General features: G+C 61.4%; 50 protein-coding genes (1 of these 50 running past the window's edge). 33 read left to right on the top strand and 17 right to left on the bottom strand.

The features are described 5' to 3' along the window. The 10 genes in view from phnF to phnP are tightly spaced (at most 12 nt apart) and all read left to right on the top strand, a layout consistent with a single transcriptional unit that may run on beyond the window. Positions 1 to 283, top strand: the 3' portion of a protein-coding gene (phnF, locus tag AC07OV_RS20855) for a phosphonate metabolism transcriptional regulator PhnF (protein ID WP_176998207.1). Its footprint begins 422 nt before the window's first position; only the last 283 of its 705 coding nucleotides appear in the window; the start codon falls outside the window, past its left edge; the stop codon is at positions 281 to 283. Positions 284 to 295: 12 nt separating this feature from the next. Further along, positions 296 to 733, top strand: a complete 438-nt coding sequence (phnG, locus tag AC07OV_RS20850; RefSeq protein WP_494998413.1) for a phosphonate C-P lyase system protein PhnG — start codon at positions 296 to 298, stop codon at positions 731 to 733. Then, positions 733 to 1323, top strand: coding sequence for a phosphonate C-P lyase system protein PhnH (gene phnH, locus AC07OV_RS20845; RefSeq protein ID WP_495092884.1), 591 nt, complete (start codon positions 733 to 735; stop codon positions 1321 to 1323). The genes phnG and phnH overlap by 1 nt, the downstream gene beginning before the upstream one ends. Beyond that, a complete protein-coding gene (locus AC07OV_RS20840) occupies positions 1323 to 2399 on the top strand; it encodes a carbon-phosphorus lyase complex subunit (RefSeq protein WP_495092883.1) in 1077 nt (358 codons plus the stop codon). The genes phnH and AC07OV_RS20840 overlap by 1 nt, the downstream gene beginning before the upstream one ends. Further along, entirely contained in the window at positions 2392 to 3234 is an 843-nt protein-coding gene (locus AC07OV_RS20835; protein WP_494998410.1) for an alpha-D-ribose 1-methylphosphonate 5-phosphate C-P-lyase PhnJ, read from the top strand. Before AC07OV_RS20840 ends, AC07OV_RS20835 begins: the two co-directional genes overlap by 8 nt. After that, positions 3195 to 4004, top strand: a complete 810-nt coding sequence (gene phnK / locus AC07OV_RS20830) for a phosphonate C-P lyase system protein PhnK (protein ID WP_176998276.1) — start codon at positions 3195 to 3197, stop codon at positions 4002 to 4004. The genes AC07OV_RS20835 and phnK overlap by 40 nt, the downstream gene beginning before the upstream one ends. Further along, positions 4001 to 4723: a phosphonate C-P lyase system protein PhnL gene (gene phnL, locus AC07OV_RS20825; protein WP_176998202.1), complete on the top strand. Its 723-nt coding sequence runs from the start codon at positions 4001 to 4003 to the stop codon at positions 4721 to 4723. The genes phnK and phnL overlap by 4 nt, the downstream gene beginning before the upstream one ends. Next, positions 4713 to 5858: an alpha-D-ribose 1-methylphosphonate 5-triphosphate diphosphatase gene (locus AC07OV_RS20820; RefSeq protein WP_494998409.1), complete on the top strand. Its 1146-nt coding sequence runs from the start codon at positions 4713 to 4715 to the stop codon at positions 5856 to 5858. Before phnL ends, AC07OV_RS20820 begins: the two co-directional genes overlap by 11 nt. After that, a complete protein-coding gene (gene phnN / locus AC07OV_RS20815; RefSeq protein WP_494998408.1) occupies positions 5858 to 6430 on the top strand; it encodes a phosphonate metabolism protein/1,5-bisphosphokinase (PRPP-forming) PhnN in 573 nt (190 codons plus the stop codon). Before AC07OV_RS20820 ends, phnN begins: the two co-directional genes overlap by 1 nt. Beyond that, the gene (gene phnP, locus AC07OV_RS20810; protein ID WP_495092900.1) at positions 6421 to 7170 is read left to right on the top strand and encodes a phosphonate metabolism protein PhnP; all 750 of its coding nucleotides are present in this window, start codon (positions 6421 to 6423) and stop codon (positions 7168 to 7170) included. The genes phnN and phnP overlap by 10 nt, the downstream gene beginning before the upstream one ends. A gap of 245 nt (positions 7171 to 7415) precedes the next feature. On the opposite strand, the gene AC07OV_RS20805 is transcribed toward phnP, so the two are convergent. Both AC07OV_RS20805 and AC07OV_RS20800 read right to left on the bottom strand, forming a co-directional pair. Beyond that, positions 7416 to 8303 (bottom strand): LysR family transcriptional regulator, encoded by an 888-nt coding sequence (locus AC07OV_RS20805; RefSeq protein ID WP_494998407.1) that lies wholly within the window; start codon positions 8301 to 8303, stop codon positions 7416 to 7418. A gap of 14 nt (positions 8304 to 8317) precedes the next feature. Continuing rightward, positions 8318 to 8974, bottom strand: a complete 657-nt coding sequence (locus AC07OV_RS20800) for a peroxiredoxin-like family protein (protein ID WP_494998406.1) — start codon at positions 8972 to 8974, stop codon at positions 8318 to 8320. A 217-nt stretch (positions 8975 to 9191) separates the two neighbouring features. On the opposite strand from AC07OV_RS20800, the gene AC07OV_RS20795 reads away from it, so the two are divergent. Further along, a complete protein-coding gene (locus AC07OV_RS20795; RefSeq protein ID WP_494998405.1) occupies positions 9192 to 9596 on the top strand; it encodes a type II toxin-antitoxin system HicB family antitoxin in 405 nt (134 codons plus the stop codon). Between the two features lie 89 nt (positions 9597 to 9685). On the opposite strand, the gene AC07OV_RS20790 is transcribed toward AC07OV_RS20795, so the two are convergent. Continuing rightward, a complete protein-coding gene (locus tag AC07OV_RS20790) occupies positions 9686 to 10882 on the bottom strand; it encodes an MFS transporter (RefSeq protein ID WP_494998404.1) in 1197 nt (398 codons plus the stop codon). A gap of 178 nt (positions 10883 to 11060) precedes the next feature. Between AC07OV_RS20790 and AC07OV_RS20785 the strand changes: the two genes are divergently transcribed. After that, complete coding sequence (locus tag AC07OV_RS20785; protein ID WP_176998194.1) at positions 11061 to 11675, top strand: DUF5666 domain-containing protein; 615 nt, start codon at positions 11061 to 11063, stop codon at positions 11673 to 11675. 104 nt (positions 11676 to 11779) lie between these two features. On the opposite strand, the gene AC07OV_RS20780 is transcribed toward AC07OV_RS20785, so the two are convergent. From AC07OV_RS20780 to gcl, 8 genes are all read right to left on the bottom strand, one after another. Next, positions 11780 to 12784, bottom strand: coding sequence for a sulfate ABC transporter substrate-binding protein (locus tag AC07OV_RS20780; protein WP_495092882.1), 1005 nt, complete (start codon positions 12782 to 12784; stop codon positions 11780 to 11782). A 105-nt stretch (positions 12785 to 12889) separates the two neighbouring features. Then, a complete protein-coding gene (locus AC07OV_RS20775) occupies positions 12890 to 13714 on the bottom strand; it encodes an ion transporter (protein ID WP_495092881.1) in 825 nt (274 codons plus the stop codon). A gap of 31 nt (positions 13715 to 13745) precedes the next feature. Continuing rightward, positions 13746 to 14621, bottom strand: a complete 876-nt coding sequence (locus AC07OV_RS20770) for an urea transporter (RefSeq protein WP_495092880.1) — start codon at positions 14619 to 14621, stop codon at positions 13746 to 13748. Between the two features lie 119 nt (positions 14622 to 14740). Further along, the gene (gene pyk / locus AC07OV_RS20765) at positions 14741 to 16156 is read right to left on the bottom strand and encodes a pyruvate kinase (protein ID WP_176998190.1); all 1416 of its coding nucleotides are present in this window, start codon (positions 16154 to 16156) and stop codon (positions 14741 to 14743) included. Beyond that, positions 16146 to 17426: a glycerate kinase type-2 family protein gene (locus AC07OV_RS20760; RefSeq protein ID WP_178925536.1), complete on the bottom strand. Its 1281-nt coding sequence runs from the start codon at positions 17424 to 17426 to the stop codon at positions 16146 to 16148. The genes pyk and AC07OV_RS20760 overlap by 11 nt, the downstream gene beginning before the upstream one ends. 150 nt (positions 17427 to 17576) lie before the next feature. Further along, positions 17577 to 18467 (bottom strand): 2-hydroxy-3-oxopropionate reductase, encoded by an 891-nt coding sequence (locus AC07OV_RS20755; protein ID WP_494998400.1) that lies wholly within the window; start codon positions 18465 to 18467, stop codon positions 17577 to 17579. 165 nt (positions 18468 to 18632) lie between these two features. Further along, the gene (hyi, locus tag AC07OV_RS20750; protein ID WP_176998188.1) at positions 18633 to 19415 is read right to left on the bottom strand and encodes a hydroxypyruvate isomerase; all 783 of its coding nucleotides are present in this window, start codon (positions 19413 to 19415) and stop codon (positions 18633 to 18635) included. A 10-nt stretch (positions 19416 to 19425) separates the two neighbouring features. Further along, the gene (gcl, locus tag AC07OV_RS20745; protein WP_176998187.1) at positions 19426 to 21201 is read right to left on the bottom strand and encodes a glyoxylate carboligase; all 1776 of its coding nucleotides are present in this window, start codon (positions 21199 to 21201) and stop codon (positions 19426 to 19428) included. A 256-nt stretch (positions 21202 to 21457) separates the two neighbouring features. Here gcl and AC07OV_RS20740 point away from each other — a divergent pair, with 256 nt between their 5' ends. Next, positions 21458 to 21898 (top strand): GlcG/HbpS family heme-binding protein, encoded by a 441-nt coding sequence (locus tag AC07OV_RS20740; RefSeq protein ID WP_178925533.1) that lies wholly within the window; start codon positions 21458 to 21460, stop codon positions 21896 to 21898. Positions 21899 to 22017: 119 nt separating this feature from the next. Here AC07OV_RS20740 and AC07OV_RS20735 read toward each other — a convergent pair whose 3' ends face one another. Together AC07OV_RS20735 and AC07OV_RS20730 are read right to left on the bottom strand one after the other, a co-directional pair. Next, positions 22018 to 22476, bottom strand: a complete 459-nt coding sequence (locus AC07OV_RS20735) for an REP-associated tyrosine transposase (protein WP_495092879.1) — start codon at positions 22474 to 22476, stop codon at positions 22018 to 22020. 206 nt (positions 22477 to 22682) lie between these two features. Next, positions 22683 to 23288 carry a TetR/AcrR family transcriptional regulator gene (locus AC07OV_RS20730; protein ID WP_176998184.1) on the bottom strand — a complete coding sequence of 202 codons (606 nt, stop codon included), beginning with the start codon at positions 23286 to 23288 and terminating at the stop codon, positions 22683 to 22685. Positions 23289 to 23529: 241 nt separating this feature from the next. Between AC07OV_RS20730 and AC07OV_RS20725 the strand changes: the two genes are divergently transcribed. The 6 genes from AC07OV_RS20725 to AC07OV_RS20700 all read left to right on the top strand — a co-directional run bounded on the left by AC07OV_RS20725 (position 23530) and on the right by AC07OV_RS20700 (position 34392). After that, complete coding sequence (locus AC07OV_RS20725; RefSeq protein ID WP_495092878.1) at positions 23530 to 24657, top strand: efflux RND transporter periplasmic adaptor subunit; 1128 nt, start codon at positions 23530 to 23532, stop codon at positions 24655 to 24657. A gap of 13 nt (positions 24658 to 24670) precedes the next feature. Continuing rightward, positions 24671 to 27733, top strand: coding sequence for an efflux RND transporter permease subunit (locus tag AC07OV_RS20720; RefSeq protein WP_495092877.1), 3063 nt, complete (start codon positions 24671 to 24673; stop codon positions 27731 to 27733). A gap of 4 nt (positions 27734 to 27737) precedes the next feature. Then, on the top strand, positions 27738 to 30863 hold the full coding sequence (locus AC07OV_RS20715) for an efflux RND transporter permease subunit (protein ID WP_495092876.1): 3126 nt from the start codon (positions 27738 to 27740) through the stop codon (positions 30861 to 30863). Then, entirely contained in the window at positions 30860 to 32266 is a 1407-nt protein-coding gene (locus tag AC07OV_RS20710; protein WP_495092875.1) for an efflux transporter outer membrane subunit, read from the top strand. The genes AC07OV_RS20715 and AC07OV_RS20710 overlap by 4 nt, the downstream gene beginning before the upstream one ends. Before the next feature lie 713 nt (positions 32267 to 32979). Then, positions 32980 to 33894 (top strand): DUF808 domain-containing protein, encoded by a 915-nt coding sequence (locus tag AC07OV_RS20705; protein WP_494998393.1) that lies wholly within the window; start codon positions 32980 to 32982, stop codon positions 33892 to 33894. 135 nt (positions 33895 to 34029) lie between these two features. Further along, positions 34030 to 34392: a DUF805 domain-containing protein gene (locus AC07OV_RS20700; protein WP_494998392.1), complete on the top strand. Its 363-nt coding sequence runs from the start codon at positions 34030 to 34032 to the stop codon at positions 34390 to 34392. A gap of 96 nt (positions 34393 to 34488) precedes the next feature. Here the strand turns inward: AC07OV_RS20700 and AC07OV_RS20695 are convergent, their stop codons facing one another. Then, positions 34489 to 35277: an MlaA family lipoprotein gene (locus tag AC07OV_RS20695; RefSeq protein WP_178921972.1), complete on the bottom strand. Its 789-nt coding sequence runs from the start codon at positions 35275 to 35277 to the stop codon at positions 34489 to 34491. After that, entirely contained in the window at positions 35270 to 36568 is a 1299-nt protein-coding gene (locus tag AC07OV_RS20690) for a serine/threonine protein kinase (protein WP_494998391.1), read from the bottom strand. Before AC07OV_RS20690 ends, AC07OV_RS20695 begins: the two co-directional genes overlap by 8 nt. Before the next feature lie 236 nt (positions 36569 to 36804). Here AC07OV_RS20690 and AC07OV_RS20685 point away from each other — a divergent pair, with 236 nt between their 5' ends. After that, positions 36805 to 37173: a hypothetical protein gene (locus tag AC07OV_RS20685; RefSeq protein WP_494998390.1), complete on the top strand. Its 369-nt coding sequence runs from the start codon at positions 36805 to 36807 to the stop codon at positions 37171 to 37173. A 113-nt stretch (positions 37174 to 37286) separates the two neighbouring features. Here AC07OV_RS20685 and AC07OV_RS20680 read toward each other — a convergent pair whose 3' ends face one another. Continuing rightward, entirely contained in the window at positions 37287 to 38840 is a 1554-nt protein-coding gene (locus AC07OV_RS20680; RefSeq protein WP_494998389.1) for a glycoside hydrolase family 17 protein, read from the bottom strand. A 333-nt stretch (positions 38841 to 39173) separates the two neighbouring features. On the opposite strand from AC07OV_RS20680, the gene AC07OV_RS20675 reads away from it, so the two are divergent. The 3 genes from AC07OV_RS20675 (at position 39174) to AC07OV_RS20665 (ending at position 42274) form a co-directional block, all read left to right on the top strand. Then, the gene (locus AC07OV_RS20675) at positions 39174 to 40025 is read left to right on the top strand and encodes a glycine betaine ABC transporter substrate-binding protein (RefSeq protein ID WP_016972152.1); all 852 of its coding nucleotides are present in this window, start codon (positions 39174 to 39176) and stop codon (positions 40023 to 40025) included. A gap of 282 nt (positions 40026 to 40307) precedes the next feature. Further along, positions 40308 to 40619 (top strand): DUF485 domain-containing protein, encoded by a 312-nt coding sequence (locus AC07OV_RS20670; protein ID WP_016972153.1) that lies wholly within the window; start codon positions 40308 to 40310, stop codon positions 40617 to 40619. After that, positions 40616 to 42274: a cation acetate symporter gene (locus tag AC07OV_RS20665; RefSeq protein ID WP_176996498.1), complete on the top strand. Its 1659-nt coding sequence runs from the start codon at positions 40616 to 40618 to the stop codon at positions 42272 to 42274. Before AC07OV_RS20670 ends, AC07OV_RS20665 begins: the two co-directional genes overlap by 4 nt. A 414-nt stretch (positions 42275 to 42688) precedes the next feature. On the opposite strand, the gene gltA is transcribed toward AC07OV_RS20665, so the two are convergent. After that, a complete protein-coding gene (gltA, locus tag AC07OV_RS20660; RefSeq protein WP_176996496.1) occupies positions 42689 to 43978 on the bottom strand; it encodes a citrate synthase in 1290 nt (429 codons plus the stop codon). Between the two features lie 364 nt (positions 43979 to 44342). Between gltA and sdhC the strand changes: the two genes are divergently transcribed. The 10 genes from sdhC to brnQ all read left to right on the top strand — a co-directional run bounded on the left by sdhC (position 44343) and on the right by brnQ (position 57466). Continuing rightward, positions 44343 to 44717: a succinate dehydrogenase, cytochrome b556 subunit gene (sdhC, locus tag AC07OV_RS20655; RefSeq protein ID WP_016979564.1), complete on the top strand. Its 375-nt coding sequence runs from the start codon at positions 44343 to 44345 to the stop codon at positions 44715 to 44717. Then, entirely contained in the window at positions 44711 to 45079 is a 369-nt protein-coding gene (gene sdhD, locus AC07OV_RS20650; RefSeq protein WP_078741603.1) for a succinate dehydrogenase, hydrophobic membrane anchor protein, read from the top strand. The genes sdhC and sdhD overlap by 7 nt, the downstream gene beginning before the upstream one ends. A 3-nt stretch (positions 45080 to 45082) precedes the next feature. After that, complete coding sequence (sdhA, locus tag AC07OV_RS20645; RefSeq protein ID WP_494999179.1) at positions 45083 to 46855, top strand: succinate dehydrogenase flavoprotein subunit; 1773 nt, start codon at positions 45083 to 45085, stop codon at positions 46853 to 46855. 11 nt (positions 46856 to 46866) lie between these two features. After that, positions 46867 to 47571, top strand: coding sequence for a succinate dehydrogenase iron-sulfur subunit (locus tag AC07OV_RS20640; RefSeq protein WP_003172807.1), 705 nt, complete (start codon positions 46867 to 46869; stop codon positions 47569 to 47571). Positions 47572 to 47832: 261 nt separating this feature from the next. Beyond that, positions 47833 to 50664: a 2-oxoglutarate dehydrogenase E1 component gene (locus AC07OV_RS20635; RefSeq protein WP_494999180.1), complete on the top strand. Its 2832-nt coding sequence runs from the start codon at positions 47833 to 47835 to the stop codon at positions 50662 to 50664. Positions 50665 to 50708: 44 nt separating this feature from the next. Next, positions 50709 to 51932 carry a 2-oxoglutarate dehydrogenase complex dihydrolipoyllysine-residue succinyltransferase gene (gene odhB / locus AC07OV_RS20630; protein WP_494999181.1) on the top strand — a complete coding sequence of 408 codons (1224 nt, stop codon included), beginning with the start codon at positions 50709 to 50711 and terminating at the stop codon, positions 51930 to 51932. A 99-nt stretch (positions 51933 to 52031) separates the two neighbouring features. Next, positions 52032 to 53468, top strand: coding sequence for a dihydrolipoyl dehydrogenase (gene lpdA / locus AC07OV_RS20625; RefSeq protein ID WP_176996493.1), 1437 nt, complete (start codon positions 52032 to 52034; stop codon positions 53466 to 53468). A gap of 204 nt (positions 53469 to 53672) precedes the next feature. Then, positions 53673 to 54839, top strand: a complete 1167-nt coding sequence (gene sucC / locus AC07OV_RS20620; protein ID WP_003233235.1) for an ADP-forming succinate--CoA ligase subunit beta — start codon at positions 53673 to 53675, stop codon at positions 54837 to 54839. Beyond that, on the top strand, positions 54839 to 55720 hold the full coding sequence (gene sucD / locus AC07OV_RS20615) for a succinate--CoA ligase subunit alpha (protein WP_003172813.1): 882 nt from the start codon (positions 54839 to 54841) through the stop codon (positions 55718 to 55720). The genes sucC and sucD overlap by 1 nt, the downstream gene beginning before the upstream one ends. Before the next feature lie 432 nt (positions 55721 to 56152). Further along, a complete protein-coding gene (brnQ, locus tag AC07OV_RS20610; RefSeq protein WP_176996492.1) occupies positions 56153 to 57466 on the top strand; it encodes a branched-chain amino acid transport system II carrier protein in 1314 nt (437 codons plus the stop codon). Positions 57467 to 57671 lie beyond the last annotated feature (205 nt).

Here is a 57671-nt window from a genome sequence, read left to right as displayed (position 1 = left end):
GATCCGCCATCGCTACTGCGCCAGCCGTGCGCCGTTGCTGGCTGACTACAACGGCGGCTCCCTGCGCCAATACCTGCGTGAACGTGACCTGCCACTGACCCGCACCCAAAGCCTGATCGGTGCGCGTTTGCCCAACCGTGATGAAGCCGCGCTGCTGATGATGCCTCGGCACTTGCCGGCCCTCACCGTTTTTACCCTTTCCCGCGATCGCGACGGCCGCCCGGTGGAGCTGGCACAGTCCACCAGCCGCTCGGATCGCTTCCAGTACCAAGTGGTGACCTGAATGGAGACCGTGATGAGTTTGTCCCCGCGTCAGCATTGGATCGGCGTGTTAGCCCGCGCCCGGCTCAGTGAACTGCAACCCCATGAAGCGGCGTTGAAAGACGTCGAGTACCACCTGATCCGCGCCCCCGAAGTCGGCATGACCCTGGTGCGCGGCCGTATGGGCGGCGACGGTGCGCCGTTCAACGTTGGCGAGATGAGCGTAACCCGCTGCGTGGTGCGCCTGGCCGATGGCCGTACCGGCTACAGCTACCTGGCCGGGCGCGACAAGGTGCATGCCGAACTGGCGGCCCTGGCCGATGCCCACCTGCAAGGCAGCCAGCCGAGCATCTGGCTCAGCGACCTGATCACCGCGCTGGCCAATGCCCAGGCCAATCGCCGCGCGCAAAAGGAAGCCGATACCGCTGCCACCAAGGTCGAGTTCTTCACCCTCGTGCGAGGAGAAAACTGATGAATGCGCAACTGTTGCAACCGGCCTTCGTCGACCCGGTACTGGACGCCCAGCGCGGTTTTCGCGCGGCCCTTAAGGCCCTGGCCGAACCCGGCCTGATCCAGCACCTGGCGTCTGCGCCCCACCTCGATGGCCTGGCACCTGCCACCTACGCGTTGTGCCTGGCCTTGCTGGATGTGGACACACCGCTGTGGCTGGCGCCGAGCTTCGACACGCCGCTGATCCGCGCCAACCTGGCCTTCCACTGCGGCTGCCCGTTCACGGCCAACCGCGAAGACGCGGTGTTCGCCTTGCTCGGTGAGCCCGACCTGCTCGACCTCGGTGGCTTCGACCACGGCAACGACCGCTACCCCGACCAGTCCTGCACCGTGCTCGTGCAACTCACTGACCTGGAGTCCGGGCGCGGCCTGCTGTGGCGCGGCCCGGGCATCAAGGCCCAGCGCCAGGTGCACCTGCCAGTGCCCCAGGCGTTCTGGCTCGAACGCCAGCGCCGCGAAGCCTTCCCCCGTGGCCTGGACGTGCTGTTTGCCGCTGGCCACCACTTGATCGGCCTGCCGCGCAGCAGCCGTGTCGCAGAGGAGCGCATCTGATGTATGTAGCCGTCAAAGGTGGCGAACAGGCCATCGACAATGCCCACCGCCTGCTCGCTAAAAAACGCCGGGGCGACACCGCGATTCCCGAGCTGAGCGTGACCCAGATCCGCGAGCAACTGCCGTTGGCCGTGGCGCGGGTGATGACCGAAGGCTCGCTGTTCGACGAAGAACTCGCCGCGCTGGCGATCAAGCAAGCGGCGGGGGACCTGGTGGAAGCGATCTTTCTGCTGCGCGCCTACCGCACCACGCTGCCGCGCTTCAGCCCGAGCCTGCCGATCGACACCTCGCAGATGCTGTTGAGCCGGCGGTTGTCGGCGACTTTCAAGGACGTGCCGGGCGGCCAACTGCTCGGCCCCACGTTCGACTACACCCACCGCCTGCTGGATTTTGCGCTGCTGGCCGAAGGTGAATACCCCGGCCCGCAGACCACGCCCGAAGCACGCATCGACGCCTGCCCACGGGTGCTTGGCCTGCTTGCCAAGGAAGGCCTGATCAAGAATGAAACCGACGACAACGCCAGCGTCGCCGACATCACCCGCGACCCGCTGGAATACCCGGCCAGCCGTGCCGAGCGCCTGCAAGCGCTGGCCCGTGGCGACGAAGGGTTCCTGTTGGCGCTGGGGTATTCGACCCAACGTGGCTACGGCCGCAACCACCCGTTTGCCGGCGAGATTCGCATCGGTGACGTGGAAGTGTGGATCGACCCGGAAGAGCTGGGTTTTCCCATTTGCCTGGGCAGCATCGAAGTGACCGAGTGCGAGATGGTCAACCAGTTCGTCGGCTCGGCCACGGAGCTGGCGCAGTTCACGCGCGGCTACGGGTTGGCGTTCGGGCATGCCGAGCGCAAGGCCATGGGCATGGCGCTGGTGGACCGCTCGTTGCGCGCCGGCGAATACAACGAAGAGGTGGTGTCGCCGGCCCAGCGTGAAGAGTTTGTGCTGGCCCACTGCGACAACGTCGAGGCGGCCGGTTTTGTGTCGCACCTCAAATTACCGCACTACGTGGACTTCCAGTCCGAACTGGAACTGATCCGCAAACTGCGCCAACCGGCCGAGGGTTCGAGCCATGAATGACGCCGCCTACAACTTCGCCTACCTCGACGAACAGACCAAGCGCATGATCCGTCGCGCCTTGCTCAAGGCCGTGGCGATCCCCGGTTACCAAGTGCCGTTCGGTGGCCGCGAAATGCCGCTGCCTTACGGCTGGGGCACGGGCGGCATGCAATTGACCGCCGCAATCCTCGGTGAGGATGACGTGCTCAAGGTCATCGACCAAGGCGCCGACGACACCACCAACGCCGTGTCGATCCGCCGCTTTTTTGCGCGCACGGCCGGCATCGCCACCACCGAAGCCACGCCCGAGGCCACGGTGATCCAGACCCGCCACCGCATTCCGGAAACGCCCCTGCAGGCCGGCCAGATCATGGTCTACCAGGTGCCGATCCCCGAGCCGCTGCGCTTTATCGAGCCGTCGGAAACCGAGACCCGCACCATGCATGCGCTCAACGATTACGGGGTGATGCACGTCAAGCTCTACGAAGACATCGCCACCTTCGGCCATATCGCCACCAGCTATGCGTACCCGGTGATGGTCGACGAGCGCTACGTGATGGACCCGTCGCCGATCCCCAAATTCGACAACCCCAAGCTCGACATGAGCCCGGCGCTGATGCTGTTCGGCGCGGGCCGTGAAAAGCGCTTGTACGCCGTGCCGCCTTATACCGAGGTCACCAGCCTGGACTTCGAAGACCACCCCTTCGACGTGCAGAAGTGGAAACACAACTGCGCCATCTGCGGCAGCCATGAATCGTTCCTTGATGAGCTGATTCTCGACGATGCGGGCACCCAGAGTTTTGTGTGTTCCGACACTTGGTACTGCGCGCAACGTGTGAAGGAGAACAACCAGTGAGCCAGCCGTTATTGCAAGTGCGTGACCTGTCCCTGTTGTACGGCCCGGAGAAGGGTTGCCAGGGCGTGAGTTTCGATCTGTACCCCGGTGAGGTGCTGGGCATCGTCGGCGAGTCCGGCTCGGGCAAGTCCACGTTGCTCTCGCTGCTGAGCGGTCGCCTGCCGCCGCAAGCGGGTTCGATTGGCTACCGCAGCAAGGACGGCGAATGGCTGGACTTGTACAGCGCCAGTGAAGCCGAACGCCGTACGTTGTTGCGCACCGAATGGGGTTTTGTCGAGCAGAACCCTCGTGACGGTTTGCGCATGGGCGTGTCGGCCGGGGCGAACATCGGCGAGCGCCTGATGGCCCAGGGCGTGCGCAATTACGAGCAACTGCGCGGTGCCGGTCTTGATTGGCTGAGCCAGGTGGAAATCGACCCGCAGCGCATCGACGACTTGCCACGCACCTTTTCGGGCGGCATGCAGCAGCGCCTGCAGATCGCCCGCAACCTGGTGTCGAGCCCGCGTCTTGTGTTCATGGACGAACCGACTGGCGGCCTGGACGTGTCGGTACAGGCGCGTTTGCTCGACCTGCTGCGTGGCCTGGTGCGTGAGCTGGATTTGGCGGTGGTGATCGTCACCCACGACCTGGCCGTCGCGCGTTTGCTGGCCGACCGCTTGATGGTGATGCGTCGCTCCCGCGTGGTGGAAACCGGGCTCACCGACCAGATCCTCGACGATCCACAGCACCCTTACTCTCAACTGCTGGTGTCTTCGGTATTGCAGCCATGACGAATGCTCTGATCGAGGTCCGTGACCTCTCGAAAACCTTCACCCTGCACCAGCAACACGGCGTGGTGCTCAACGTGCTGCGCGGCGTCGAGTTCAGCGTGCAGGGCGGTGAATGCCTGGTGCTGCACGGCCAGTCCGGTGCCGGCAAAAGCACCTTGCTGCGCACGCTGTACGCTAACTACCTGCCGGCCGGTGGCAGCATTCGTGTACGCCATGCCGGCGAGTGGCTGGAGCTGGTCGGCGCCGAGCCACGTGACATTTTGCAGGTGCGCCAGCAGACCCTGGGTTACGTCAGCCAATTCCTGCGGGTGATCCCACGGGTGGCTTGCCTGGACGTGGTGATGGAGCCGGCCCTGGCGCGCGGCTGGTCCAAAGCCAATGCGCAGTCACGCGCCGAACACCTGTTGACCCGCCTCAATATTCCGCAACGCCTGTGGCAACTGGCGCCCGGCACCTTCTCCGGGGGCGAGCAACAGCGCGTCAACATCGCCCGCGGCTTCATGGTGGCCTGGCCGGTAATGCTGCTCGATGAACCCACCGCGTCCCTGGACGACAACAACCGCCAGGTGGTGCTGGAACTGATGAACGAAGCCAAGGCGGCCGGCGCGGCGCTGATTGGCATCTTCCACGACCGCGCCGCCCGTGAGGCGGTTGCCGACCGCCATTTCGACATGACCCCAACACCTGTTGCCCAAGAGGAATACGCCCATGCCCGCTGAACAGATCCTGAGTAATGCCCAGATCGTCACGGCCGATCGCATGTTCCTGGGCTCGGTGGTGCTGCGTGGCGGCAAGATTGTCGATATCGCCGAAGGCCGCAGCCAGTTGCCCCAGGCCCAGGACCTGGAGGGTGATTTCCTGTTGCCGGGGCTGGTGGAGTTGCACACTGACAACCTGGAAAAACACATGACCCCGCGCCCCGGCGTGGACTGGCCGTCGATCTCGGCCGTGCTCAGCCATGACGCGCAGATCATCGCGGCGGGGATCACCACGGTGTTCGACGCGGTGTCCATCGGCGATGTGAACCCCAAGGGCAATCGCATGAAGAAACTGCCGGCGATGCTCGACGCCATCGCATCGGCGGAAGACGCTGGCTTGACCCGCGCCGAGCATCATCTGCACCTGCGCTGCGAGCTGTGCCACCCGGATACCCTCAGCGTGTTCCGCGACCTGGTGGAAAACCCTTTGGTGCGCCTGGTCTCGGTGATGGACCACTCGCCGGGCCAGCGCCAGTTCGTGCTGGAATCCAAGTACCGTGAGTACTACATGGGCAAGTACCACCTGAACGACGAAACCATGGACGCGTTCATCGTGTTGCAGATGGCCAACTCCCGGGAGTACAGCGACCGTTATCGTGCGGCGATTGTTGCGCATTGCCTGGAGCGCGGCCTGTCGGTGGCCAGCCATGACGATGCGACGCTGGCCCATGTCGAGGAGTCGGCAGGCTACGGCATGACCATCGCCGAATTCCCCACCACGCTGGAAGCGGCGAAGGGCTGCCAGGCGCTGAACATGAAAGTCTTGATGGGCGCGCCGAACGTGGTGCGCGGTGGGTCGCACTCGGGTAATGTGGCCGCCGCCGGCCTGGCGGCCGAGGGATTGCTGGATATACTTTCCAGCGACTATTACCCGGCCAGCCTGTTGCAGGCGGCGTTTGTGCTGGCCGACCAGCAGGACGGCGGCGACCTGTCGCGAGCAGTCAAGATGATCAGCCTGGCACCAGCGCAAGCGGCGGGCCTGGCCGATCGCGGTGAAATTGCCATCGGCCTGCGCGCCGACCTGGTCCAGGCCCGCAGCCGTGAAGGGCTGCCGGTGGTGCAACAAGTGTGGCGGCAAGCGAAGAGGGTGTTTTGATGGCAGGCAGGTTGATCTATCTCATCGGGCCATCCGGTTCGGGCAAGGACAGCCTGCTGGATGCCGCCCGCCCGCGCTTGGCCGAGCGCGGTTGTCGCATCGTGCGCCGCGTCATCACCCGCTCGGCGGAAGCGGTAGGTGAGGCGGCACAGGGTGTGAGCCCGGAGCAGTTTGCCGCGATGGAGGCCGAGGGCGCGTTTGCCCTCAGCTGGCACGCCAATGGGTTGTCCTACGGCATACCGCGTGAGATCGACGATTGGCTGGCGGCGGGGGAGGACGTGCTGGTCAACGGTTCGCGGGCGCACCTGGGGCAGACCCGCGCGCGCTACCCGACGTCGCTGGTGCTGCTGCTGACGGTTGACCAGGCAGTGTTGCGCCAGCGTTTGATCGCACGGGGGCGTGAGTCGCTGGCGGATATCGAAGCGCGCCTGGCGCGCAATGCCCGTTTCACTGCCGAGCTGATCGCCGGCCATGGCGAGGGTTTGTTCGTGCTGGACAACTCCGGGCCGCTGGAGCACAGCGTCGAGCGCCTGCTGTGCTGCCTGAACCACGGGCATTCGGCATGCGCCTGACCTTGCTGGGCACCGGCGATGCGCGGCAAGTCCCGGTGTATGGCTGCGAGTGCGTGGCCTGCACCCTGGCCCGCCAGGATGCCAGCCTGCGCCGCCGGCCGTGCAGCGCGTTGATCGAGTGTGGCGACCAGCGCTGGTTGATCGACAGCGGCTTGCCCGACCTCACCGAACGTTTCCCGCCGCGCAGTTTCAACGGGATTTTCCAGACTCACTACCACGCCGATCACGCCCAGGGCTTGCTGCATTTGCGCTGGGGGCAAGAGCTGGTGATTCCGGTGCATGGGCCGGCGGACCCGGAGGGGTTATCTGACCTCTACAAACACCCGGGCATTTTGGACTTCAGCCAACCCTTTGCCGCGTTCGAAACGCGGCAGTTTGCTGAGCTGACGGTGACGGCGTTGCCGCTGGAGCATTCCAAGTTGACCCTGGGTTACCTGCTGGAAGGGCAAGGGCGGCGCATCGCCTACCTCACCGACACGGTCGGCCTGCCGCCAGACACGCTTGCCTGGTTGCAACGCGAACCGCTGGACGTGCTGGTGCTGGACTGCTCCATGCCACCCCAGCCGCAGGCGCCGCGTAACCATAATGACCTGACGCTGGCCTTGCAGAGCATTGAGCAGACCGGTGCAAAACTCGGCGTGCTGACCCATGTGGGGCACACGCTGGATGCGTGGTTGGTGCAGCACCGCTCAACGCTGCCGCGCCACGTTACCGTCGGTTGGGATGGCCGTATCCTCTAGCGCAACATCTACCGCCATCGCCGGCAAGCCGGCTCCTACAGATTTTCGGGCGCTACGAATCCTGTGTAGGAGCTGGCTTGCCAGCGATAGCGGTGCGCCAGGCAACACCTCCCGCACAGACCTACCGCCATCGCCGGCAAGCCGGCTCCTACAGCTTTTCGGGCGCTACGAATCCTGTGTAGGAGCTGGCTTGCCAGCGATAGCGGTAGACCAGGCAACACATTTCGCACAGACCACCGGGGGATTCATTTGGGCGACGCCAGCAAGCCTTCTACATAATCCACAAACGCCCGCGCCTTGGCACTCGCCAACCGGCCGGTAGGCAGCACCGCCCATAAATCCCGGGGGGGCAATTCCCAGTCCGTCAGCACGGCCCTGACTTCGCCGCTGGCAATTTCCGGGGTGAACATCCATTCCGCTGTCATCGCCAGGCCGTTGTGGGCGAGCACGCCGGCGCGTATGCCTTCGGAGGAGGTCACGCGCAGGCGGCCGTGCGCGACGATGGGGTGTTCGTGCTCGCCCTGTTTGAACGGCCAGCACGCACTCTGCCCCAGGCTATAGATCACGGCTTGGTGGTTGAGAAGATCGGCGGGGCTTTGGGGCTCGCCGTAACGCGCGAAATACGCCGGCGTACCGAAGATTCTTGCGGGGCTCTGGCTGATGCGTCGCGCCGTGAGGCTGGAGTCGCTCAGGTTGCCGATGCGCAGGGCGACGTCGATGCCTTCTTCCACAAGATTGAGCAGGCGGTCGTCGAGCATCACGTCGATGTTCAGGCCGGGGTGCTGCTCCAGGAACGGCGCCAGGTGGGGAATGATGTGCAGGCGCGAGAGCGTCACGCCGGCACTCACACGCAGGTTGCCCGACAGCCCGGCACCCACGCTGCGGGCAATGTCCTCGGTGTGGTTGATCTCATCGATCGCGTGCTTGGCGCGCTCGAAGTAGGCCAGCCCGGCTTCGGTGGGCGTCAGGCCCCGGGTGGAGCGCAACAGCAACCGCACCGCCAGGCGCGCCTCCAACTGCGCAATGCTTTTGGAGACGGCCGGTTGACCGATGCCCAGGCGTTTGGCGGCCGCCGAGAACGAGCCGGTTTCGACCACGTGGACAAAGGTTTCCATGGCGGTGAGGCGGTCCATCGGGTGTCCTCTGGTTACCGTTTGAGGGCGTCGAGCATGTCCGACGGTTCTGGGCGTTGAGTGTAATCCGGGTTGACCTCGGCGTAACGGATCACACCGTCCTGACCGATCACATAGCGCGCGGGCATGGGCAGGGTCCACGAGGGATCGTCATTGATCAGCGGCAGGTTGTTGCCGAAACCTTTATAGAGCTCGATCAGGTAGTCCGGCAGTTCAAAGCGCAGGCCGAAGGCCGCGGCGACGTCATTGTGGGGATCGCTGAGGATCGGAAATTCCAGCTCGGTAATGCGTGTGGACTTGCGGCTGTTGGCTGCCGTCTGCGGCGACACCGCCACCAGTTGCGCCCCAGTGGCTTTGAGCGTCGGCAAGAAGGCCTGGAGGGCCTCCAGTTCCATGTTGCAGTAAGGGCACCATACGCCCCGGTAGAACGTCAGCACCAGCGGCCCTTTTTCCAGCAGTTGTGCTGAAGACACCAGCTCGCCGTCGGCGTTCTTGAGGCTGAACAGCGGCGCCTTGTCGCCCACTTTCAGCGCCCGTTGTGCGGCGCCGGAAGCGATCAGCTCGGCGGTGGCACGTTCCATGATCGGGTGAATATGCGCAGGCGCGTTGAACGGTGGCTTGCCGGCTTTGAAGTCGGCGCGGAAGGCATCCAGTGTGGCTTGAAGTGTCATGGAGATATTCCCTCGGGAGATGAGCCGGTTGGCTGGAGAGAATGATGAGCGCGGCAGGAGAGGCGCGGAAGCGGGGTGGGGGGCATAGGCTCTATGCCAGGTTGGAATAACCGTTGGGGTGGGTTCAACATTCGGCAAAACAACCGACGGCTCTTTCAAGCTCATTTTGTGTTTGAATAAATAACTCTAGGGTTATCTAATTTGCACGAGGCCTGCTATGCAATACCCAATCTGTATCGAATGGGGCGATGACTTCACCGCCACCGGCATTCAGATCCCCGATATTCCAGGCGCTGTCACCGCCGGGGACAGTTTCGAAGAGGCCTACAACGCTGCGGTGGAAATCGCGCACATCCTGTTGCAAGAGATCGCGGCAGAAGGCGGGCCGATTCCGCTGCCAACGTCGGTGGCGACTCATCACACTCACGAAGACTATGCCGGGATGGGCTGGGGGATGTTGGAGCTGGATATCTCGCCCTATCTGGGCAAGACCGAGAAGGTCAATGTGACCTTGCCCGGTTATGTCATCCAGCGCATCGACAGGTATGTACGCGAGCACAACGTCAAAAGCCGCTCGTCATTCCTGGCGGACGCGGCGTTAGAGAAGTTGGTGCGTTCGTGAGGTGAGCCCTGTGGGAGCTGGCTTGCCTGCGATAGCGGTTTGACTGATATACCGCAATCGCAGGCAAGCCAGCTCCCACACGTATGCGTTTAGGCAGCGACCGGGGCGGCTTGACGCGAAGCACTCAAAAAGCGCAACAACGCCACCAGCGGGAACGCGCTGCCCACCAGCATCACGCCCAGCCAGCCACCGTGTTCATACACGCTGCTGGCAATCGCCGAGCCGAAGGCGCCGCCGATGAAGATGCTGGTCATGTACAGCGCGTTCAGGCGGCTGCGGCTGTTGGCGTCGAGGGCGTAGATGGCGCGTTGGCCGAGCACCATGTTCATCTGCACGCAGAAGTCCAGCACCACGCCGGTGACGGCCAGGCCAATCACGCTGTACAGCGGGTGAACCAAGGCCGGCAGGAAGCTCAACGCGGCAAACAGCATCGCCAGCAAGGAGGCGCGGTGAGTGTGGCCGGCGTCGGCCAGGCGACCGGCGATGGGCGCGGCAATGGCACCCAGGGCACCGACCAGGGCGAACAACGCGATTTCGCTTTGGCTCAGGCCGTGGTTACGTGCCAATTCCAAGGGGGCGGCGGTCCAGAACAGGCTAAATGTGGCGAACATGCAGCCCTGGTAAAACGCCCGTTGACGCAGCAGCGGTTGGCGCACCAGCAGGGTGCCCAGCGAACGCAAGAGTTGCGCGTAGCTGGCGCTGTGGTCGGGCTGGCGCTTGGGGATGGTCAGCAGCAAGACGACACTGATAAATGCCATCAGGGCGGCGGCCGCCATGAACATCGCACGCCAGCCAAAATGATCCGCCACCACGCTGGACACCGGCCGTGCCAGCAGGATGCCGAGCAGCAGGCCGCCCATGATGCTGCCGACCACCCGGCCACGGGATTCGGCGGGCGCCAGGTGCGCGGCCAACGGAATCAGGATCTGCACCGACACCGAACTGAAGCCGATCAGCAGCGACACCAGCAGGAACAGGTTCGGCTGCTCGGTGAACGCGGCGCCCAACAGGCTGGCAATGGCCACCACGGTGGTGGTGATCATCAGCTTGCGGTTTTCCAGCAGATCACCCAGCGGTACCAGGAAAAACAGGCCCAGGGCGTAGCCGATCTGGGTCAGCGACACGATCAGGCTGGCCATTGCCGGGGTCAGGCCGATGTCTGGCGCGATCAGCTCGATGATCGGTTGCGCGTAGTAGATGTTGGCAACGATGGCGCCGCAGCAGAACGCAAACAGCATGACCATCCCGCGGGTCATGGTGGTTGTAGCGTGTGAGGTAGCGTTCATGGTGTTCTCATAAAAGCGAAGGAAGAGGGCGTGGAAGAGTAAAGACATCGCCCTGTGGGCAGTAGGCCGCTGGCAGTGATAACACTCATGCCGCAAATTAATGACTGAATCGTTAACTTTCGGGTCGAACGGCAATGATACATTCAGCCACAACTGCCGAAACAGGAAATCCACCTTCATGAAAATCACGCTGAACAAGATGATCCTGGCCTCAACCCTTGCCGCTGCCATGGCGATTGGCCTGGCCAACGCCGCCGAAGCCCCGCGTGTGGGCGTGCGCGGCGCCATCACGGCGGTCGACGGCGACGCGATCCACGTCAAGGTCAACAGTGGCGAAGACGTCACCGTGCACCTCACCAAAGACACCCAAGTACGCGCCGTTACGCTGGCCAAGATCGATGAAATCAAGCCCGGCAGCTACATCGGCTCCGCCGCCATGCCCAATGCCGACGGCACCCTCACGGCGTTGGAAGTGCACGTATTCCCACCGGCCATGGCCGGCACTGGCGACGGGCATCGTGCGTTCGATTTGAAAGAAGGCAGCAGCATGACCAACGGCACCGTCGGCGACCTGGTGGTGAGCAACGGCCGCACGTTGACCGTGAAGTACAAGGGCGGTGAGCAGAAGATCGTGGTGCCGGAGGATGTGCCGATCGTGAACCTGGAGCCGGGGGATCGCAGCTTGCTCAAGGTGGGGGTGAAGGTGGTGTTGTTTGCCGCGAAAGGGCCGGACGGCACGGTGACGGCCCAGGCCATCTCGGCGGGCAAGGATGGCGTAACCCCACCGATGTAACGCAAAAACTGTAGGAGCCGGCTTGCCGGCGATGAGGCCAGTGGCAGCGCCGCCAGCTTCAAGGGTGAATCGCCGGCAAGCCGGCTCCTACAGGGGGGGCTCAGTTACTGCCCGTTATAGATCTGGTCAAACACCCCGCCATCATTAAAGTGGGTTTTCTGCACGGTGCGCCAGTCGCCAAAGGTCTTCTCGACCGAAAAGAACTCGACTTTCGGGAAGCGGTCGGTGTACTTGGCCAGCACCTTCGCGTCACGTGGGCGCAGGTAGTTGTTGGCGGCGATTTCCTGGCCTTCCGGCGACCACAGGTACTTCAGGTAGTCCTCGGCGGCAGCGCGGGTGCCTTTCTTCTCGACCACTTTGTCGACCACCGACACCGGCGGCTCCGCTTCGGCAGACACGCTTGGGTAGATCACTTCGAACTGATCGCGGCCGAATTCACGGGCGATCATTTCGGCTTCGTTCTCGAAGGTCACCAGTACGTCGCCGATCTGGTTGGTCATGAACGTGGTGGTGGCGGCGCGGCCACCGGTGTCCAGCACAGGTGCTTGCTTGAACAGCTTGCCGACGAAGGCCTTGGCCTTGTTTTCGTCGCCGCCGTTCTTGAGCACGTAGCCCCAGGCCGACAGGTAGGTGTAGCGGCCGTTACCCGAGGTCTTCGGGTTAGGCACGATCACTTGCACGCCATCTTTCAACAAATCCGGCCAGTCTTTCAGGGCTTTTGGGTTGCCCTTGCGCACGATGAACACGGTGGCGGAGGTGAACGGCGCGCTGTTGTTCGGCAGGCGGGTGACCCAGTTGTCCGGCACCAGCTTGCCGTTGTCGGCCAGGGCGTTGATGTCGGTGGCCATGTTCATGGTGATCACGTCAGCCGGCAGGCCGTCGATCACCGAGCGAGCTTGTTTGCTGGAGCCGCCGAAGGACATCTGCAGGGTCAGCTTGTCGTCCGGGTGCTCGGCTTCCCAGTGTTTCTGGAAGGCGGCGTTGTAGTCCTTGTAGAAGTCGCGCATCACGTCATAGGAGACGTTGAGCAGTGTGACGGGGGCAGCCTGGACGGCGCCCGCCAGGGCAAGGCCGGCGGCCAGGAGAGAGGCGCTAACGAGTTTTTTCACTGCTCATTCCTTGTTGTTCGAGAAGGTTGTGTCTTGAGTGGGGGCAATTTGCCATCGACTATAACGGGCACCGCATAGACGTTTAAAGATTAAAACGCTCTTTGCTTATTCCAGTTTCTTGAAAAGATTATTCCCACAGCGGGAGCAGAACGCGGCGTTGGGTTCATGGCTGTCCTTCTTGCACACCGGGCAGTCGTGTTGCAGCTGTTCACCGCGCATGGCACTCGCCAGTTCAGCGGTAAAAATCCCGGTGGGCACGGCAATGATCGAATAACCGGTGATCATCACCAGCGACGAAATCACCTGGCCCAGCGGCGTCTTCGGCACGATGTCGCCAAAGCCCACGGTGGTGAGGGTCACGATGGCCCAGTAGATGCCTTTGGGAATGCTGGTAAACCCGTGTTCCGGGCCTTCGATCACGTACATCAGGGTGCCGAACACCGTCACCAGGGTGCACACGCTGACCAGGAACACCACGATCTTCTGCTTGCTGCCGCGCAGCGCCGCCATCAAGTAGTTGGCCTGCTTGAGGTACGGGCTGAGCTTGAGCACGCGGAAGATGCGCAGCATGCGGATGATGCGGATGATCAACAGGTACTGCGCGTCGCTGTAATACAACGCGAGGATGCCGGGCACGATGGCGAGCAAGTCCACCAAGCCATAAAAACTGAAGGCGTAGCGCAATGGCTTGGGCGAGCAATACAGCCGCAGCCCGTATTCGATCAGGAAGACGAGGGTGAAGCCCCACTCGATGTAGGCCAGCACATCGGCGTAGTTCTGGTGGATCTGGTCGATGCTGTCGAGCATCACGATCACCAGGCTGGCGAGGATGATCAGCAACAGAATGCCGTCAAAGCGCCGCCCGGCAGTGGTGTCACTCTGGAAAATCATGACGTAGAGCCGCTGGCGCCAGTCGTTGTTGCTGTCCATAAATCCCGCCTGAATCGAATATCGAGCAAGCCTAGGGGGATTCGAAGGGGCTGTCCATGCGGGGTTTGCGCAGCATCCGGGCGCCAGCGCGCACCAGCCAGCAGGCGAGAATGAACGGCGCGGTCAGCGCGGGCAGGTGCAGCGCGGTAAAGCCAGGTGTGAGCAGGATCGCCAGGGCAATGCCGAGCAGTGGCAGCCAGGGCTGCCGGCGTGTCTGACTCAGGGCCAGCGCAGCCAGTGCGGGGTTGTAGCTGTGCAGGCCGAGAAGGGCGCTGGCAGGTTCGTCCAGCCACAGGGCGACCAGCACGCCGATGCTGGCACCGGCCAAGGCCCACAAGGCGGCTCGACGATTGGCAAGCAACAGGCCGAGTGCAATCAGGGCGCCGGTCAAGGGTTGGTCCAGCAACATGACTTGCGCAAGCCCGGTGAAGGGCGCGGCAACCACCGCCAGGGTGTCGGGTTCGGTGAGGGCGAATGCGCTGGGCGCGCCGGGCCCCAGCAACAGCCAGCCCAGCCCGACAAAGGGCGCGGTGTAGGCAGGCAGGTCATCTGGCTGGGTCGCATGCTTCAACCATTGCCGCGTCAGCATCGCCGAAAGCCCGCCGCACGCCAGGATCAGCGGCGGCAACAGCGCCGACCAGGCGAAGTGCTGGCTGATCAACAAGCCCAGCAGCACACCGTTATAGCTATAAAGCCCGGCCTGGCGCTCGGCCTTGGGGTAACCCCGGCGCTGGGCCGTGAGCAAACCGGCCACACCGCCCAGCAGCGCGCCGCCAAGCAAGGCCGGGGCGCCGATCAGGATCGCCAGCAGGCACAGCAGGCCGCACAGCGGCTGGCGCTGCAGGAATATCTGGCTGAAGCCATTGAGCAGGGCTTCGGCCCAGTCGGGGCAGGTGTGATTGTGCATGTGAGGAAGTCAGTTAGACCGAGTTGCCCTTATCGCAGGCAAGCCAGCTCCCACCTTTTGATCTGTGAATACAGTCAAATGTGGGAGCGGGCTTGCCCGCGAAGAGGCCCGAACAGGCGCTAGATCAATGTTTCGATACGCAGCGAGTTGGTCGACCCCGGCTGCCCAAACGGCACCCCCGCCGTGATCACCAACGTATCCCCCCGCTGCGCCATCCCTTGAGCCTGGGCGATCTCCAGTGCCGTGGAACAGACCTCATCCACCTGGCGCAGCCGGTCGTTGACCACCGAATGCACGCCCCACGCCACGCTCAAACGCCGCGCCGTCGACAGGTTCGGCGTGAGGTTGAGGATCGGCGCCACCGGCCGTTCCCGGGCGGCACGCAGGCTGGAACTGCCCGACTCGCTGTAGTTCACTAGCACCGCCACCGGCAGGATGCTGCTGATACGCCGGATCGCGCAGCTGATGGCGTCCGACACCGTGGCCTCGGCCTTGGGCCGGCTCACGTCCAGCTGGGTCTGGTAGTCCGGACCGTTTTCCACCTGGCGGATGATCTTGCTCATCATCTGCACGGCTTCCAGCGGGTACTCCCCCGAGGCGGTTTCCGCCGACAACATCACCGCATCGGCGCCTTCGGCCACTGCATTGGCCACATCGGTGACTTCGGCACGGGTCGGGGCCGGTGAGAAGCGCATGGACTCGAGCATCTGCGTCGCCACCACCACCGGTTTGCCCAGTTGGCGGCAGGTGCTGATGATGTCTTTCTGGATCTGCGGCACGCTCTCGGCGGGCACTTCCACGCCCAGGTCGCCTCTGGCGACCATGATCGCATCGCTCAGCTCGGCAATTTCCTGCAGGCGTTGCACGGCCGAAGGCTTCTCGATCTTGGCCATCAGGAAGGCCTTGTCGCCGATCAGCTCGCGGGCCTCGCGGATGTCTTCCGGGCGTTGCACAAACGACAGCGCCACCCAGTCCACGCCCAGTTCCAGGCCGAAGCTCAAATCGCGCCGGTCCTTGGCGGTCAGTGGGCTGAGTTCCAGCAGGGCTTGCGGCACATTCACGCCTTTGCGGTCCGACAATTCGCCGCCATTGAGCACCGTGGTGTCGATGGCGTCGGCATGTTTGGTAATCACCCGCAGGCGCAGCTTGCCGTCATCCAGCAGCAGGTCCATGCCGGGTTCCAGCGCCGCGATGATTTCCGGGTGAGGCAGGTTGACCCGGCACTGGTCGCCCGGCGTCGGGTCCAGGTCCAGGCGCAATGCCTGGCCGCGCACCAGTTGCACCTTGCCTTCGGCAAAACGCCCGACGCGCAGTTTCGGCCCTTGCAGGTCCATCAGGATGCCCAGCGGGTAATTGAGCTGGCGCTCCACCTGGCGGATCCACTGGTAGCGCTGCGCGTGGTCGGCGTGGTCGCCGTGGCTGAAGTTGAGGCGGAAGATGTTCACCCCGGCTTCCACCAACTCGCGGATGTCATCGATGCCGTCGGTGGCCGGGCCGAGGGTGGCGAGGATCTTGACCTTCTTGTCAGGCGTCATGTGTCGGGTTCCCAAGGATCAGAATGGCGCGGAAGTCGTTGACGTTGGTGCGCGTCGGCTCGGTGACGATCAACCCGTCGAGGGCGGCGAAGTAGCCGTAGCCGTTGTTGTTATCCAACTCGTCGCTGGCCGACAGGCCGAGGGCTTCGGCGCGCGAATAGCTGCACGGCGTCATGATCGCGCCGGCGTTGTCTTCGGAGCCGTCGATGCCGTCGGTGTCACCGGCCAGGGCGTACACGCCCGGCAGGCCCTTGAGGCTGTCGGTGAGGCTCAACAGGAACTCGGCGTTGCGCCCGCCACGGCCATTGCCGCGCACGGTGACGGTGGTTTCACCGCCCGACAGAATCACGCACGGCGCCGCCAGTGGCTGGCCGTGCTGCACGATCTGCCGCGCAATGCCGGCATGCACTTTGGCCACGTCGCGGGCTTCGCCTTCCAGGTCGCCGAGGATCAGCGGGCTGAAGCCGGCCTGGCGGACTTTCACCGCCACGGCTTCCAGCGATTGCTGCGGGCGGGCGATCAACTGGAAGTGGCTGCGCGCGAGCACCGGGTCGCCGGGTTTGACGGTTTCCGAGGCCGGGTTCTGCAGCCAGCTGCGCACCGAGGCGGGGGCGTCGATGCTGTAGCGCTTGAGGATCGCCAAGGCTTGTGCCGAGGTGCTCGGGTCGCCAACGGTGGGGCCGGAGGCAATCACCGTGGCCTGGTCGCCCGGCACATCGGAAATCGCGTAGGTGTACACCGTGGCCGGCCACGCGGCCTTGGCCAGCCGGCCACCCTTGATCGCCGAGAGGTGCTTGCGCACGCAATTCATCTCGCCAATGGTCGCGCCGGATTTGAGCAGGGCTTTGTTGATGGCTTGCTTGTCGGCCAGGGTGATGCCTTCGGCGGGCAGGGCAAGCAGCGCCGAGCCGCCACCGGAGAGCAGGAAGATCACCCGATCGTCTTCGGTGAGGTTGCTGATCAATTCCAGCACACGCTTGGCCACGGCCAGGCCGGCCGCATCGGGCACCGGGTGCGCGGCTTCGACCACTTCGATTTTCTTGCAAGGGGCGCCGTGGCCGTAGCGGGTGACGACAAGGCCGCTGACTTCGCCCTGCCAGCAATTTTCCACGACGAGGGCCATGGCGGCGGCAGCCTTGCCGGCGCCGATCACGATCACACGGCCACTGCGGTCGGCAGGCAGATAGGGTTCAAGGACTTGCCGGGGGTGGGCGGCGTCGATGGCTGTGGCAAACAGCTCGCGAAGCAGGTGTTGCGGATCGACCGACATAAGCGGGCTCCCGGGGGTTCTTATTATTGGAAACACGATGAAACCCTGTAGGAGCCCGGCTTGCCGGCGATGGCGGCCTCAAGCCTTGTGCAACATGCAGCTGGCCCCATCGCCGGCAAGCCGGCTCCTACAGGTGGGGGTGTGGCGGGGTTATTTATCGCGAATCGAGAAATTCGCCATATGCTCCAGCCCCTTGATCAGCGCCGAGTGGTCCCAGTTGCCGCCGCCAATCGCGGTGCAGGTGCTGAACACTTGCTGGGTGCCGGCGGTGTTGGGCAGGTTGATCCCCAGCTCCTTGGCGCCGGCCAGGGCCAGGTTCAAATCCTTCTGGTGCAGGTTGATGCGGAAGCCCGGGTCGAAGGTGCCCTTGATCATGCGCTCGCCGTGCACTTCGAGGATTTTCGACGAAGCAAAACCGCCCATCAGCGCTTCACGCACCTTGGCTGGGTCGGCGCCGTTCTTGGAGGCGAACAGCAGCGCTTCGGCCACTGCCTGGATGTTCAGCGCGACGATGATCTGGTTGGCGACCTTGGCGGTCTGGCCGTCACCGTTGCCGCCCACCCGGGTGATGTTCTTGCCCATGGCCTGGAACAACGGCAGGGCGCGTTCGAAGGTCTGCGGCTCGCCGCCGATCATGATGCTCAGGGTGCCGGCCTTGGCGCCCACTTCACCACCGGACACTGGCGCGTCGAGGTACTGCGCGCCGGTCTCGTTGATCTTGGCGGCAAACGCCTTGGTGGCGGTCGGCGAGATCGAACTCATGTCGATCACGACCTTGTTTGGCGACAGGCCTGCGGCCACGCCGTCTTTACGAAACAGCACGTCGTCAACCTGCGGGGTGTCGGGCACCATCACGATGATGAACTCGGCTTCCTGGGCGACTTGCTGCGGGTTGGCCAGGGCCACGGCACCGGCGTCGATCAAGGCTTGCGGTGCCTTGCCGTGATGCTCGGAGAGGAACAGTTGGTGACCTGCTTTCTGCAGGTTGGCGGCCATGGGTTGGCCCATGATGCCGGTGCCGATGAATCCGATTTTAGCCATGATCAAAATCCTCTTGTTATTCGGTATGTCGCGACCTGCCAAACGCCTCAGGCCCAATGTGGGAGCTGGCTTGCCTGCGATGGCATCAACTGGCTATGCCTGAAACACCGCGGTGCCTGCATCGCAGGCAAGCCAGCTCCCACATTTTGTTTTGTGTTTGTTCTTCTAGATCGCGTTGTGGGTTTTGAGCCAGCCCAGGCCTGCCTCGGTGGTGGTCAGCGGCTTGTATTCACAGCCGACCCAACCGGTGTAGCCGATGCGGTCCAGGTGTTCGAACAGGAAGCGGTAGTTGATCTCACCGGTGCCCGGCTCGTTGCGCCCTGGGTTGTCCGCCAGCTGGATGTGGTTGATGTCATCCAGGTGGGTGGCCATGGTGCGGGCCAGGTCGCCTTCCATGATTTGCATGTGATAGATGTCGTATTGCAGGAACAGGTTGGCGCTGCCCACCTGCTCGCGAATCGACAGGGCCTGCGCCGTGTTGTTCAGGTAGAAGCCTGGGATATCGCGGGTGTTGATCATCTCCATCACCAGCTTGATCCCCGCCGCCTGCAGCTTCTCGGCGGCGTACTTGAGGTTGGCGACGAAGGTCTTTTCGACGGTTTCATCGTCAACGCCCTGTGGCCGGATACCTGCCAGGCAGTTGACCTGGGTGTTGCCCAGTACCTGGGCGTAGGCGATGGCCAGCTTGACCCCGGCACGGAACTCTTCGACCCGGTCCGGGTGACAGGCCAGGCCGCGTTCGCCCTTGGCCCAGTCACCGGCCGGCAGGTTGAACAGCACTTGGGTCAGGCCATTGGCGTCCAGCTGTGCCTTGATCTCGGCAGAGCTGAACTCGTAGGGGAACAGGTATTCCACACCCTGGAAGCCCGCATCGGCGGCCGCTTTGAAACGGGCGAGAAAGTCCTGTTCGGTAAACAGCATGGACAGGTTGGCAGCAAAGCGCGGCATAGGGTTCTCCTTAATCGAGCAGGGAAATGGCAGTCGGCGCATCGTTGCCGACCAGTGCCAGATCTTCGAATTCGTTGACGGCGTTGATCTCGGTGCCCATGGAAATGTTGGTCACGCGTTCCAGAATAATCTCAACGATCACCGGAACCTTGAATTCTTCGATCATTTCCTCAGCCTTGCGCAACGCAGGTGCAATCTGCCCCGGCTCGAATACACGCAGGGCCTTGCAACCCAGGCCTTCGGCGACGGCCACGTGGTCCACGCCATAGCCATTGAGTTCCGGCGCGTTGAGGTTGTCGAAGGACAGCTGCACGCAGTAGTCCATCTCGAAACCGCGTTGCGCCTGGCGGATCAAGCCCAGGTAGGAGTTGTTCACCACCACGTGGATGTACGGCAGTTTGAACTGCGCGCCCACGGCCAGCTCTTCGATCATGAACTGGAAGTCGTAGTCGCCCGACAACGCCACGACTTTACGGGTTGGATCCGCCTTGACCACGCCCAGAGCAGCCGGAATGGTCCAGCCCAATGGGCCCGCCTGGCCGCAGTTGATCCAGTGACGCGGCTTGTAAACGTGCAGGAATTGCGCGCCGGCAATCTGCGACAGGCCGATGGTGCTGACGTAGCAGGTGTCTTTGCCGAACACCTGGTTCATCTCTTCGTATACGCGCTGCGGCTTGACCGGAACGTTGTCGAAGTGGGTCTTGCGGTGCAGCGTGGCTTTGCGCTGCTGGCAGTCGTTCAACCAGGCGCTGCGGTCTTTGAGCTTGCCGGCGGCTTTCCACTCGCGGGCCACTTCAATGAACATCGTCAGGGCGGAACCGGCGTCGGAGACGATGCCCAGGTCCGGGGTGAACACGCGGCCAATCTGCGTCGGCTCGATGTCGACGTGGATGAACTTGCGACCTTCGGTGTACACCTCGACCGAACCGGTGTGGCGGTTGGCCCAGCGGTTGCCGATGCCCAGCACCACGTCCGACTTGAGCATCGTCGCGTTGCCGTAACGGTGGGAGGTTTGCAGGCCGACCATGCCCACCATTTGCGGGTGATCGTCCGGGATGGTGCCCCAGCCCATCAGGGTCGGGATGACCGGGATACCGGTGAGTTCAGCAAATTCCACCAGCAGTTCGCTGGCGTCGGCGTTGATCACGCCGCCACCGCTGACCAGCAGTGGGCGTTCAGCCTGGTCCAGCAGCGCCAGGGCTTTCTCCACCTGCACGCGAGTCGCCAATGGTTTGGCCAGGGGCAGCGGCTGGTAGGCGTCGATATCGAACTCGATCTCGGCCATTTGCACGTCGAACGGCAGGTCGATCAGCACCGGGCCTGGGCGGCCGGAGCGCATTTCATAGAAGGCTTTCTGGAACGCGTAAGGCACTTGGCCCGGTTCCAGCACAGTGGTGGCCCACTTGGTCACCGGCTTGACGATGCTGGTGATGTCCACGGCCTGGAAGTCTTCCTTGTGCATGCGGGCACGTGGCGCTTGGCCGGTGATGCACAGAATAGGGATCGAGTCGGCCGAGGCGCTGTACAAGCCAGTGACCATGTCGGTGCCCGCCGGGCCCGAGGTGCCGATGCACACGCCGATATTGCCGGCCTTGGTGCGGGTGTAGCCCTCGGCCATGTGGGAGGCGCCTTCAACGTGGCGAGCAAGGACGTGATCGATGCCACCCACTTTCTGCAAAGCCGAGTACAGCGGGTTGATTGCGGCGCCTGGGATACCGAAGGCAGTGTCCACACCTTCACGGCGCATCACCAGAACGGCGGCTTCGATTGCTCTCATTTTGCTCATGGTTTTGGTGCCTCTTGCGTTTTGTAATTGTATACAAGTGGTGTCTGTTCAAAGTGTATTCACGGCGAGCGGCGCAGGTCAATCCATTTTATTCGGTGGCCTTTGCGTTCGTCGGAAGGCATTTTTTCGACGTATGGAAGCTTTGTGCGAAAATATTGTATACAAAAACAAATGTCATTGTGTTCTATTTGTTTGATCGAGCATCTGATCAAACAGACCTCCACCGCTTTCCCAATAACAAAAGAAGGACGGCACCATGAGCGCTTTAACCTTGAAAATTGCCACTCAACTGGCCAGCCAGGCCTTGAACGCCGGCCGCACCATTTCCGCGGCGCCGCTGACCATTGCGGTGCTCGACAGCGGCGGCCACCTGATCACCCTGCAACGCGAAGACGGCGCCAGCCTGCTGCGCCCACAGATCGCCATCGGCAAGGCCTGGGGCGCGATCGCCCTGGGCAAAGGCTCACGCCTGCTGGCGCTGGACGCACAACAACGGCCGGCGTTTATCGCTGCGCTGAACAGCCTGGGGCAGGGCAGCGTCGTGCCGGCCCCGGGTGGTGTGTTGATTCGCAATGGGGAAGGGGTGGTGTTGGGGGCGATCGGGATCAGCGGGGATACGTCGGACATTGATGAGCAGTGCGCGATCACGGCGATTGAGGGGGTGGGGTTGTTGGCGGATGCGGGGGTGTCGGCTTGATTGTAAGGTGACTGGAAGGGCCTCATCGCGGGCAAGCCCGCTCCCACAGGGTTTGATGGTGTTCACACCGGCCAATGTGGGAGCGGGCTTGCCCGCGATGCAGACGACGCGGTCTCAAGTCAAAGCCAAATGGCATCCCATAGCGGGTAGTCGCCAAATCTCTTTACCAGCCCGGCTCTCAATGGATTGGCCACAATGTATCGAGCGATGCCTTCAAGGCTTTCTTCACGGCGCACCGCATGGTCGTGAAAGCCGGGTTGCCAGAGTCGACCTTGGCGCCCGGCGACTGCATTCACCACGCGAGTACTTTTGGACTTCACTTGACGCATCAAATCAGCAAGTGAGCCTTTCTCCAGTGAGATGAGCCAGTGGAAATGATCAGGCATGACGACCCACGCCAAGGAGGTCGCCAGGCCCTGGTACTGGGCAATCCTGAATTGTTGAACCACCAGGCGACCGAGTTTGAAGTCCTGGAAAATGGGTTCGCGATCCAGGGTGTTGGTCGTCAATAAATAGATGCGGTTGGGTTCGTCATAGCGGCCGATGCGCAGGCGCTTTGAAGCGGGGAGATCAGGCATTCCTTGGCCTCTCTTCAATGGGGGTTCTGAGAGGCTAGGTCGCGGTGTGTGGTGCTGGTTGGCGGGCTTTTGGCAGGATGTGTCTGAACTGGCGCTATCGCGGGCAAGCCCGCTCCCACAGGGGGCTCGCAGTGTTCATACAATGTGTGTCTGGCGCGGATCAAGTGTGGGAGCTGGCTTGCCTGCGATAGCCATACCCCGATCTATCAGTCCGGCTCACACCCCTTCAACACCAACCGAATGATCGTCAACGCCGCCGCTTCATAATCCGCCTCATCCAGCTTGGCCTTCCCGGTCACCGCCGAAATCTGCCAGTCGAAATCCGCGTACGTCTGCGTCGCCGCCCAGATGCTGAACATCAGGTGGTTGGGGTCGATGGCGGCGATCAGGCCGCGGTCGACCCAGTTCTGGATGCAGTCGATGTTGTGCTTGGCCTGGGCGTTGAGTTGCTCGACTTGATCGGCGCTCAAGTGCGGTGCGCCGTGCATGATTTCGCTGGCGAAGACCTTGGAGGCAAACGGCAGGTCGCGGGAGATGCGGATCTTCGAGCGGATGTAGTTGCTCAGCACGACCGATGGTTCGCCCTCGGGGTTGAAGGGCGTGGACGCGGCCAGGATCGGCTCGATGATGCTTTCGAGCACCTCGCGGTAGAGGTTGTCCTTGGACTTGAAGTAGTAATAGACGTTGGGCTTGGGCAGCCCGGCCTTGGCGGCGATGTCGCTGGTTTTGGTCGCGGCGAAGCCTTTGTCGGCAAACTCCTCGCTGGCCGCCCGCAGGATTTTTTCTTTGTTGCGCTCGCGAATGCTGCTCATAAACCTGGAGTTTCCTTGCCAAGACTGGCGGTTGCGCATGGTAGCACCGGCTTTGCGCAGCGCTCAAGAATCCCGCCGCAGCCCACGTATCACGGGCGTTACACTGACATTGTCTGTCTTGAGGCTGAACGCATTCAAGGTAGTACAGGCAGGCGAAGGGCGGGCTGCTAGAGTTCAGGGCAACGACGCGACCTTTGCCGGTTGCCGTTCTGTCCTGTATTCGGCGTTCGAGTGAGAAACCGTGGAGAAAAGCAGACGACGTACGTTCGCCTGGGGTGTTGGCGCGTTGTTGGTCATCGCGCTGGTGGTCGGCCTGGGCATGCACCTGATGGGAGGCGCCCATAAAGGCAAGCCACCGTCTCCCGGCGAGCCCGTCGCGGTGGTGCCGGTGGTGTTGCAGGATGTGCCGGTGTACATCGACGCGCTGGGCACCGTGACACCGACGCGCAGCGTCACCGTGGTCAGCCAGGTCGACGGGATTCTTAGCAGCGTGGAGTTCAAGGAAGGCCAGCACGTGAGCAAGGGCCAGGTCATCGCCCGCATTGACGACCGCGCGCTCAAGGCGCAACTGGCCGTGGCCAAGGGCACCCTGGCCCATGACCAGGCGGTGTTGAGCAATGCCCAGCGTGACCTCGCCCGTTACCGCGACCTGGTCAAGGCCGGTTCCACCAGCCAGCAAACCCTCGACACTCAAGCCTCCCTGGTCCAGCAGCAACAAGGCACCGTGGCCGCCGACCAAGGCAATGTGCAAAACCTCGAAGTGCAACTGAGCTACTGCACCATCACCTCACCGGTGGATGGCGTGGTCGGTTTGCGGCTGGTCGACCCCGGCAACTATGTCACCACCGCCAGCACCACCGGCATTGTGGTGATCACCCAGATGAGCCCAGCCACCGTGGTGTTTGCCGTGCCCGAGGATGACTTGGGAGCAATCGACCAGGCCCTGGCCCGTGGCGCCGTGCCCGTGCTGGCCTACGACCGCAACAAGAAGTCCTTGCTGGCCACCGGCAGCCTGTTGGCCCTGGATAACCAGGTGGACACCAGCACCGGCACGATCAAGGTCAAGGCGCAGTTCGACGATTCGGGCAATGCGCTGTTCCCCAATCAGTTCGTCAACGCACGGCTCAAAGCCGACACCTTGAGCCAGATCGCCGTGGTGCCCACCCGTGCGATCCAGCACGGCAGCAAAGGCGACTTTGTGTTTGTGGTGAATGGCAACAAGGCCAGCCTGCGCACGATCAAGACCGGCCCCTCCACCGGCGACGTGTCGGCGGTGCTCGACAACGGCGTCAAGGCCGGCGAGCAGGTGGTCACCGAGGGCGCCGACAAACTGGACGATGGCTCTGTGGTGAAGGTCGTCGCCCAGTGAGGAGCTGCCGAGCATGAACATTTCGCGGCCCTTTATCGAACGCCCAGTCGCCACCACCCTGATGATGGTCGCGGTGCTGCTGCTCGGCCTGTTGGGGTATCACTTGCTGTCGGTGTCGGCGCTGCCCGAGGTGGATTACCCGACCATCCAGGTCTTCACCCAATACCCCGGCGCCAGCCCGGATGTGGTCAGTTCCTCGATCACCGCGCCGCTGGAGCGCCAGCTCGGTGAAATGCCGGGGCTCAAGTCGATGAACTCCACCAGCTCGGACGGCGCCTCGGTGGTGACCCTGCAGTTCGACCTGTCGCTGTCCCTGGACGTGGCCGAACAAGAAGTGCAGGCGGCGATCAACGCGGCGGGCACCTTCCTGCCGGCGAACCTGCCGTACCCACCGGTGTACAGCAAGGTCAACCCGGCTGATGCGCCGGTACTGACCCTGTCACTGACCTCCGACGTGCTTCCGCTGACCAAGGTCGAAGACCTGGCCGACACGCGCCTGGCGCAGAAGATCTCGCAGATCACCGGTGTCGGCCTGGTCACTATCAGCGGCGGCCAGCGCCCGGCCGTGCGGGTGGAGGCCAACACCTCGGCGCTGAACAGCCTCGGGCTGTCTCTGGATGACCTGCGCACCTCACTGGGCACGGCCAACGTCAACCAGGCGAAGGGTAATATCGATGGCAAGTTCCAGGCGTATTCCATCGGGGCCAACGACCAACTGCAATCGGCCGAGGAATACCGCGACCTGGTGATCGCCTACAAGAATGGCGCGCCGATCCGCCTGTCGCAGATCGCCAGTTCCACCCAGGGGCCGGAGAACCCGCGCCAGGCGGCCTGGACCAATGACACGCCGTCCATCGTGCTGAATATCCAGCGCCAGCCGGGGGCCAACGTGATCGAGGTGGTCGACCGCGTGCAGCAACTGCTGCCCAAGTTGCGCGCCAGCCTGCCGGGCACCTTGAAGGTGGCGGTGCTGACCGACCGCACCCAGACCATCCGCGCCTCGGTCACCGATGTGCAATACGAGCTGGGGCTGGCGATATTGCTGGTGGTGATCGTGATCTTCCTGTTCCTGCGCAATATCCCGGCGACGATCATCCCTGCGGTCACCATCCCGCTGACGCTGATCGGCACCCTGGCAGTGGCCTACGCCCTGGGGTTTTCGCTGAACAACCTGACGCTGATGGCGCTGACCATCGCCATCGGGTTTGTGGTGGATGACGCCATCGTCATGATCGAAAACATCACCCGTTACCTGGAGGCGGGCGACACGCCCTTGCAGGCCGCACTCAAGGGCGCCGAGCAGATCGGCTTCACCATCATTTCGCTGTCCATCGCGCTGATTGCGGTGATGATCCCGCTGCTGTTCATGGGCGATGTGGTGGGACGGTTGTTCCGCGAATTCGCCATGACCGTGGCGGTGACCATCGTGATTTCGGCGGTGATCTCCCTGACGCTCACACCGATGATGTGCGCACGCATGCTCAAGTCCAAGCACGAGGAGCGCCGGCCGGATTTCTTCGACCGGATCAACCGTCATTACGTACGCGGCCTGGACTGGGTACTGGCACACCGCACCCTCACGCTGATCTCGGTGGTGCTCACGGCGGCACTCACCTTGTTCACGTTGGTGATCATGCCCAAGGGGTTTTTCCCGGACCAGGACACCGGCCTGATCCAGGGTATTTCCCAGGCGTCGCCGACCGTTTCGTTCCAGCAGATGCAGGTTGAGCAGCAACGTTTGGCCGCGCGCATTCTCAAGGATCCGGCCGTGCAGAGCCTGTCCTCGTTCGTGGGTATCGACCAGACCAACCCGACCATCAACCAAGGCAACCTGCTGATCAACCTCAAGCCCCGTGGCGAGCGTGACAGCAGCACCGCCGTGATCCGCCGCCTCGCGGACGCCAATGCCGATGACGCCGGCATCCGCCTGTACCTGCACTCGGTGCAGGACCTGACCCTGGATGCCACGGTGTCCACCACCAGCTATCGCCTGGGCCTGCAAGCCACCGACCCGGATGAGCTGGAGCAGTGGACCACCAAACTGCTCACCGCGATCAAGAAAGACCCGATGTTCACCGATGTGCAAAGCCAGGCCATGCAGTTCGGCAACCAGATCAAGCTGACCTTCGACCGCGCCACCGCCTCGCGCCTGGGCATCACCCCGCAAGCCATCGACGATGTGCTGTACGACGCCTTTGGCCAGCGCCAGGTGTCGACTATCTACACCCAGCTCAACCAGTACCACGTGGTGATCGCCACCGACCATCCGCCGCGCAACCTGCCGGACTTGCTCACCGGCTTGTACGTGGACATTCCCTCGGGCGGCGTGGCGCCGCTGTCGAGCATGGCGACCCTGGAAGTGGTGCGCACGCCGGTGACCATCAACCGCCTGGGGCAGTTTCCCTATGCAGACGTGTCTTTCAACCTTGCGCCCGGCCAAACGTTGGGCGCGGCGGTCACGCGTTTGCAGGACATCGAAGCCCAGGTCGGCCTGCCGCTGTCGGTGCAGGCCAACCTGGAGGGCGCGGCGGCGACGTTCCAGGCGTCGTTGTCGAACCAGGTGTTCCTGGTGTTGGCGGCGATTGTGGTGGTTTACCTGATGCTCGGCATTCTGTACGAGAGCTTCGTGCACCCGGTGACCATCCTCTCGACCTTGCTCTCGGCGGCCCTCGGTGCGTTGCTGGCGCTGCTGCTGACCGGCACGCAGTTCGACATCATCGGCTTGATTGGCATCGTATTGCTGATCGGCATTGTGATGAAGAACGGCATCATGATGGTCGACTTCGCCCTGGAGCTGTTGCGTGAAGGCGGTTTGAGCCCGGTGGCTGCGATTCGCCAGGCGGCGGAGCTGCGGTTCCGGCCGATCCTGATGACCAGCATGGCCTCGCTGTTCGGTGCGGTGCCGTTGGCGCTGGGCACGGGGATTGGTTCGGAACTGCGTCACCCGCTGGGCATCGCAATCATCGGCGGCCTGCTGCTGAGCCAGTTGCTCACGCTGTTTTCCACCCCGGTGATCTTCCTCGCCATGCACAGCCTGGGCGAGCGTTTCAGCCGGCGTGCGGCGGTCGAGCCATGATGCGATGAACCTCAGCGCGCCGTTTATCCATCGCCCCATAGCCACCACCTTGCTGGCGGCCGGACTCGCGCTGTTTGGCGTGCTGGCGTTCAACCTGTTGCCGGTGGCGCCGCTGCCGGAAGTCGACTTCCCGACCATCAGCGTCAGCGCCTCGTTGCCCGGCGCCGACCCGACCACCGTCGCCAGCTCCGTGGCCACGCCGCTGGAGCGTCAGTTCGGCCAGATTGCCGGGGTCACGCAAATGACCTCCGCCAGCAGCCTGGGCTCGACGCGCATCACTATGCAGTTTGACTTGAACCGCGATATCGACGGCGCGGCGCGGGACGTGCAGGCGGCCATCAACGCCGCGCGCAGCAACCTGCCCAGCGACCTGTCGGGCAACCCGACCTACCGCAAGGTCAACCCGGCTGACTCGCCGATCCTGATCATCAGCCTGACCTCCGACAGCGCCACGCCGGGGCAGATGTACGACGCCGCTTCGACGGTGTTGGAGCAGCGCCTGTTGCAGACCACTGGCGTGGGCGATGTGACGGTGGGTGGCGGTGCGTTGCCGGCGGTGCGCATTGAGCTGAATCCGGATCGCCTGAATCAGTACGGGGTGAGTCTTGAGCAGGTGCGCCAAGTGATCGGCGCGTCCAACGCCAACTTGCCCAAGGGCAATGTGGCGGTGGGCGACCGCTCCTATGGCATCGGCGCCAATGACCAGTTGCTTGACCCCAACGATTACGGGCCGCTGGTGGTCAAGACCCATAACGGCGAGCTGATCCATATCTCGGACCTGGGCTATGTGCGTGAAGACGTGCAGGACCTGCGCAACTTCGGTCTGTCCAACGGCAAGCCGGCCGTGCTGCTGGTGGTGTTCAAGCAGCCGGGCGCGAACGTGATCGATACCGTGGACGCGGTGAAGGCGTCGCTGCCGTTTTTGCAAAGCTCGATCCCGGCCTCGATCAAACTCAACCTGCTGATGGACCGCACCACCACCATTCGGGCGTCGCTGCATGACGTGGAAGTGACCTTGCTGGCGTCGATCCTGCTGGTGACGCTGGTGACCTTTGGTTTCTTCCGCGACTGGCGCAGTACTTTGGTGCCGGCCGTGGTGGTGCCGCTGTCGTTGCTCGGCACGTTTGGCGCCATGTACTTTCTGGGCTACAGCCTGAACAACCTGTCGCTGATGGCGCTGACCATTTCCACCGGCTTTGTGGTGGACGATGCCATCGTGGTGGTGGAAAACATCATGCGCCACCTGGAGCGCGGCAAGACCCGGGTGGAAGCGGCCCTGGCCGGGGCGCGGGAAGTGGGGTTCACGGTGCTGACCATCAGCGTGTCGCTGGTGGCGGTGTTTATACCGCTGCTGTTGATGGGCGGGATTGTCGGGCGGCTGTTTCGCGAGTTCTCGGTGTCGTTGTCGGTGGCCATCGTGATCTCGATGCTGATCTCGCTGACGGTCACGCCGATGCTCGCCAGCGTGTTGCTGCGCGCGCCTAAAGCGGTGCATGAGGGCAACGAGCACCCGGACTCACGCTTCCATCGCTTCTATGACCGCACCCTCGGTTGGGTGATCGACCATTCGATCCTGATGGGCCTGGTGACGGTGCTGGTGATCGTACTCGCGGGAGTGTTGTACGTGCTGGTGCCCAAGGGCTTTTTCCCCCAGGAAGACACCGGGCGCCTGCAGGGCAGCATCATTGCGGCGCAGAGCATTTCCTACGGGGCGATGCAAAAGGACTTCACCGCGATCAACCACAAGGTCATGCAAAACCCGAATGTGGAAACCGCTGCCGGGTTTGTAGGCGGCGGTGGCGGTGGCGGGGGAGCGGTCAACAGTGCGCAGTTGTTTGTGCTGCTCAAGCCCATCGACCAGCGCAAGGACAGCGCCACCGATGTGATCGGCCAGATCCGCCACACCCTGGGCGATATGCCGGGCACCAAGCTGTTCTTGCAGGCCGCCCAGGACATCACCGTGGGCGGCCGGCAGAGTGGCGCGCAGTATCAATACACCCTGACCGCCGATGACCAGCAATCTCTGGATGAATGGGTGCCCAAGGTGGTGGCGGTGCTGCACACGCTGCCGCAATTGACCGACCTGAATACCGACCAGCAGGACAACAGCCTGCTGGCCAATGTGCAGATCAACCGCGACACGGCGGCGCGGCTTGGGGTGGGCATGTCGGCGGTGGACCAGACGCTGTACGACGCGTTTGGCCAGCGCCAGGTCTCGACCCTTTACCGCGCCGCCAACCAGTACCACGTGGTGATGGAAATCGCCCCTGAGTACTGGAGCGACCCGACGGCGCTCAAAGGCATTTATGTGCCCACCGGCAGCGCGGCGGTGGCGGCCAAGGGCACCACGGCCACGCCAAACCTGGCCAGCCCGGCAACGTTGGTGCCGCTGTCGGCCCTGGCGGATAACACGGTTTCGCGCACGGCCATTTCCATCAGCCACCAGGGCACGTTCCCGGCGGTGACGGTCTCGTTCAACCTCGCCCCGGGCACGTCGATCGGCCAGGCCACTGCACTGGTGGATGATGCGGTGAAGCAACTGCGCATGCCGGCCAGCGTCACCGGCCAGTTTGCCGGCACGGCCCAGGTGTTCCAGTCGTCGGTGGCCAGCGAGCCGCTGCTGATCGTCGCGGCGCTGCTGTCGGTGTACATCGTGCTGGGCATTCTGTACGAAAACCTGATGCACCCACTGACCATCCTGTCCACGTTGCCGTCGGCGGGTGTCGGTGCGTTGATTGCGTTGCTGCTGACCGGCACCGAGCTGTCGATCATTGCGCTGGTGGGGGTGATTTTGTTGATCGGTATCGTGAAGAAGAACGCGATCATGATGATCGATTTTGCGATCACCGAGCGGCGCGAGTTCGGGCTCACGGCCAAGGAAGCGATTCGCCGCGCGTGCCTGATCCGTTTCCGGCCGATCATGATGACCACCCTGGCGGCCATCCTCGGCGCATTGCCGCTGGTGCTGGGGCATGGCTACGGCTCCGAGCTGCGCCGGCCCTTGGGGATTTCGATTATTGGTGGCCTGTTGCTCAGCCAGGTGCTGACGCTCTACACCACCCCGGTGATTTACCTCTGGCTCGACCGGGCGTCGCAACGCCTGGGGCGGCACAAGGAAGCAAGGTCATGAAACTTCGATACAGCGTGCTGTTCCTCAGCCTGGTGCTTGGCGGTTGCATGGCCGGGCCCGACTACCAGAAACCCGCGATGCCATTGCCGCAGACGTTCAAGGAAGGCGCGCAATGGCAGCGTGCGGTGTCCAACCCCCAGGGCGCTTTGGACAGCCAGTGGTGGCTGGCCTATCAGGACCCGGTGCTGAACGACCTGGTGGCACGCTCGGCCAAGGCCAACCAGTCGATCATCGCGGCGGAGGCGGCGTACCGATTGGCCCAGGCGCAGGTGGCGTCGAGCCGTGCCGGGTTGTGGCCGACAGTGGGCGTGGGGCTGTCGGGATCGCGGGGGGAGGGCGGTGACGGCACCACCTCCACCGCCACGACGTCCACCGGGGTGAAAAACAGCGTGAGCGCCACCCTCACTGCCAGTTGGGAGCCGGACCTGTGGGGCCAGGTGCGCCGAGGCATCGAGTCGAGCCAGGCCACGGCGCAGCAATCCGACGCGTTGCTGGCCGGGGTGCGGTTGTCCATCAGTTCCAGTGTGGCGAGCAACTACCTGGCGTTGCGGCAGATGGACATCGATGTGCGCCTGCTGCAACAGCAACAGGCGATCAATCAGCAATTGCTGGACATGATCCAGGCCCAGTTCACCCAGGGCGTGGCGACCAACGACCAGTTGCTGGTGGCCCAGGACCAACTGACCACCTCGATTGCCGACCTGCAAACCTCGCTGCGCGACCGTGAACAATATGAGCATGCCTTGGCGGTGCTGGTGGGCATGGCGCCCAGTGAGTTCAGCGTGGCGCCGCGCACTGACTTCAGCTTCGTGGTGCCCCGGCCGCCCTTGACCTTGCCGTCGACCTTGCTGCAACGCCGGCCCGATGTGGTGGCGGCCGAGCGTTCGGCGGCGGCGGCGAATGCCAAGATCGGCGTGGCCGAAGCGGCGTTTTTCCCGACCCTGGACCTGACCGCGTCATTGGGCTATCGCGGCAGTGCGCTGGGCGGTTTGTTCTCGCTGCCTAACCGCATCTGGACGTTGGGGCCGGCCTTGGCGGAGACGATCTTTGATGGCGGCGCCCGTGAAGCCGCGGTCAAGCAGGCTGAGGCGAGTTATGACCAGATTGCCGCGAACTACCGTGGCACGGTGCTCAGTGCGTTGCAGAACGTCGAGGACAACCTGTCGGCGATCAATCATCTGCAGACGCAGGCGGATGCGTTCCAGCAGGTGTTTGCGCGTAATCAGCAATTGTTTGGCAGCCAGGAGGCGCAATTGCGTGCGGGCACTGTGAGTCGTGAGGCGGTGTTGACCCAGCAGTTGGTGTTGCTGCAGGCCGAGCAGAATTTGCGGGATACGCAGGGGCAGTTGAGTCAGGGGAGTGTGGCGTTGATCCAGAGTTTGGGGGGCGGTTGGCAGCCCTGATGGCCCGCTATTTTGCTGATGGACCACAGTCAAATTGTGGGAGCTGGCTTGCCTGCGATAGCGGCCTATTGATTGTCCACTGTCTTACTGATGCCACTCGATCCAACTGTGGGAGGGCAGTGTGGCGTTGATCCAGAGCTTGGGAGGTGGCTGGCAGTCCTGATGGCCTCAAAGGCGAACACTATTTTGCTGATGGCCCACGGTCAAAATGTGGGAGCTGGCTTGCCTGCGATAGCGGTCTATTGATTGTTCACTGACTTACTGATGTCACTCGATCCAACTGTGGGAGCGGGCTTGCTCGCGAAGGCTATGTGGTGGTCGCCGGGGATTTTTGGTCGGAGTACATATCCATTGCTGCGGTAACGGCGCCTTATGGTTCCGCTCTTACAGCGGGTCACTTTTGGAAGAGCGCCAAAAGTAACCAAAAACGCTTCGCCCCACCACTCGGCACCTCGCTTAGGCTCGGTGTGCCCTCACTCCGGCTTGAATCCGTGGGCCGCCGCCACGCGCCATCCATGGCGCGGGGCGGCTAACCCGGCGTCCTGCCGGGTTAGCCACGGATTCAAGCCTGCGTTCGGCCAGCGTGGTTGACGGGGCGTCTGAGATCACAAGCCAGATCAAAAGCAGAGCAACCGTTGTTTGTGCGGGTGTCTATATTCCTTCGTAACGCTCGCGGTATATTCGCGGCACTTTAAACGCAGGAAGCCCGAATCATGGCAGGAAGCAGCTTGTTGGTATTGATCGATGACATCGCCGCCGTGCTCGACGATGTGGCGTTGATGACCAAAATGGCCGCCAAGAAAACCGCCGGGGTGTTGGGCGATGACTTGGCGCTTAATGCCCAGCAGGTCTCGGGCGTACGCGCCGAGCGGGAGATTCCCGTGGTGTGGGCGGTGGCCAAGGGCTCGTTCGTCAACAAGCTGATCCTGGTGCCGGCCGCCTTGTTGATCAGCGCGTTTGCACCCTGGGCGGTCACGCCGTTGTTGATGCTGGGCGGGGCGTACCTGTGTTTTGAAGGCTTTGAGAAGCTCGCGCATAAATTTCTGCACAGTCAGAGCGACGACAAGGCTGAGCATGCGCAGTTGGTTGAAGCGGTTGCGGACCCGGCGACCGACCTGGTGGCTTTTGAAAAGGACAAGATCAAGGGCGCGATTCGCACGGACTTCATTCTCTCTGCCGAAATCATTGCCATCACCCTGGGCACGGTGGCGGACGCGCCTTTGATGCAGCAGGTGGTTGTGCTGTCGGGTATCGCCATTGTCATGACCATCGGCGTCTATGGGCTGGTGGCCGGCATCGTCAAGTTGGACGACCTGGGCCTGTGGCTTACGCAGAAGCCTGGCCAGATGGCGCGCGGTATCGGCGGCGGGATTCTGCGTGCGGCCCCGTACATGATGAAGAGCCTGTCGGTGATTGGTACGGCAGCGATGTTCCTGGTGGGCGGTGGCATCCTCACCCATGGCGTGCCGGTGGTGCATCACTGGATCGAGACGGTCAGCCAAGGCGCGGGTGGGGTGGCCTGGTTGGTGCCGACGCTGCTCAATGGCGTGGCGGGAGTGATTGCAGGGGCGGCGGTATTGGTCGTTGTTCAAGTACTGGGCAAGGTATGGCGAGCGGCGAAGGGCTGATTAGTTCACAACGAGTACAGTTTGAAACGCTGTTTAAGCTTAATCCTACAGTTCGATTTTCCAGGCATTTATAGGATGCGTCGCGCCTCTTCATGTGAAGGGGCGTGATAAAAATGGATCGAGTAGGGGTTAAGGATGAAGGTGTGTTTTCAAGCGATAAAAAACTATGTCAAGTTCAGTGGTCGAGCGTCTAGAAAGGAGTACTGGTCGTTTGCGTTGATGGACACGATGGTAGTTTGGGTTTCTTATTTTATTGCGCAATGGGCAGATGTATTTTCGAGTCCATGGTTCTATGTACCCTTTGGTTTTTATGTGTTTTTCATGTTGCCTCCACTGTTGTCAGTGACATTTCGACGGCTGCATGACGTAAACATTACAGGGGCCTATATACTTTGGTTTTTGATACCGGTAGTAGGTTTTATAATGGTGTCTATCCAGTTACTGACTCAAGGCGATAAGGAAGAGAATGATTACGGCGTACCCCCGGTAGCCTCTTGAAAGACAGTTTTTAAAGAAGTTAGCCGAGTAAGAAAGTAAAGATTTTTTAAATAAAAAAGGCCATTCAATCGAATGGCCTTTTTTTGTGGGCGCTGTTTACTCGGCAATCTGCAACTTGCGCGACTCGGTATAGATGTACCGCACCTTCTCGTACTCAAACGGCGAGTTCATTTGCCCATAACGGAAGCTGGTCTGGTAGCGCTTGTCCACGGCGCGCAGGGCCCAGATTTCCGGGTGGTTTTCGCTGACTTTGGACACGTTGAGGAAGTTGATCTCGGTTTCTGCGCCGTAGTCGACGACCAGGCCGGTGGTGTCGCGCAGGTTCGATGGGCCGAAGATCGGCAGCACCAGGTAGGCGCCGCCGGGGACGCCGTAGAAGCCCAGGGTCTGGCCGAAGTCTTCGCTCTGGCGCGGCAGGCCCATGGCGGTGGCCGGGTCCCACAGGCCGGCGATGCCGATGGTGGTGTTGAGCAGCAGGCGCCCGGTGGTTTCCAGGGAGCGGTGGCCCTTGAGTTGCAGCAGGCTGTTCAACAGGTTGGGCACGTCGCCCAGGTTGTTGAAGAAGTTGCTCACGCCGGTGCGCAGGAAGCTTGGCGTGACGTAGCGGTAACCGTCCACCACCGGGAGGAACACCCATTGGTCGAAGCGGTAGTTGAAGTGGTACACGCGGCGGTTCCACGACTCCAGCGGGTCGTAGACGTTAAGCGCAGTCAGCGAGGAACGCTCGAATTCACGCTGGTCCAGGCCGGGGTTGAACTTGAGCTTGGACAGCGGTTCCTTGAAACCATCGGCGTCGACCTTGACCGGTTCATGGGCCTTGCTGTTGTCGGCATTGGCCACGCCTGCGCACATCAGGGCGGCGAGCAGCAGAAGATATTTAGCCACGGAAGAACTCCAGCATGGCGTCGGCGTTGACGCGGTAATTGAGGTTGCCGCAGTGGCCGCCCAGCGGGTAGACGGTCAAGCGATCGCCGAAGGTTTTACGCAGGAAGCCGAGGTCGCCAGGGCCCAGGATCACGTCGTCGGCGTTGTGCATGACGGCGATTTTCGGGCTGTTGTGCAGGTAGTCCTTGAGGGCGTACAGGCTGACCTGATCGACCAGTTGCAACAGGCTGCCGCCATCGGAGCGGGCGCGCCACATCGGGATCACTTGCTCGGTGAGGTAGCAGTCGAAGTCGCATTGCAGCGCACGCTTGAGGAACGGCGTGAGGCTGGTGCTTTCGGTGATCGGGTATTTGGGCGGGATAATCAGGCCGCGGCGGTTGATCAGGTCCGAGGTGAAGGCGATGTCGGCGGCCGAAAAGCGGAACGAGGTGCCGATCAGCATGGCCATCTGTTCGTTGGTCAGGTGCTGCTTGGATTGCTGGAAGTCGTAGAGCAGGGCGTCGTTAAGGTCGATGTAGCCCTTTTGCTGGAAGTAGCGGGTCAGTTTGTTCAGCACCAGCTCATAGAAGGTGGTGGTGTTGTTGATGCCCTTGACCTCGGTCTGTACCAGCTTGTCGAGGTTGGTGATCGAGGTGTAGAGGTTGACCGGCGGGTTGAGCAGCAGCACTTTCTTGAAGTTGAAACTGCGGCGGGTCTCGTCCAGTTTGCTGACAAATGCCGCATCCAGGCCACCCAGGCTGTAGCCGGTGAGGTAGAAGTCGGTGATCGGCAGCGAGGCGTTCTGTGCGCGCACGGCTTGCATCACGCGGTACATGTCTTCCGCGTCTTCCTGGGTGATACCCGGGGTGGCGAAGCGCGAGGCGGCGCTGATGAAGTCAAAGCTGGTGGGCGACGACAGCTGCACCACGTGGTAGCCAGCCTGGTAATACAGCTTTTTCAGGTACTCGTTGATGCTGCTGTCAAAGCGCGCACCCGTGCCGGCGATCAGGAAGATCAGCGGCGCGGCGTGGTCCTGCTTGGCGATGCGGTAGGTGAGTTTCTTCACCGCCCAGAAGTTGTCCGGCAGGCTGAACTCGCGCTCGGGGCGCATCGTCAGGCTGTAGTCGGACTGGTTGATCTCGTCGTCACTCGGCAGCTTGGGCCGAAGATCGGGCGGGGTGGTGGCGATGGTCGCTTCGAACGGGTTGGTCAGAGGGAAGCCATAGGTGGCTTGGTCGATGTCGACCGCCAGTGCTGACGCACTCAGAAAAAGGCTGCCCAATAAGGCAGCACAGCGCAAGGAACGGAGCATGACTTAATCCCTAAGAGGAAACGTGCTGAAAGATGTTCGCAGGCTATGACCACCGCGCTGTCGCCGAAGTGCCATCACTCGGCACGAAAAGTCGGAAAAAGCGTGGGAATCCGGGTAATAGTAGCCAGACGATACACTTTGCCACGCGTTGGTGAACACTAATTGTGTGTATGCGCCTTGCCAATGGCCACCGGGGCATTAAGCTGAGCGCCGTTTTTGCCTATCGGAGTGCCCCAATGTCCCGTCGTTTACCCTGGATCCTGCTGCTGATTGCCCTGCCGTTATGGCTGGCCGCCAGTTATGGCGCACGTTACGGCTTCATGGAGGATGGACGGTGGGTCGGCATCTGTGCCGATGAGGCCAGCCGCTGGGAATGCCAACTGCGCTCGAACCTGGGCCTGATGATCCACTTCAAGGTGATGGGCTGGGCGGCGCTGGTCACGGCGGTGCTGGCGTTTTTTGTGCCGGGCCGTGCGGGATGGGGGCTGGCGGTGCTGGGGATGCTGTTCGGCCTGCCGGCGCTGGCGTTGTACAACACCACGTTTGCGGTGTTTGCGGTGGTGATTGCCGGGTTGCGGTTGGTCAGGAAGCCACGGGTTGCCTGATAGGGCCTTATCGCAGGCAAGCCAGCTCCCACACTTGACCGCATTCCAAAGGATGTACTCGGTCAAATGTGGGAGCTGGCTTGTCGGGTCGCCGCATCGCTGCGATAGCGGTCTCAGGTTTTGCGCACTCGCAAGCAACGCCACAACGCTGCAACCATCAACACGCTGACCACTGCCCACCCCCACGCCTGCTGGTTCAACAGGCCTTCACGGTACAACTGCGGCGCAATGCCGGCACCGATGATAAAGGCCAGCAGCGCAATTTCCCGACGCGGCCCGGTCACCGGACGCACCAGGTACACCAGCGCTGGCAATACCAAGGCCGCACTCGGGAAGCTGCGGTAGCGCGGGTCGAACACCAGTGCCAGCATCATCACCGCGCCGGCAAACCCGGCGATCGCCACCAGCCAACCGGCGCGCTGCTCCAGCCAGTTGAATGCGCGTTCACGCCAACCTTCCCGGGCGCTCAAGGCCAGTGCGGCGTGAGCCAGCACCAGCAGGTTCAACACCACCAGCAAGCCTGCCCACACCCATTCGTCATTAAAACGTGCGGTCACGCGGGTCAGTTCGGCCCAGGTGCCGATGGAGCAGGCCGCAACGGCGCCGAGCAGCGGCAGCAGGATTGCCGAGCGCTTGCTGCGTACACAACCGCCGAGCGCCAGCGTACCGAGCAGGATCACCCCGCCCACCCCGAGCCACAGCGGCCAGTACGGCACATTGCTCACCGGGCCGGCGAGGATGCCTTTGTCCTGGCGATCGGCATCGAATAAGCCCCAGTAACCGCCCACTGCGCCTTCACTGGCACGTTTCCACGGCTGGTCGAAGGCTTCGATCAGGTTGTAATGCCACCCGTTGGCTTCGGCCATCGCCACGAACCCGCGCATGAACTTGGCCTCGTTGACCCGGCTCGGCACGGCGGTTTCCCGTTGACGGCCTTCGCTGGGCCAGCCGGTTTCGCCGATCAGCACATCCTTGGGGGCGAACTTGTTGCCGAAGGTCTGGCGCACATCGCCCACATGCTTGAGCGCCTGGTCGATGCCCGACGGGTCATCTTCCCAGTACGGCAGCAGGTGGATGGTGAGGAAGTCCACGGCCGGAGCGATTTCCGGGTGCTGTAGCCAGAACTCCCACACGTCGGCGTAGGTCACCGGTTGCTGGATATGGCTTTTGACTTTGTGGATCAGGGTCACCAGCTGCTTGGCGGTGACTTCCTTGCGCAGCAAGGCTTCGTTGCCGACGATTACGGCGGTCACGACATCCGGGTTGGCGTTGGCCGAGGCGATCAGTTCGTCGATTTCTTTCTCGGTGGCTACCGGGTCACTGCTGACCCAGGCGCCGGCCATCAGCTTCAATCCATGCTTGCGTGCCATTTCGGGCAGGGCTTCCAGGCCGGTCATGGAGTAGGTGCGAATGCATTCGAAGCGGGTGGCCAGCAAGGCCAGGTCGGCGTCCATGCGCTCTGGCCGCAGCTGGAACGGCTGGTCGAACGGGGATTGGTCTTTGTCAAAAGGCGTGTAGGACGCGCATTGCATCTTGTGGCTGGCGCTGGCGACGTCCGGCAACACCACGGGCCGGCCGAGGCCGTACCAGTAACCGACGAGGGCCAGCAGGCCGAGGACAAAGGCGAGGAAATAGGGCAGGGCAGGGAAGCGGGCAGTCGCGGGCATGGTCGGCTTATCTGGAAGAGCAAAGGCGCGCATCTTACCCGGATTTGCCCGGTCCCAGTGGGGCCGCATAATTTTGACATGCAAAGTTCGGGCGGGATTTTGACGCCATATCCTACAAAACGTCCTGCTGGCGTTGTGATGTCGTTTCTTGCTTACCTGAGGTCGCAGGCAGAGCAGGTTCCAAGCCCCGTCAGGTTGATGATCAAAGGGTCAGCACTCCACTGATGTGGCAGCAGCCGGATCGATGCGCGTGAAGGGGGCGCGGTGCACCACATAACAACTAGGTTGACGTCGCTCGGCATCCGTCGGGCGCAGCACTTTCGGGGAAGTACTATGAAGATGCGACGACTCTTGGGCGCAGCTGCCACTCTGGTAGTTGCGATGAGCTCCACACTGGCCAGCGCCGACAGCAAAACCCTGAGCATCGGCTATGTGGATGGCTGGTCCGACAGCGTGGCTACCACCCACGTGGCGGCAGAAGTGATCAAGGAAAAGCTCGGTTATGACGTGAAACTGCAGGCGGTCGCCACCGGGATCATGTGGCAAGGCGTGGCCACCGGCAAACTCGACGCCATGCTCTCCGCCTGGCTGCCCGTGACCCACGGTGAGTACTGGGCCAAGAACAAGGACAAGGTGGTCGACTACGGCCCCAACTTCAAGGATGCGAAAATCGGCCTGATCGTGCCGGAGTACGTCAAGGCCAAGTCCATTGAAGACCTCAAGACCGACACCACCTTCAAGAACAAGATCGTCGGCATCGACGCCGGTTCAGGCGTGATGCTCAAGACCGACGAAGCCATCAAGCAGTACGGCCTCGACTATAAACTGCAAGCCAGTTCGGGCGCCGCGATGATCGCCGAACTGACCCGTGCCGAAGACAAGCAGGAATCCATTGCGGTGACCGGTTGGGTGCCACACTGGATGTTCGCCAAGTGGAAACTGCGTTTCCTCGACGACCCGAAAGGCGTTTACGGTGCCGCTGAAACCGTTAACAGCATCGGCAGCAAGGGCCTGGAGAAGAAAGCGCCGGAAGTCGCAGCCTTCCTGAAGAAATTCCAGTGGGCCTCCAAGGACGAAATCGGCGAAGTCATGCTGGCGATCCAGGAAGGTGCCAAGCCTGATGCCGCAGCCAAGGATTGGGTAGCCAAGCACCCTGAGCGTGTTGCTGAGTGGACCGGTAAGTAACCGTTAATCTGTAGAAATTACGCCGCAGACCTAATGTGGGAGCGGGCTTGCCCGCGAAAGCAGTGTGTCAGTCGATGCATAAGCCGACTGAACCACCGCATTCGCGGGCAAGCCCGCTCCCACATTTTTGTCTGTATTCAGGCTGTTGTTTATTTGTTGGCCGCAAAACTTGCGAAGTGGCGATCTCCATCTACTACTAAGGTCGTCTGGAACCTCTACGGCAGCCGCATACAGTGGATACGTTCCAAAATAATAAAAAGCTGTGCTGCGAGGATAAAAACAATGAACGACAGCATTTACCTCTCGATTCAAAACAGCCCGCGTTTCAAGGAGCTGGTGAGAAAAAGGGAACGATTCGCCTGGATTCTCTCGGCAATCATGCTAGGGCTTTACTCCGCTTTCATCCTGTTGATCGCCTACGGGCCACAAGTACTGGGGGCCAAGCTCAGCCCCGGTTCCTCGATTACCTGGGGCATTCCCCTGGGCGTCGGACTGATTGTGTCCGCCTTCATCCTGACCGGCATCTACGTACGCCGGGCCAACGGCGAATTTGACGACCTGAACAATGCGATTCTCAAGGAGGCTGCGCAATGATCCGGCGTCTATTGGCTGTATTCGGCGCTTCGCTGTTTGCTCCGGCCGTTTGGGCGGCGGATGCATTGACCGGTGAAGTGCACAAGCAACCGCTGAACGTCTCCGCCATCGTGATGTTCATCGCGTTTGTCGGTGCCACCCTGTGCATCACCTACTGGGCGTCCAAGCGCAACAAGTCGGCGGCCGACTACTACGCGGCCGGCGGCAAGATCACCGGTTTCCAGAATGGCCTGGCGATTGCCGGTGACTACATGTCGGCGGCGTCCTTCCTGGGGATTTCCGCGCTGGTGTATACCTCCGGTTATGACGGCCTGATCTACTCGATCGGCTTCCTGGTGGGCTGGCCGATCATCCTGTTCCTGATCGCCGAGCGCCTGCGTAACCTGGGCAAGTACACCTTTGCCGACGTGGCGTCCTACCGCCTCGGGCAAACCCAGATCCGCAGCCTGTCGGCCTGTGGCTCGCTGGTGGTGGTGGCGTTCTACCTGATCGCGCAGATGGTGGGGGCGGGCAAGCTGATCCAACTGCTGTTCGGCCTGGACTACCACGTGGCGGTGATCCTGGTGGGCATCCTGATGGTGCTCTATGTGTTGTTCGGCGGCATGCTGGCAACCACTTGGGTGCAGATCATCAAGGCGGTGCTGCTGTTGTCCGGCGCGTCGTTCATGGCGTTGATGGTGATGAAACACGTCAACTTCGACTTCAATGTCCTGTTCTCCGAGGCGATCAAGGTTCACCCTAAAGGTGAAGCGATCATGAGCCCTGGCGGCCTGGTAAAAGACCCGATCTCGGCGTTCTCCCTTGGGCTTGCGCTGATGTTCGGTACTGCTGGCCTGCCGCACATCCTGATGCGCTTCTTCACCGTCAGTGACGCGAAAGAAGCCCGCAAGAGTGTGTTCTACGCTACCGGTTTCATCGGTTACTTCTACATCCTGACCTTCATCATCGGCTTTGGCGCGATCCTGCTGGTCAGCACCAACCCGGCGTTCAAGGACGCGGCAGGCGCCTTGCTGGGCGGTAACAACATGGCGGCGGTGCACCTGGCCAACGCGGTGGGTGGCAGTATCTTCCTGGGCTTCATCTCGGCCGTGGCCTTCGCCACCATCCTGGCGGTGGTTGCCGGCTTGACCCTGGCCGGTGCTTCGGCGGTGTCCCATGACCTGTATGCCAGCGTGATCAAGAAAGGCAAGGCCAACGACAAGGATGAGATTCGCGTCTCGAAGATCACCACCATCGCCTTGGGCGTGTTGGCTATCGGCTTGGGCATCCTGTTCGAAAGCCAGAACATTGCGTTTATGGTCGGCCTGGCATTCTCCATTGCAGCCAGCTGTAACTTCCCGGTGTTGCTGCTTTCCATGTACTGGAAAAACCTCACCACCCGTGGCGCGATGATCGGCGGCTGGTTGGGCCTGATCAGTGCGGTTGGCCTGATGATCCTGGGCCCAACCATCTGGGTCTCGATCCTGCACCATGAAAAAGCCATCTTCCCTTACGAGTACCCGGCACTGTTCTCGATGATCATTGCGTTCATCGGCATCTGGTTCTTCTCCATCACCGACAAGTCGGCGGCGGCAGACAAGGAACGTGCGCTGTACTTCCCGCAGTTTGTGCGTTCGCAGACTGGTTTGGGGGCGAGCGGGGCGGTTAACCACTAATCGCTCTGGCTGTTACAAAAAAATGCCCCGGTCGCGAGATCGGGGCATTTTTTTGCTTTTATTGGTAACAGATACGACAAAACTGTTTCTCAGATCCTGCACCAATAAAAGTTGTAGGAAGGCTGCGCGCAATCCGTTGTAGGAGCCCGGCTTGCCGGCGATGGCGTCCTTGAGTTTGGCGCTGATCTCTCGGGCCCCATCGCTGGCAAGCCAGCTCCTACGGAGGTGGTGGGGTGTGCAGGAGCCCGGCTTGCCGGCGATGGCGTCCTTGAGCCTGGCGCTGATCTTTCGGGCCTCATCGCCGGCAAGCCGGGCTCCTACAGAGGGGGTGGTGTTGTAGGGGGGGGGGGGCGCAGAAACGAATAAGGCCTCCGTTAGGGAGGCCTTATTCAGAGCAATCAAGCCGTTAGCGGCTTACTTGCGGTCTTCCAGCTGGGTGATGTCACGCGACTCGTAGCCGGTGTACAGCTGGCGCGGGCGGCCAATCTTGTACGGGCTGGAGAGCATTTCTTTCCAGTGGGAGATCCAGCCCACGGTCCGCGCCAGGGCGAAGATCACGGTGAACATGCTGGTTGGAATGCCGATCGCCTTGAGGATGATCCCCGAGTAGAAGTCGACGTTCGGGTACAGCGAGCGTTCGATGAAGTACGGGTCGGTCAGGGCGATCTCTTCCAGGCGCATGGCCAGTTCGAGTTGCGGATCGTTCTTGATGCCCAGTTCCTTCAACACCTCGTCGCAGGTCTGCTTCATGACCGTGGCGCGCGGGTCGCGGTTCTTGTAGACCCGGTGACCGAAGCCCATCAGCTTGAACGGATCGTTCTTGTCCTTGGCCTTGGCGATGAACTTGTCGATGTTGGACACATCGCCGATTTCATCGAGCATGGTCAGTACGGCTTCGTTCGCACCGCCGTGGGCAGGGCCCCACAGTGCGGCGATACCGGCGGCGATACAGGCGAACGGGTTGGCACCCGAAGAGCCGGCCAGGCGCACGGTGGAGGTCGATGCGTTCTGCTCGTGGTCGGCGTGGAGGATGAAGATCCGGTCCATGGCCTTGGCGAGTGTCGGGCTGATCGGTTTGATCTCGCACGGCGTGTTGAACATCATGTGCAGGAAGTTTTCCGCATACGACAGGTCGTTGCGCGGGTACATCATGGGTTGGCCCATGGAGTACTTGTACACCATCGCGGCCAGGGTCGGCATCTTGGCAACCAGGCGGATCGCGGAGATTTCGCGATGCTGCGGGTTATTGATGTCGAGGGAGTCGTGATAGAAGGCCGACAGGGCGCCGACCACGCCGCACATGACGGCCATCGGGTGGGCGTCGCGACGGAAGCCGTTGAAGAAGGTCTTCAACTGCTCGTGAACCATGGTGTGGTTCTTCACATTACTGACAAACTTGGCTTTCTGCTCAGCGGTTGGCAATTCGCCATTTAGCAGCAGGTAGCAGGTTTCCAGGTAGTCCGACTTCTCGGCCAGCTGCTCGATCGGGTAGCCCCGGTGCAGCAGGATGCCATTGTCGCCATCGATATAGGTGATCTTCGACTCGCAAGAGGCGGTCGACATGAAGCCTGGGTCGAAAGTGAAACGGCCCGTGGCCGTCAGGCCCCGTACGTCGATAACATCGGGACCAACGGTGCCGGTTAAAATGGGCAGCTCGACGGGGGCTGCGCCCTCGATGATCAACTGCGCTTTTTTGTCAGCCATGTGGCCTCCTATTTATGCTTCAAATCATCAGACAGACCCCCCACGCAGGGCCCGCACCACTATATTGATATAAATCCAGATGTCAATTTGCCTAAAGTCTTGCGCCAGAAGGCTTTAACCGTACTTTTTCCTCGAAATTGACTGCCATTTACGCCTTTTATACCGCCAGCGCAATCAGCTATTAGGGTGAGGACGGCGCGTTGTCATTAGTAACCTAACTGTCTATACTCGGCCACCGACCGCCAAGGGCTTTTGGGCTTGCTTTCATTGGGGGTCGCACTCCCTGGGTGGTGCTTACCTGACCAGTGCACTCCCCAACAACTTTGCCCTGATTGTTAGGGGCTCTTCAGTGTGAAAAAAAGCCGTGAATAGCCAACGACCTGTAAACCTAGACCTAAGGACCATCAAACTCCCCATCACCGGCGTTACGTCGTTCCTGCACCGTGTTTCCGGCATCATCCTGTTCCTGGGCTTGGGCATCATGCTTTATGCATTGAGCAAATCCCTGGGTTCCGAGGAAGGTTACGCCGAGGTGAAGGCATGCTTGACCAGCCCGCTGGCCAAGTTCGTAGCATGGGGCCTCCTGTCCGCTCTGCTGTATCACCTGGTTGCCGGTGTGCGCCACTTGATCATGGATGCGGGTATCGGTGAGACGCTGGAAGGCGGCCGCCTGGGCTCGAAAATCATCATCGCCATTTCCGTGGTGCTGATCGTTCTGGCAGGAGTTTGGATATGGTAACCAGCGTTACGAACCTTTCGCGTTCGGGCCTCTATGACTGGATGGCACAGCGTGTGTCTGCGGTCGTTCTCGCGGCTTATTTCATTTTCCTGATCGGATACCTCGTCGCACACCCGGGCATCACCTTTGAACAATGGCATGGCCTGTTCGCCCACAATGCGATGCGAATCTTCAGTCTGCTGGCCCTTGTAGCCCTCGGCGCTCACGCCTGGGTCGGCATGTGGACCATCGCGACCGACTACCTGACGCCGATGGCGCTGGGCAAGTCCGCGACCGCAGTACGTTTCCTCTTCCAGGCAGTCTGCGGCGTTGCAATGTTCGCTTACTTCGTCTGGGGTGTGCAGATTCTTTGGGGTATCTGATTCATGGCTAACATTCCAACTATTTCCTTCGACGCCATCATCATTGGTGGCGGCGGTGCTGGCATGCGCGCAGCGCTGCAGCTGGCTCAGGGTGGTCACAAGACTGCCGTGATCACCAAGGTGTTCCCGACGCGTTCCCACACCGTATCGGCCCAGGGTGGCATCACCTGCGCCATCGCGTCCGCCGACCCGAACGATGACTGGCGCTGGCACATGTACGATACCGTCAAGGGTTCCGACTACATCGGTGACCAGGACGCTATCGAATACATGTGTCAGGAAGGCCCGGCCGCGGTGTTCGAGCTGGACCACATGGGTCTGCCGTTTTCCCGTACCGAGCAAGGTCGTATCTACCAGCGTCCATTCGGCGGTCAGTCGAAGGATTACGGTAAAGGCGGCCAGGCTGCCCGTACCTGCGCGGCGTCCGACCGTACCGGTCACGCGCTGCTGCACACCCTTTATCAGGGCAACCTGAAAGCCGGTACCACGTTCCTGAACGAGTACTACGCGGTCGACCTGGTGAAGAACGCCGACGGTGCATTTGTTGGCGTGATCGCCATCTGCATCGAAACCGGTGAAACCACCTACATCCGCGCCAATGCTACCGTTTTGGCGACTGGCGGTGCGGGCCGTATCTACGCGTCGACCACCAATGCCCTGATCAACACCGGCGACGGCGTCGGCATGGCACTGCGTGCTGGCGTACCGGTACAAGATATCGAAATGTGGCAATTCCACCCGACCGGCATCGCCGGCGCCGGTGTACTGGTGACAGAAGGTTGCCGTGGTGAAGGTGGTTACCTGATCAACAAGCACGGCGAGCGTTTCATGGAGCGTTATGCTCCGAACGCGAAAGACCTGGCGGGTCGTGACGTTGTTGCTCGTTCGATGGTTAAAGAAATCATCGCCGGCAACGGCTGTGGCCCGAACGGCGACCACGTACTGCTCAAGCTCGATCACCTGGGCGAGGAAGTGCTGCACAGCCGCCTGCCAGGTATCTGCGAGCTGTCCAAGACGTTCGCACACGTTGACCCGGTCGTTGCTCCGGTTCCGGTTGTTCCGACTTGCCACTACATGATGGGCGGCGTTGCCACCAACATTCATGGCCAGGCGATCACCCAGGACAGCGAAGGCAAAGACACCATCATCCCTGGCCTGTTCGCAGTGGGTGAAGTGGCTTGCGTATCGGTTCACGGTGCCAACCGTCTGGGCGGCAACTCATTGCTCGACCTGGTGGTATTCGGCCGTGCTGCCGGCCTGCACCTGGAAAAGGCGCTGACCGACGGTATCCATTACGACGACGCTACCGAAGCCAACATCAACGCGGCCATGGCCCGTCTGAACGCGCTGAACGAGCGCACCGATGGCGAAGACGTAGCCACCCTGCGTCGCGAGCTGCAAAGCTGCATGCAGAACTACTTCGGTGTATTCCGTACCGGCGAATACATGCAGAAGGGTATTGCCCAGCTGGCGGATCTGCGCAAGCGCATCGCCAACGTCAAGATCAACGATAAGAGCCAGGCGTTCAACACCGCTCGTATCGAAGCCCTTGAGCTGCAAAACCTGCTGGAAGTGGCCGAAGCGACTGCGATCGCGGCCGAGGTTCGTAAAGAATCCCGTGGTGCCCACGCCCGTGAAGACTTTGAAGATCGCGACGACGAAAACTGGTTGTGCCACACCCTGTACTTCCCGGGTGACAAGCGCGTAACCAAGCGTGCCGTGAACTTCTCGCCGAAGACGGTTCCGACGTTTGAACCGAAGATTCGGACTTACTAAGGGTGGCTGCCATGTTGAAAGTCAGTGTTTATCGCTACAACCCTGATCAGGACGCCGCGCCGTTCATGCAGGAATTCCAGGTCGATACCGGTGGTAAAGACCTGATGGTGCTGGATGTACTGGCACTGATCAAAGAGCAGGACGAAGGTTTCTCCTATCGTCGCTCTTGCCGTGAAGGTGTATGCGGTTCCGACGGCATGAACATCAACGGCAAAAACGGCCTGGCGTGCATCACGCCGCTGTCGGCCGTGGTCAAAGGCAACAAGCTGATCGTTCGTCCTCTGCCAGGTTTGCCGGTTATCCGTGACCTGGTCGTCGATATGAGCATCTTCTACAAGCAATACGAGAAAGTTAAGCCGTTCCTGCAGAACGACACGCCGGCTCCGGCCATCGAGCGTCTGCAGTCCCCTGAAGAGCGTGAAAAGCTCGACGGTCTGTACGAGTGCATCCTGTGCGCTTGCTGCTCGACTTCGTGCCCGTCCTTCTGGTGGAACCCGGACAAGTTCCTGGGTCCAGCTGCGCTGCTGCAAGCCTACCGCTTCCTGGCAGACAGCCGTGACACCAAGACGTCCGAGCGTCTGGCTTCACTGGATGACCCGTTCAGCGTATTCCGCTGCCGCGGGATCATGAACTGCGTCAACGTATGTCCCAAAGGCCTGAACCCGACTAAGGCCATTGGTCACATCCGTAACATGCTGCTGCAAAGCGGCGTGTAACTGACGTTGTAGCAAAGCAGGACCGTTGTGCCCGTAAATGCTACGGCGCAGGCTTCAACCGGCGCCGTAGTTTTAACTTGAGCAGCGACTTACAAAGCCGCGGCTCTTATTTTGAAGAAATGAGACAAGCAGGGGCATTCGGGTTGGTACCCGAACTATCAGCGTGATCCTAAGTGGCTTGTTTTGGTCGCTGCACTTGGCCTTTTGCAAGCAAACTCGGTGTTTTCGCCGGTGGTGTCCCCAAATCGAGGGTGACCAAGCATGCAAGAAAGCGTGATGCAGCGCATGTGGAACAGCGGCTATCTTTCAGGTGGTAACGCTGCCTATGTGGAAGAGCTTTATGAGCTCTACCTGCACGACCCTAACGCTGTGCCAGAAGAATGGCGCACCAAATTTCAGACGTTGTCTTCAGACGGCAACGCTGCCACCGATGTATCGCATGCAACAATTCGCGATCAGTTTGTGCTGCTGGCAAAGAACCAGCGCCGCGCCCAGCCGGTTTCCGCCGGTAGCGTGAGCAGCGAGCACGAGAAGAAGCAAGTTGAAGTACTGCGACTGATCCAGGCCTACCGGATGCGTGGCCACCAGGCGGCCCAGCTTGACCCGCTGGGGCTCTGGAAGCGTCCTGCACCTGCAGACCTGTCGATCAATCATTACGGCTTGACCAATGCCGATCTTGATACGACCTTCCGTGCCGGCGACCTGTTCATCGGCAAAGAGGAAGCGAGCCTACGCGAAATTCACGAAGCGTTGCAGCAGACATATTGCCGCACCATCGGCGCTGAATTTACGCACATCACCGATTCCGAGCAGCGCCACTGGTTCCAGCATCGCCTGGAAGGCGTGCGTGGCCGTCCGGTTCTGTCCGCCGACGTTCGCAGCCACCTGCTTGAGCGCGTGACCGCAGCTGAAGGCCTGGAAAAATACCTGGGTACCAAATACCCGGGCACCAAGCGTTTCGGCCTGGAAGGCGGCGAAAGCCTGATCCCGATGCTCGACGAGCTGATCCAGCGTTCCGGTTCCTACGGCACCAAGGAAATCGTGATCGGCATGGCCCACCGTGGTCGCCTGAACGTGTTGGTCAACACCTTCGGCAAGAACCCGCGTGAGCTGTTCGACGAGTTCGAAGGCAAGAAGAAGGTCGAGCTGGGTTCCGGTGACGTTAAATACCACCAGGGCTTCTCGTCCAACGTGATGACCACCGGCGGTGAAGTTCACCTGGCCATGGCCTTTAACCCATCCCACCTGGAAATCGTTTCCCCGGTGGTCGAGGGTTCGGTCCGTGCGCGTCAGGATCGTCGCAACGACGCTACCGGTGAGAAGGTCCTGCCGATTTCCATCCACGGTGACGCGGCATTCGCCGGTCAAGGCGTGGTCCTGGAAACGTTCCAGATGTCGCAGACCCGCGGCTTCAAGACCGGCGGTACCGTTCACATCGTCATCAACAACCAGGTGGGCTTCACCATCAGCAACCCGCTGGACGCACGCTCTACCGAGTACGCGACCGACGTTGCCAAGATGATCCAGGCGCCGATCCTCCATGTGAATGGTGATGATCCGGAAGCCGTGCTGTTCGTGACCCAACTGGCTGTCGACTACCGCATGCAGTTCAAGCGTGACGTGGTCATCGACCTGGTTTGCTACCGCCGTCGCGGTCACAACGAAGCGGACGAGCCAAGCGGCACCCAGCCGTTGATGTACCAGCAGATCACCAAGCAGCGCACCACCCGTGAGCTGTATGCCGAAAGCCTGACCAAGGCCGGCGTGGTTGACGATGCGCGTGTTCAGGCGAAAGTCGATGAATACCGCAACGCGTTGGACAACGGCCTGCATGTTGTGAAGAGCCTGGTTAAAGAGCCGAACAAAGAGCTGTTTGTGGACTGGCGCCCGTATCTGGGCCACGGCTGGACTGCCCGTCACGACACGTCGTTCGACCTCAAGACCCTGCAGGAACTGTCTGCCAAGCTGCTGGAAATCCCGGAAGGCTTCGTCGTACAGCGCCAGGTTGCGAAGATCTACGAAGACCGTCAGAAGATGCAAGCCGGCGGCCTGCCGATCAACTGGGGTTACGCTGAAACCATGGCGTACGCGACCCTGGCGTTCGAAGGTCACCCGATCCGCATGACTGGCCAGGACATCGGCCGTGGTACGTTCTCGCACCGTCACGCGGTTCTGCACAACCAGAAAGACGCAACCACCTACGTACCACTGCAACACCTGTACGAAGGCCAGCCGCGTTTCGACCTGTACGATTCGTTCCTGTCCGAAGAAGCCGTACTGGCGTTCGAATACGGCTACTCGACCACCACGCCAAACGCGCTGGTGATCTGGGAAGCCCAGTTTGGCGATTTCGCCAACGGTGCCCAAGTAGTGATCGACCAGTTCATCACCAGCGGCGAGCACAAGTGGGGCCGTCTGTGCGGTCTGACCATGCTGCTGCCACACGGTTATGAAGGTCAGGGTCCTGAGCACTCCTCGGCCCGTCTGGAGCGTTACCTGCAGCTTTGCGCCGAGCACAACATCCAGGTGTGCGTACCGACGACCCCGGCCCAGATCTACCACTTGCTGCGTCGCCAGGTGATCCGCCCGCTGCGCAAGCCGCTGGTAGTGCTGACCCCGAAATCGCTGCTGCGTCACAAATTGGCCATCTCGACCCTGGAAGATCTGGCGGATGGTTCGTTCCAGACCGTGATCCCGGAAATCGACACGCTGGACGCGGCCAAAGTGACTCGCCTGATCCTGTGCAGCGGCAAGGTCTACTACGACTTGCTGGAAAAACGCCGTGCCGAAGGCCGCGAAGACATCGCCATCGTGCGTATCGAGCAGCTTTACCCGTTCCCGGAAGACGACCTGATGGAGGCCATCGCGCCTTACACCAACCTCACTAACGTGGTGTGGTGCCAGGAAGAACCGATGAACCAGGGCGCGTGGTACAGCAGCCAGCATCACCTGCGTCGCAGCATGGGTAACCACAACAAGGCGCTGAACCTGGAGTACGCCGGTCGCGATGCTTCTGCTGCACCTGCATGTGGCTATGCGTCGATGCACGCCGAGCAGCAGGAAAAACTGCTGCAAGATGCTTTCACTGTTTAACGCCTTCGCGCTGACTGAAACCGAATTTTAAGGACCCACAGATAATGGCTATCGAAATCAAAGCCCCGTCATTCCCGGAATCGGTTGCCGATGGCACCGTTGCCACCTGGCACAAGAAACCAGGCGACGCTGTAAAGCGTGACGACCTGATCGTCGACATCGAGACCGACAAAGTCGTTCTGGAAGTGTTGGCTGAAGCTGACGGCGTACTGGGCGCAATCGTTGCCGAAGAAGGCGCTACCGTTCTGTCGAACCAGGTTCTGGGTTCGATCGAGGAGGGCAGTGCTGCTGCCGCTGCACCTGCCGCTGCCGCACCGGCCGCCGCTGCTGCTCCAGCTGCCGCTCCGGCTGCTGGCGCTGAAGACCCGATCGCTGCACCGGCTGCCCGTCAGCTGGCTGAAGAGAACGGCATCAACCTGGCTTCCGTAAAAGGCACCGGCAAAGACGGTCGCATCACCAAGGAAGACGTGGTTGCGGCTGTTGAAGCCAAGAAGAACGCTCCAGCTGCCGCACCTGCCAAGGCTGCTGCCCCGGCTGCTGCTGCGCCTGTGTTCGCTGCTGGCGACCGCACCGAGAAGCGCGTTCCGATGACCCGTGTACGTGCCACCGTGGCCAAGCGCCTGGTTGAAGCACAATCGAACATGGCGATGCTGACCACCTTCAACGAAGTCGACATGACCGAAGTCATGGCGTTGCGTTCGAAGTACAAGGATCTCTTTGAGAAGAGCCATAACGGCGTGCGTTTGGGCTTCATGTCCTTCTTCGTGAAAGCGGCCACCGAAGCGCTGAAACGCTTCCCGGCAGTCAACGCTTCGATCGACGGCAACGACATCGTTTACCACGGCTATGCAGACGTCGGCGTTGCCGTGTCCAGCGACCGCGGCCTGGTGGTTCCGGTTCTGCGTAACGCCGAACTGATGAGCCTGGCTGAAATCGAAGGCGGCATCGCCACCTTCGGCAAGAAAGCCCGTGACGGCAAGCTGACCATCGACGAGATGACCGGCGGTACCTTCACCATCACCAACGGTGGTACCTTCGGTTCGATGATGTCGACTCCGATCGTCAACCCGCCACAAGCTGCGATCCTGGGCATGCACAACATCATCCAGCGTCCTATGGCCGTCAACGGCCAGGTCGTGATCCGTCCGATGATGTACCTGGCGCTGTCCTACGATCACCGCCTGATCGATGGTAAAGAAGCCGTGACTTTCCTGGTGACCATCAAGAACCTGCTGGAAGACCCGGCTCGTCTGCTGCTGGATATCTGATAGAAGCAGCTGCAGGCCCTGGGGCAAACTGCCAGTCAAGGCAGCTTGACCCTGGGCTTGCGGCTTGAAAGCTTGCTGCTAAATAGAGGAACTATTTTCATGTCGCAGAAATTTGACGTTGTAGTGATTGGTGCAGGTCCTGGCGGCTATGTTGCCGCCATCAAGGCCGCACAACTGGGCCTCTCGACTGCTTGCATCGAAAAATACACCGACAAGGAAGGCAAACTGGCACTGGGCGGTACCTGCCTGAACGTCGGTTGCATTCCTTCCAAGGCGCTGCTGGACAGCTCCTGGAAATTCCACGAAGCCCAAGACGGCTTCGCGATCCACGGCATCAACCATGCTGGCGTGACCATGGACGTGCCAGCAATGGTCGGCCGTAAAGCCAACATCGTTAAGGGCCTGACTTCCGGCGTTGCGACCTTGTTCAAGGCCAACGGTGTGACCTCGATCCAGGGCCACGGCAAGCTGCTGGCCGGCAAGAAGATCGAAATCACCAAGCCAGACGGTTCGGTTGAAGTCATCGAAGCTGAAAACGTGATCCTGGCGCCAGGTTCGCGCCCGATCGACATTCCACCGGCTCCAGTCGACAACAACGTGATCGTTGATTCGACCGGCGCCCTGGAATTCCAGGCTGTACCTAAGCGCCTGGGCGTGATCGGTGCTGGCGTGATCGGCCTGGAACTGGGTTCGGTATGGTCCCGTCTGGGCGCCGAAGTGACTGTGCTGGAAGCCCTGGACACGTTCCTGCTGGCCGCCGACACCGCTGTGTCCAAAGAAGCACTGAAAACCCTGACCAAACAAGGTCTGGACATCAAGCTGGGCGCTCGCGTAACCGGCTCGAAAGTGAATGGCGAAGAAGTCGTTGTTAACTACACCGACAAGGATGGCGAAAAAACCATTACCTTCGACAAGCTGATCGTAGCCGTTGGTCGCCGTCCAGTGACCACCGACCTGCTGGCTGCCGACAGCGGCGTGACCCTCGACGAGCGCGGCTACGTGCACGTTGACGATCACTGCGCCACCACCGTGCCTGGCGTGTACGCCATCGGCGACGTGGTGCGCGGCATGATGCTGGCGCACAAGGCTTCCGAAGAAGGCATCATGGTTGTCGAGCGCATCAAGGGCCATAAAACCCAGATGAACTACGACCTGATCCCATCGGTTATCTACACCCACCCGGAAATTGCATGGGTCGGCAAGAACGAACAGCAGTTGAAAGCTGAAGGCGTTGAAGTTAACGTCGGCACCTTCCCGTTTGCCGCTTCTGGCCGTGCCATGGCAGCCAACGACACCGGTGGTTTTGTCAAAGTCATCGCTGATGCCAAGACTGACCGCGTATTGGGCGTCCACGTGATTGGCCCAAGCGCTGCAGAACTGGTTCAGCAAGGCGCTATCGGTATGGAATTCGGCACCAGCGCCGAAGACCTGGGCATGATGGTCTTCTCCCATCCGACCCTGTCCGAAGCGTTGCACGAAGCTGCGTTGGCAGTGAATGGCGGCGCCATCCACATCGCCAACCGCAAGAAGCGCTAAGCGAGATAATAAGAAACCACGGCGGAGTTGCCCGTCGTGAGCCTTGCGCGCAAGACTCACCGCGGAATATCCGCTGGACGCAGTCTTGCGCAGCTTTACGGGCGTTAAGCCCCGCAAGTTGCGCAAGCAGCAGTCACAGGTGGCGCGGCACTCATAATGAGCGCAGCGCCGAATGCGCAGTACCTAACGAAGACGGTAAAAAGCATGAATCTTCACGAGTATCAGGGTAAGCAGCTGTTCGCTGAATACGGCCTGCCAGTATCCAAGGGCTACGCAGTAGACACCCCGGAAGCAGCAGCAGAAGCTTGCGACAAAATCGGCGGCACTGAGTGGGTTGTCAAAGCCCAGGTTCACGCCGGTGGTCGCGGTAAAGCGGGCGGCGTTAAGCTGGTTCGCAGCAAAGAAGACGCCAAGGCCTTCGCACAGCAGTGGCTGGGCAAGCGTCTGGTGACTTACCAGACTGATGCCAATGGCCAACCAGTCACCAAGATCCTGGTTGAATCGTGCACTGATATCGCTAAAGAGCTGTACCTGGGCGCTGTCGTTGACCGTTCGAGCCGTCGCATCGTGTTCATGGCTTCCACCGAAGGTGGCGTGGACATCGAGAAGATCGCTCACGAAACCCCAGAAAAAATTCTGAAAGCCACCATCGATCCACTGGTTGGCGCTCAGCCATTCCAGGGTCGCGAGCTGGCTTTCCAGCTGGGCCTGGAAGGCAAGCAAGTTGCCCAGTTCGCCAAGATCTTCGTAGGTCTGGCCAAACTGTTCCAGGATCACGATCTGGCCCTGCTGGAAGTGAACCCGCTGGTGATCAAGGCTGACGGCGATCTGCACTGCCTGGACGCCAAGATCAACATCGACGCCAACGCCATGTACCGTCAGCCTAAGCTGAAGACTTTCCACGATCCGTCGCAAGACGATCCGCGCGAAGCGCACGCTGCCAAGTTCGAACTGAACTACGTAGCCCTGGAAGGTAACATCGGTTGCATGGTCAACGGTGCTGGCCTGGCCATGGGTACCATGGACATCGTCAACCTGCATGGCGGCAAACCAGCCAACTTCCTCGACGTAGGTGGTGGTGCTACCAAAGAACGCGTGACCGAAGCCTTCAAGATCATCCTGTCCGACTCCAACGTCGCTGCAGTATTGGTCAACATCTTCGGCGGCATCGTTCGTTGCGACATGATTGCCGAAGGCATCATCGGTGCAGTGAAAGAAGTCGGCGTTAAAATCCCGGTTGTTGTTCGCCTTGAAGGTAACAATGCTGAACTGGGCGCTAAAGTACTGGCAGAAAGCGGTTTGAACATCATCGCGGCTACCAGCCTGACCGACGCTGCTCAACAAGTTGTTAAAGCTGCGGAGGGCAAATAATGAGCGTCCTGATCAATAAAGACACCAAAGTTATCTGCCAGGGTATTACCGGTTCGCAAGGTAGTTTCCACACCCAGCAAGCCATCGAATACGGCACCAAGATGGTTGGCGGCGTAACGCCGGGCAAAGGCGGCACCGAGCACCTGGGCCTGCCAGTGTTCAACACCGTGAAAGACGCTGTAGCTGCCACTGGCGCCACCGCCAGCGTGATCTACGTTCCAGCTCCTTTCTGCAAGGACTCGATCCTGGAAGCGGCATTCGGCGGCATCAAGCTGATCGTCTGCATCACCGAAGGCATTCCTACCCTGGACATGCTGGACGCTAAAGTTAAGTGCGACGAGCTGGGCGTAGTCCTGATCGGCCCTAACTGCCCAGGCGTGATCACTCCAGGCGAATGCAAGATCGGCATCATGCCAGGTCACATTCACTTGCCAGGCAAAGTCGGTATCGTTTCCCGTTCCGGCACCCTGACCTACGAAGCTGTTAAGCAGACCACTGACGCCGGTTTCGGTCAGTCGACTTGCGTCGGCATCGGCGGTGACCCGATCCCAGGCTCGAACTTCATCGACATCCTGAAGCTGTTCCAGGAAGACCCGAAGACCGAAGCGATCGTGATGATCGGTGAGATCGGCGGTTCGGCTGAAGAAGAAGCGGCTGCCTACATCAAGGCGCACGTGACCAAGCCGGTTGTTTCCTACATCGCTGGTGTGACTGCCCCTGCTGGCAAGCGCATGGGCCATGCTGGCGCAATCATCTCTGGCGGCAAAGGCACTGCAGACGAGAAATTCGCTGCTCTGCAAGACGCAGGCGTTAAAACCGTGCGTTCGCTGGCAGACATCGGCAAGGCCCTGGCCGAGCTGACCGGTTGGGCTGTCAAGTAAGCCTCGCGCTTAGCTGACGCTTTACCAACACAAAGGCCACCTTCGGGTGGCCTTTGTGCTTTCCGCGTTTGCCCATTTTTTGGGTGTCTACTCGGTCAACTGTGGGAGCTGGCTTGCCTGCGATAGCGGTGCGTCAGCCAACGAAAATGCTGGATGACACACCGCTATCGCAGGCAAGCCAGCTCCCACATGGGGTCGGGTTGTCCAATAAGGTATGAAAACGCGACATGAAGATGTCGCTTATCGGACAGTTCGCCCCGCAACAGTGCGTTCGTCAGCCAATTTCTGTAACCTACCGCCTCTTTATGCGTGCGCATCCCAAAAGGAAGCCCCGCGCTAGACCGGTCGGCCGCCATAAGGGCCGGCAGCATTTCCCTCATCCATAGGGAATCCCTCTCTAAATTCCGATTCAGTAGTGTGGTATTTCCTCAAATGAAAGTGTTGAAAAGCCAGGATATCCTGGCGTTGGGCTTTATGACGTTTGCCCTGTTCGTGGGCGCCGGCAACATCATCTTCCCGCCTATCGTTGGTTTGCAGTCCGGGCCTCACGTCTGGATGGCAGCGCTGGGCTTCCTGATCACGGCTGTGGGTCTGCCGGTGGTCACCGTGATCGCCCTGGCCAAGGTCGGTGGCGGCATGGACGCGTTGAGCAGCCCGATCGGCAAGATCGCCGGTGGCCTGCTCGCGGCGGCGGCGTATCTGGCGGTAGGGCCGCTGTTCGCCACCCCGCGTACCGCGACCGTGTCCTTTGAAGTGGGCCTGGCGCCGCTGACCGGCGAAAGCCCGCTCGCGCTGTTCCTCTACAGCTCGGTGTACTTCCTGGTGGTGTTCTTCGTCTCCCTGTACCCAGGTCGACTGCTGGACACCGTGGGTCGCTTCCTCGCACCGCTGAAGATCATCGCTCTGGCCATCCTCGGTATCGCTGCATTTGCCTTGCCGGCCGGTGAAGTGGGGGTGGCAACGCCGGAATACGTGGCAGCGCCGTTCTCCCAAGGCTTCATCAATGGTTACCTGACCATGGATACCCTAGGCGCGCTGGTTTTCGGCATCGTGATCGTCAACGCGATCCGCTCCCGTGGCGTCGAGTCGCCAAAACTGATCACCCGCTACGCCATCATCGCCGGCCTGATCGCCGGTGTCGGCCTGGCCTTGGTGTATATCAGCCTGTTCCGCCTTGGTTCGGGCAGCCACGCGGTTGCCGCCGGGGCCAGCAACGGCGCAGCGGTGCTGCACGCCTATGTGCAACACACCTTCGGTTCCCTGGGCAGCGGCTTCCTGGCCGTGCTGATCTCCCTGGCGTGCCTGGTGACGGCGGTGGGCCTGACCTGCGCCTGCGCCGAGTACTTCAGCCGTATCCTGCCACTGTCCTACAAGACACTGGTGGTGATCCTGGCGCTGTTCTCGCTGTTCGTGTCCAACCTGGGCTTGACCAAGCTGATTGCGTTCTCGATCCCAGTGCTCACCGCGATCTACCCGCCGTGCATCGTGCTGGTGGCCCTGAGCTTCTGCAAAGACTTCTGGCAGGAGCAAGGCCGTATCGTGGGCCCGGTGATGCTGGTGTCGTTCATCTTTGGTTGCATCGATGCACTGAAGGGCGCAGGCCTGGCGGATTGGATGCCATCGCAACTGGCGCACCTGCCGCTGAGCGAACAGGGCTTGGCGTGGTTGGTGCCTTCGGTCATGACGCTGGTCGTCGCGGTGGTGGTTGACCGTATGCTGGGCAAGCGTAGCGAAGCCATCGCTTAACCCACGGCTACGAGATGTACCGAAATGCCCCGTATCAATCGATACGGGGCATTTTTTATGGGTATCAGGCAGTGTCTTTTCACCTGAACTGGCGTCGAAACAGCATTCCAAAATTGAAATGCGGTCAGTGTGGGAGCTGGGGGGGGGGGGGGGGGGGGGGGGGGGGGGGGGGGGGGGGGGGGGGGGGGGGGGGGGGGGGGGGGGG

Source organism: Pseudomonas sp. GW821-FHT09A09, from assembly GCF_059418405.1.
Note: the sequence above shows the minus strand (reverse complement) of the source record. Positions and strands in the feature narration are given on the sequence as shown.

Coding starts and splice junctions, on each gene's coding strand:
- phnG (WP_494998413.1), top strand. CDS start 296: ATGAGTTTGTCCCCGCGTCAGCATTGGATCGGCGTGTTAGCCCGCGCC.
- phnH (WP_495092884.1), top strand. CDS start 733: ATGAATGCGCAACTGTTGCAACCGGCCTTCGTCGACCCGGTACTGGAC.
- AC07OV_RS20840 (WP_495092883.1), top strand. CDS start 1,323: ATGTATGTAGCCGTCAAAGGTGGCGAACAGGCCATCGACAATGCCCAC.
- AC07OV_RS20835 (WP_494998410.1), top strand. CDS start 2,392: ATGAATGACGCCGCCTACAACTTCGCCTACCTCGACGAACAGACCAAG.
- phnL (WP_176998202.1), top strand. CDS start 4,001: ATGACGAATGCTCTGATCGAGGTCCGTGACCTCTCGAAAACCTTCACC.
- AC07OV_RS20820 (WP_494998409.1), top strand. CDS start 4,713: ATGCCCGCTGAACAGATCCTGAGTAATGCCCAGATCGTCACGGCCGAT.
- phnN (WP_494998408.1), top strand. CDS start 5,858: ATGGCAGGCAGGTTGATCTATCTCATCGGGCCATCCGGTTCGGGCAAG.
- phnP (WP_495092900.1), top strand. CDS start 6,421: ATGCGCCTGACCTTGCTGGGCACCGGCGATGCGCGGCAAGTCCCGGTG.
- AC07OV_RS20805 (WP_494998407.1), bottom strand. CDS start 8,303: ATGGACCGCCTCACCGCCATGGAAACCTTTGTCCACGTGGTCGAAACC.
- AC07OV_RS20800 (WP_494998406.1), bottom strand. CDS start 8,974: ATGACACTTCAAGCCACACTGGATGCCTTCCGCGCCGACTTCAAAGCC.
- AC07OV_RS20795 (WP_494998405.1), top strand. CDS start 9,192: ATGCAATACCCAATCTGTATCGAATGGGGCGATGACTTCACCGCCACC.
- AC07OV_RS20790 (WP_494998404.1), bottom strand. CDS start 10,882: ATGAACGCTACCTCACACGCTACAACCACCATGACCCGCGGGATGGTC.
- AC07OV_RS20785 (WP_176998194.1), top strand. CDS start 11,061: ATGAAAATCACGCTGAACAAGATGATCCTGGCCTCAACCCTTGCCGCT.
- AC07OV_RS20775 (WP_495092881.1), bottom strand. CDS start 13,714: ATGGACAGCAACAACGACTGGCGCCAGCGGCTCTACGTCATGATTTTC.
- AC07OV_RS20770 (WP_495092880.1), bottom strand. CDS start 14,621: ATGCACAATCACACCTGCCCCGACTGGGCCGAAGCCCTGCTCAATGGC.
- pyk (WP_176998190.1), bottom strand. CDS start 16,156: ATGACGCCTGACAAGAAGGTCAAGATCCTCGCCACCCTCGGCCCGGCC.
- AC07OV_RS20760 (WP_178925536.1), bottom strand. CDS start 17,426: ATGTCGGTCGATCCGCAACACCTGCTTCGCGAGCTGTTTGCCACAGCC.
- AC07OV_RS20755 (WP_494998400.1), bottom strand. CDS start 18,467: ATGGCTAAAATCGGATTCATCGGCACCGGCATCATGGGCCAACCCATG.
- hyi (WP_176998188.1), bottom strand. CDS start 19,415: ATGCCGCGCTTTGCTGCCAACCTGTCCATGCTGTTTACCGAACAGGAC.
- gcl (WP_176998187.1), bottom strand. CDS start 21,201: ATGAGCAAAATGAGAGCAATCGAAGCCGCCGTTCTGGTGATGCGCCGT.
- AC07OV_RS20740 (WP_178925533.1), top strand. CDS start 21,458: ATGAGCGCTTTAACCTTGAAAATTGCCACTCAACTGGCCAGCCAGGCC.
- AC07OV_RS20735 (WP_495092879.1), bottom strand. CDS start 22,476: ATGCCTGATCTCCCCGCTTCAAAGCGCCTGCGCATCGGCCGCTATGAC.
- AC07OV_RS20730 (WP_176998184.1), bottom strand. CDS start 23,288: ATGAGCAGCATTCGCGAGCGCAACAAAGAAAAAATCCTGCGGGCGGCC.
- AC07OV_RS20720 (WP_495092877.1), top strand. CDS start 24,671: ATGAACATTTCGCGGCCCTTTATCGAACGCCCAGTCGCCACCACCCTG.
- AC07OV_RS20715 (WP_495092876.1), top strand. CDS start 27,738: ATGAACCTCAGCGCGCCGTTTATCCATCGCCCCATAGCCACCACCTTG.
- AC07OV_RS20710 (WP_495092875.1), top strand. CDS start 30,860: ATGAAACTTCGATACAGCGTGCTGTTCCTCAGCCTGGTGCTTGGCGGT.
- AC07OV_RS20705 (WP_494998393.1), top strand. CDS start 32,980: ATGGCAGGAAGCAGCTTGTTGGTATTGATCGATGACATCGCCGCCGTG.
- AC07OV_RS20700 (WP_494998392.1), top strand. CDS start 34,030: ATGAAGGTGTGTTTTCAAGCGATAAAAAACTATGTCAAGTTCAGTGGT.
- AC07OV_RS20690 (WP_494998391.1), bottom strand. CDS start 36,568: ATGCTCCGTTCCTTGCGCTGTGCTGCCTTATTGGGCAGCCTTTTTCTG.
- AC07OV_RS20685 (WP_494998390.1), top strand. CDS start 36,805: ATGTCCCGTCGTTTACCCTGGATCCTGCTGCTGATTGCCCTGCCGTTA.
- AC07OV_RS20680 (WP_494998389.1), bottom strand. CDS start 38,840: ATGCCCGCGACTGCCCGCTTCCCTGCCCTGCCCTATTTCCTCGCCTTT.
- AC07OV_RS20675 (WP_016972152.1), top strand. CDS start 39,174: ATGAAGATGCGACGACTCTTGGGCGCAGCTGCCACTCTGGTAGTTGCG.
- AC07OV_RS20670 (WP_016972153.1), top strand. CDS start 40,308: ATGAACGACAGCATTTACCTCTCGATTCAAAACAGCCCGCGTTTCAAG.
- AC07OV_RS20665 (WP_176996498.1), top strand. CDS start 40,616: ATGATCCGGCGTCTATTGGCTGTATTCGGCGCTTCGCTGTTTGCTCCG.
- gltA (WP_176996496.1), bottom strand. CDS start 43,978: ATGGCTGACAAAAAAGCGCAGTTGATCATCGAGGGCGCAGCCCCCGTC.
- sdhD (WP_078741603.1), top strand. CDS start 44,711: ATGGTAACCAGCGTTACGAACCTTTCGCGTTCGGGCCTCTATGACTGG.
- sdhA (WP_494999179.1), top strand. CDS start 45,083: ATGGCTAACATTCCAACTATTTCCTTCGACGCCATCATCATTGGTGGC.
- AC07OV_RS20640 (WP_003172807.1), top strand. CDS start 46,867: ATGTTGAAAGTCAGTGTTTATCGCTACAACCCTGATCAGGACGCCGCG.
- AC07OV_RS20635 (WP_494999180.1), top strand. CDS start 47,833: ATGCAAGAAAGCGTGATGCAGCGCATGTGGAACAGCGGCTATCTTTCA.
- odhB (WP_494999181.1), top strand. CDS start 50,709: ATGGCTATCGAAATCAAAGCCCCGTCATTCCCGGAATCGGTTGCCGAT.
- lpdA (WP_176996493.1), top strand. CDS start 52,032: ATGTCGCAGAAATTTGACGTTGTAGTGATTGGTGCAGGTCCTGGCGGC.
- sucC (WP_003233235.1), top strand. CDS start 53,673: ATGAATCTTCACGAGTATCAGGGTAAGCAGCTGTTCGCTGAATACGGC.
- sucD (WP_003172813.1), top strand. CDS start 54,839: ATGAGCGTCCTGATCAATAAAGACACCAAAGTTATCTGCCAGGGTATT.
- brnQ (WP_176996492.1), top strand. CDS start 56,153: ATGAAAGTGTTGAAAAGCCAGGATATCCTGGCGTTGGGCTTTATGACG.